Genomic DNA, 54,261 nt, shown 5'->3' with positions numbered 1-54,261 from the left:
GGTGGAGCAGCCCGGTAGCTCGTCAGGCTCATAACCTGAAGGTCGTTGGTTCAAATCCAACCCCCGCAACCATCACACACAACAGCCGCCTTCGGGCGGCTTTTTTGTTGTCACGCGTAGATCAAACGCGCGCACCCGTTGTGCCGGACGGCCCTGGCGAGATCAATGTGCCCGATGCAATGGTGCCGGTTGCAGGAATCGAACCCGCGACCTTCGGTTTACAAAACCGCTGCTCTACCAGCTGAGCTAAACCGGCGCGGCGGGCCTTGCGTCATGCGCGGCCCGCGTCTGGATTGCGTCCCTTTGCGTCAAGCGATGCCGAACGTCCAGCCCTCTGATCGCGCAATTTCAGGAGACATCGCTGCGGGCTGCCACAGCCCTGCGACATCGACGGCGCGTCGCAGCCACGCCGCGGTCAGGAGCGCATCGGTCGCATGGTCGGTATAGCGCTCGAGCGGGTCGTGCTGGGCCGACCCCAGCGCGTCCAGCGCGGTGTCAAGCGAGGCCGCATCGCGCAGCTTGGATCGCCCCTTCCGCGCCCCTGCGGCTCGGGCAGCGATCGCGGTGTAGATCTCGACCACGCATGCGCCGCGTACGGGCAGGGGATCGAACGGCCAGACCGGCACGGCGCCATTGAGCCGGTGGAGCAGGCGCATCCCCGCAAAGCTCGCCTTCGCCACCTGTGCCGCGCCGATCGCGTCAAACACGGTCGACGGTTTGGTGCTGCCGTCGTGCGCGACCTCACAGGCCCGCCAGTGCAGGAAATCGGCCTTCACCCCATCGGCGGCACCCAGATAGAAATGGGTCCCGCGCCGCGCATCGATGAACCCCGCCGCGCCCAGGTCTGCGTCGCCGGCTGCAGCAGCGTCGATATGCGCCCACAGCGCGCGGGCATCGTCACTCTGCGTTTCTCCGGGAAGATGCGCACCACGCGCCACGAACGGCGCAGAGAAGCTGAAGTCGAACCCGATCAGCAGCGGGTCGTTCGCCTGCTTCAACACCCAGTCGAGCACGTCCTGTCGCGACCAGACGCGGGAGGGCGGGGGGACCAGTCGTGGCGCCGCGTCACCCGCCTCGCACAGCGCAACGGCGATGCCGGGATGGCGCGTGCCTTTAGCGCCGGACCAGTCGATCGCGGCAAATCGGGTGAAATGATGCGAAACCGCCATGGTCGAGCCGGATCAGCCCGGCGTCTCGATCCCCGCGAGCACCGCCAGCCGGATCGCCTCGGCAAAGCTCGACACGTCGAGTTTGAGCATGATCCGCGCGCGGTGCGATTCGACCGTGCGGACGCTCAGCCCCAGTTTTTCGGCGACTTCGCGGTTGGTCAGCCCGTCGACCAGCAGCGAAAGAATCTCGATCTCGCGCTCGCTGAGGGTCTCCAGGCGTTCGCGGTCGCGATCCGACCGGTCTTCCTCGGCGAGATTGCGGTCGAGCAGGTCGAATGCGATTTTCAACGGCCCCAGCAACTTCTCGAGCGTAAACGGCTTCTCGATAAAATCGATCGCCCCGCGCTTGAGCGATTCGACGGCAGAGGTGATCTGGCCCTGCCCAGACACGATGATCGCCGGAAACCGCATATGGTCCAGCGAACGCAGAGCCTCATTCCCGGACAGCCCGGGCATGTTGAGGTCGAGCAGCACCACCCCCGGCGCCGCGCCGTCCTGTGCAGCGGTCAGAAATGCCTCCGCCGATTCCCACGCGCTCACCGAAACGCCGGGCAAGGTCGCCACCAGGCTCGAGATCACATCACGGGCAAGATCATCGTCATCGACGACATGAATGGTTCTGGACATTTTCATCCGCTATTTGGAACCGAAACCGGCCTGATAACGGGCAAGCTCCGCAAGTCCATATGATCGCGCGACGTTACTACTCAACTTGAGACGTTCTGGGAACTTGTTTCGATCATAGCAAGCAACGCTTGCGCAAGGATGATGCGCTCGGCCGGTGCTGCGTCGATCATCGCGCGTTCGATTTCGCGGGCCTTGTCACCGAGTTGGCCGTCGCCGAAATGTCCTGCAGTCCCGGCCAGCTTATGGATTTCGGACAGCAGTGCAGCAATTGCCTGCACGTCATCGGCCGCGACTGGACCGAACGCGCGGAGCCGCTCAGCCAGCGCAGCGCGGCGTTCGGCATAGCGCGTGACCAGCGAAGCGGGCAGTGGTTCGGCGGGGGGCGCCGCACTCGGCACCGGCAGGGCGCGAATGGTGCCGGGATGGTGCCGCGCCCAAGTGGCGATCGCACTCTCCAGCGCCTCGCGCCGCACCGGCTTGGCCAGATGCGCCTGCATGCCTGCGGCGAAACACGCGTCGATATCGTTTTGATAGACGTTCGCCGACAGCGCGACGATCGGCAGCGTCTCGGCGCTGAACCCCATGCTGCGCAGTCGCTGGGTGGCGCCGATGCCGTCGAGGACGGGCATCTGGATATCCATCAGGATCAGGTCGTAAGGCACTCCTGCCTCCGCCGCGCCCTGGGCGCGGATGACAGCTTCGGAGCCGTTACTGGCCACGTCGAGCGTAAGCCCCAGCCGGGCGGCGGTGGCGCGGATCAGCGCCTGATTGATCTCGTTGTCCTCCGCCAGCAAGACGCGGATCGCTGCTGGGGGCGTTTTGTGCGCAGGACTATTGTTAGGAACATCGCTGGCCGGTGCTGCGTCATCTTCGAGCGACGCCGGGGTGCAGGGCAGGGTGAAATGAAAGCTGCTGCCTTCGTTGACCCGACTTTGCACTTTCAGATTGCCGCCCATCAGCCGGACGAGCGAACTGGAAATGGTCAGGCCCAGTCCGGCGCCCGATCCGGTTGTGCGCGCCACGGGTTCGAGCTGGACAAAGGATTTGAAGATGTCGGCAATCCGCTCGGGCGGGATTCCCGGACCCGAATCGACCACGGCAAACCGCATCAACGCCCCGACACGACTGACCTCAAGCCGCACAAAGCCTTGCTCGGTAAACTTGACCGCATTGCCGAGCAGGTTGAGCAGCACCTGCCGCAGCCGCAGCTTGTCCCCGCGCACCACCGGCGGGAGCGTCGGGTCGATCTGCACCTCCAGCCACACGTCGCGGCGGCGCACGCTGGGCATCAGCATGCGGATGGCCGAATTGGCGAGTTCCTCGATCGCGACCGGTTCGTCGGACAGCTCCAGATGTCCGGCCTCGATCTTCGACAGGTCGAGCACATCGTTGAGCAGCGCCATCATGTTGCTGCCCGATTCGATGATGATCTGCGCGTAGTTACGCTGTTCGGTCGCCAGTTTGGATTCGAGCAGCAGTTCGGCAAAGCCGATCACGCCGTTCATCGGGGTGCGAATTTCATGGCTGAGATTGGCAAGGAACGCGCCACGCGCCTGCGCCTCGCGCTGCGCCGAATCGCGCGCCTTGAGCAACTGTTCGCGCACTCGTGTTTCGTTGGTGACATCCTGCATCACGCCGAACAGCGCGCCGGGCTTGCCGTCCGGGCCGGGCTCGGCGCGACCGATATAGGACAGATACCGCGTCTCGCCGTCATCGTCGCGGGTAATGCGTACGCGCAGATTGAACGGGGTCTGGTCGCGTACCGATGCCAGCATTGCCTGCCAGGTCCGGCCCCGGTCGTCAGCATGGAGATAGTCGAGTGCCTCGTCGCGCGTAATCCGGCGGTTCGGATCGCGCCCGTAAATGCGATACACCTCGTCCGACCACAGCAGGGCGCCCGCCGCGATGTCGTAGCGCCAATGGCCGACATGCGTCGTCGCCTCGGTCATCAGCAACAGGCGGTTCGCCTCCGATAATTCTGCGGTGGAGCGCTCAACCTCCCGCGTTACCACCGCCTCGCGGCGCGCCACCACTACCAGTACGGCGGCCAGGGCCAGATTGATGGTCAGCCCCGTCAGCAGGACGAGCAGCGGCTCGACACTGCGGGTCCGGTTCTCGAAAGCAGCGGTGCTACGCCACTCGAGCGACCATACGCGGCCGGCAACATTGAACTGCCGCGTTTCTGAAAAAGCGGGCCGGTGCGCTGTCTTGGGTTTGCTGGACAGCGTGTCGAAGACCGTTACCCAGCGGTTAGTCCCGTCGCGCGCCCTGATCAACAGCTCGAAATCGCTGCCCTGGGCGGGGCTCAGGTCGCTAAAGAAGCGCTCGGCGGGAAAGGGGTGGTAGACCCACCCGATCAGCGTCCGGCGCCGCTCCGCCACCGTGCGGGGCGGTTCCGCCGCCGAATAGACCGGCCGCATGACCGTAAAGCCATAGCCGGGGCCGCGATACTGAACAAAGTCGAGCGGTCGCGTCACCACCGCCGCACCGGTGTCGCGCGCCTGATCGGCGGCCTCGCGCCGTTTGGGGTCAAACGTGATGTCCATGCCCAGAACGGCGCGGTTTTTTTCCAGCGGGTAGATATATTTGACGACATAATGGTCGCCGGTCGCCGGTGCTCGCTGGATGCGGTCAATCGGCAGGCCGTTGCGCCGCGTTTCGTCCTGAAATGCCGCGACTTCGGCGCGCGGAACGCGTCGAATGAACCCGATGTCGCGAATACCGGGGTAGCTGCGCTCGATATCGATCACCTTGGCATAGGTGACCCATTCGTCCCAGGTCACGCGCTCGCCCGCCGTGAACAGCGCCGAGGCGGCATCGAGGCTTTGCGCCGCGCGGTTCAACCGTTCGTGCAACGCCTGCTCGTTCTCTGCGGCCAGCACGGTGAAGCTCGCCTTGCTGCTCTCGCTAACCCGCTCGCGCGCGTTGATCCAGGCGAACATGGTCAGCGCCAGGCCCAGGCCACAGCCGAGCGCGATATAGCCGAACAGCCCCCGGATCGTCGCGCCGCGCCACAGCGCCCGAAACCGCCGCCGCACGCCGATCATCGCAAAGGGCGCGACGGTCAGGATGCCCAATATGTCGCCCAGCGCCCAGGTCACCATGCTGCCCGGCACCCGTTCAACGGAAAAGTCGCGCAGCGCCATCAGCGCAAGATGGCCGATCGACGCCGACACCAGCGCGGGGACCAGGATGCCGAGGCCAATCGCCACCGTGACATCGCGCAGTCGTGTCAGTTCGAGATGATCACCGAACCGGCGGCGCAGCAGGATATCGGCGATCAGGGCCTGCAGCATCGCGCCAATCGCGGTCCACACCGCCAGTCCGGCTGCGCGCAGCATCCCCGATCCCATCGACATGCCCAGGATCGTATTGAGCGTCAGCGAGGCAATGAACACCGCCGGCAACAGCCAGCGCCCGTAGAGCAAAACCGCGCCGACCGCGACGCCAGAGGGGAGCCACAGCATGGTCACGTTGGCCGGCGGAATAGCGAGTTGTCGCGCGACCCATCCGCTCAGCACGAACAGCAGGATCAGGATCACGCTCAGCCGCAGGCGCGTCGGAATCGACAGCGGTGCCGCGCCCGCTGGCACGCCGCGGGATGGATCGTCAGCAGAAGGGACGTCGCGCACAGGCTCCACAACGCGATCTATAGCAAGCCGCGCGGCGGATGCATCCCTTGCGTTACAGCCGTAACAACAAGCAGACTGGGGAGTGTATCTGATCTGCGGAAGGCCGCACCGGCGGCAATCGCCTTGTGCAGGAAATCTTGGTCGGGGCGACAGGATTCGAACCTGCGACCCCCACACCCCCAGTGTGATGCGCTACCAGGCTGCGCTACGCCCCGACCGAAGGCAGGCCCTCTAGGCGCGTGTTGCCGGGGATGCAAGGGGTTCTGTCACCTTGCCGGCTGGCGTGGCCGACTTCGCACGATGATCCGCCACAGTTGCATGGTCGCAACACAAGTGGTAGCCCGCGCCGCTTGAACCGGGGGGCTTGGCTCCCCACCAATAGGCCCACACTCCAGGCCCGGGAAACCCATGATCATCACCCCAGCATTTGCACAGGCCGCAGGCAGCGCGGCAGGCCAGGGCGGCGGAGCCGCCTCGTTCCTTTCGATCGCGCCGCTCGTCCTGATCTTCGTCGCCTTCTACTTCCTGATGATTCGCCCGCAGCAAAAGCGGATGAAGACGCTTCAGGCATCGATCGGCTCGATGAAGAAGAACGACACCGTCGTCACGGCGGGCGGTCTGGTAGGCAAGGTGGTGTCGGTCGACGACGTCTACGCCAATGTCGAGATCGCTCCGACCGTGAAGGTCAAGGTGGTCAAGGCGACCATCGTCGAGGTCCAGCCGCTCGGCGGCAAGCCCGCGAACGACTGAGATGCTCGATTTTCCCAAGTGGAAGGTCTGGGCAGTCTGGCTCAGCATCGCCGTCTGCATGCTGCTGGCGATCCCCAGCTTCGTGCCGGAAAGCGCGCGTGAGCGCTGGCCGTCGTGGATCCCGCAGCCATCGATCAACCTCGGCCTCGACCTCGCCGGCGGCAGCTCGATCCTGCTTGAGGCAGATGTCGATGATCTCGCGCGCACGCGCCTCGCGGCCAAGCGCGACGAGATCGAAACCGAGTTCCGCCGTCAGGATCCGCGGATCGACATCGGCGACATCTCCACCCGGGACAATCGCATCAGCTTCATGGTGCGCAACGTCGCACAGGTTGATGCCGCGCGCGAACGCCTGCTCCAGCTGACCGGCAGCGGTGTCGGCATGTCCGGCCAGCGCGAATGGACGATCGAGGTGCGCGACGGCACCCGCTTCATCGTCAGCCAGACCAGCGCTGGGCTCGATCAGGCGGTGACGCAGGCAATGGGCGACGCACGCGAAGTGGTCGATCGCCGCATCAACGCGCTCGGCACGCTCGAACCGACGATCATCCTTCAGGGGCGCAATCGCATCCTCGTCGAAGTGCCCGGGGTCAAGGATCCCGAGGCGCTCAAGCGCACGATCGGCACCACCGCACGGCTTGAGTTCAAGCTGGTCGACACCACCGCCAACCCGGCGGAGATCGCTGCGGGCCGTCCGCCGATCGGCAGCGAGATCATGGCCTATCCGGGCGCTCCCGGTGGCGCGCCCTATATCGCCTATCCGACCAAAGAGGGCGAGGTCGCAAAGATCGCGCTCAAGCGTCAGATCATCGTCAGCGGCGATCAGCTGATCGACGCCAAGCAGGAATTCGACCAGGACCAGCGCGTCGTGGTGGGCTTCACCTTCGACACGCAGGGCGGCCGCCGCTTTGCCCAGGCGACCCAGACCAACACCGGCAAGCCGTTCGCGATCATTGTCGATGGTCAGGTCATCTCCGCGCCGAACATCAACGAACCGATCCTCGGCGGTCGCGGCCAGATTTCGGGCGGGTTCACCGTCGAAAGCGCCAACGAACTCGCCATCGCGCTGCGTTCGGGCAAGCTGCCCGTTGCGCTCAAGGTGGTCGAGGAGCGCACCGTCTCGGCCGAGCTCGGGCAGGAATCGATCGAAAAGGGCATCCTTGCCGGCATCGTCGGCACGCTCGCGCTGATCGCGTTCATGCTGTTCACCTATCTGCGTTTCGGCGTCTACACCGCCGCCGCGCTGCTGGTGAACGCGGTCATGGTGCTCGGCGTGATGGCGTTCTTTGGTGCCACGCTGACGTTGCCCGGCATCGCCGGCTTCGTGCTGACTATCGGTGCGGCGGTCGACGCCAACGTGCTGATCAACGAACGCATCCGTGAAGAACAGCGCATCCGTGGCCGCGCCGCGATTGCTTCGGTCGAGTTCGGCTACAAGGAAGCGAGCCGCGCGATCTTCGACGCGAACATCACCAACGTCATTTCGGCGGCGATCATGTTCCTGTTCGGCACCGGCCCGATCCGCGGCTTCGCGGTCGTGCTCGCCATCGGCATCATCACCTCGGTGTTCACCGGCGTCACCTTCACGCGTCTGCTCGTTGCCGATTATCTGAAGCGCAACCGTCCCAAGACGATCAATATTTAAGGCCGCCCAGATATGCGCCCTCTCAAGCTCGTCCCTGACAACACCAACATCCCGTTCCTGAAATGGCGGAACGTGGCGATGGCGTTGTCGATGCTGCTCATCATCGGTTCGATCGTGCTGTGCTTCGTCAAGGGCTTCAACCTCGGCATCGATTTCGTCGGCGGGCAACAGACCCGCGTGACCTTCAGCCAGCCGATCGAGATCGAAACGCTGCGCCAGCGGGTCGAAGGTCTCGGCTATGGCGAGGCGACGATTCAGCGCAGCGGATCGACGAACGAATATTCGGTCCGCACCCCGCTGCCCGAGGGTGGTGAGGAAGCGGCGAACAAGGCGGCGTCGGCAATCCGCGCCACGATCCAGCAAGGCTATCCCGGCGCACAGGTCGAAGGCGCACAGAGCGTGTCGGGCAAGGTTTCGGAAGAGCTGTTCCGCAACGGCGCGATCAGCCTGACGCTCGCGATGATTGCTATCGCGCTCTATGTCTGGTTCCGCTTCGAATGGCAGTTCGGCGTCGGCGCGCTGTTCGCGCTGTTCCACGACGTTGCGCTGACGCTCGGCTTCTTCGCGCTGACCCAGCTTGAGTTCGACCTCAACATCGTCGCCGCGATCCTGACGATCATCGGCTACTCATTGAACGACACCATCGTCGTGTATGACCGTATTCGCGAGAATATGCGCAAATACCGCAAGATGGAGATGGGCGAGCTGCTCGACCTGTCGATCAACGAAACGCTGTCGCGCACCGTCGTGACCTCGCTCTCGATCGGCATCGTGCTGACCATCCTGCTGGTGCTTGGACCCGACGTGATCTTCGGCTTCACCGCAGCGATGCTGCTCGGCATCGTCATCGGCACCTTCTCGTCGGTCTATGTCTCGGCGGCGATCCTGCTGTGGCTGCGGCTCAAGCCCGACAGCTTCCTGCCCAAGGAAGCGACCGGACCGAAGGGTGCAGAGCGCACAGGCCCTGCCGACTTCAAGGACATGCCCTGATGCGGGTCGACCGGACCCGGATCGAGGGTCCGGTCGTCTCGGGGTTCAGCGGTCGCGGTTTCCGCGTCGATGACGGGGTGTATGACGGCCTGATCCTCACCCCCACGCGCGCCGATGGCTGGTCGCCGCCGCCGCTCGCGGAGCTGACCGTGGCCGATTTCGCGCCGCTGCTGGCGATGGACCCGCTGCCGGAATTCCTGATCCTCGGCACCGGGACGACGCTGCGCCGGCCCCCGGCCGCGCTGGAAGCGGCGTTGCCCTTCGGCATCGAGCCGATGGACAGCCGGGCCGCAGCGCGTCTGTGGGGCGTGCTGCGCGCCGAACTCCGTGGCGTAGCTGCGGCGCTCTATCCGCTCGATTAACGCGCGTTCGCAAGCGTCCAGGCGGTCCGCACCTGCCCGGTGAAGATCGGGGCGAAACTCCGTAACTCGGCGCTCGCTGCGCGGTCATAGTCCGCATGCCGCCCCTGCGCCGCCAGCGCCTCTGCCGCTGCCGTCCGGTAAAGTGCCCGCGCTTCGCCGGCACGCGCACCATCCTCCACGATCACACTGGCCAGGCTCCACGCCCCAATCACCCGATCGCGGTCGCCGGCCGGCAGCATCGCCAGCTTGATGCTGAATGCGCGGCGGTACAGCCCCTCCGCCGCGTCGCGCCGCCCCAGTGCCCGCTCCGCCGCCGCCAGCCCGTTCAGGCTGTTGGCAGTATCGGGATGCATCTCGCCGAACAGCTTCACACGCACGCCCAGCGCCATGCGCAACGCCATCGCGGCGTCGAACAGCAACCGGCGGCGCAGCATTGCGTCGACCCGCTCGCTCCCGCCTGTCGCCGGGGCACCGATCGGCGGGGGTGGGGACAGCACCGCCTGGCGCAGCGTAAAGCTCCGCCGAAACCCCGCCTGCACGCTGGTCGCACCCGCCATCCGAACCAGATGCGACCCCAGATTATTGAGCGCGACCGCAAACTCCGCCTCCGCCCCTGGCCCCAGCCGCTGCAACGTCGCCGCCGCCTCGCGATACAGCGCATAGGCGTCTTCGCCGCGCCCTATCGCCGCCAAGATGCCAGCGCGGTTGCCTTGCGCACGGGTGAGGTCGAGCCGCGCATCCGGCCCGGCAGCGGTGAGGATCGCGAGCGCCCGCGCCGACAGCGCCTCCGCCTCGTCCAGCCGCCCGGCATCCGCCGCAAGGCCCGCCAACTGGCTCAGGCTGCGCGCGACTGCCGGATGCGCCGCGCCATGCCGCGCGAGCCGAATCTCGAACGCCCGCCGATAGAGTGGCTCGGCCTGCTTCGCCAGATTGTCCGCCAGTCGCTCCGCCGCATCGGCCAGCGCATCGCTCGGCCTGCGCCCCGCGTCGCCAACCGCACGCCGCAGGATCGGCTCAGCTTCACGATAGCGGCCGGCATCCTCTAGCGCGCGTGCGGCGTCCGTTGGAACGCTCTGCGTCACCAGCAACAGGGCAAGGGCAGGGGCGAATGCCATGCGACCAACCTTGCCCGCTCGGGGCGGCCGCGCAAGCGACAGTTGCTGGCATTGCGGTCGCCCGCGCAAGTGATCGCCATACCCGATCTTCCAATCGTGCTCCGACTCGTGCATATGGATCGCAAAATAACGGGGAGAGAAGACCATGCTGACCGCCGCAATTGCGATCACCGCCGCTCAGGTCGCGGCACCCGCGCCTGCCGACTATCGCGATACCGCCAACTGGCTCTGCCGCCCGGGTCGGGAGGATGCCTGCACCGTCAATCTCGATGCTACGGTGGTCGCGCCCGACGGATCGCGCACGGTCGAGAAGTTTACCGCAGCAGCAAACCCGAAATTCGATTGCTTCTACGTCTATCCCACCGTTTCGACCGATGAGACGCCGAATAGCGACCTCAGCATCGACGCCGCCGAGCGCCGCGTCGCGATGATTCAGGCGGCGCGCTTCCGCAGCGTGTGCCGCGTCTTCGCGCCGATGTACCGCCAGGTAACGATGAAGGCATTGCGCGCGGTGATGACCGGCCAGACGTCCGGCGCCGACCCCGTGCTCGGCTATCGCGACGTCAAGGCGGCGTTCGACGATTACATGAAGCACGACAATCAGGGGCGCGGCGTCGTCCTGATCGGCCATAGCCAGGGCGCGCGGATGCTATCGCAGCTGCTCGAGCGTGAGTTCGACGGCAAACCCGCAGCGATGAAGCCGATCATCTCGGCGATGCCGATCGGTTTCAATCTCGAGCTCACTGCGGGCCAGCGCACCGGCACGCTCAAGTCGATCCCGACCTGTGCCAGCGCCACCGAAACCGGCTGCGTCGTGACCTATGTCAGCTTCCGCGCCACCGTCCCGCCGCCCGCCAAGAGCCGCTTTGCTCGCGCCGCTGCGGGGATGCAGGTCGCCTGCACCAACCCTGCCGCGCTCGATGGCGGCTCCGCAACGCTCGACGCCTATCTCCCCACCGGCTCGCTGATCGGATCGGCCCCCGCCTTTGCGTGGAGCAAGGGCGGCGCGCCCGTCACCACCAACTTCGTCAAACTGCCCGGCATGATCGCGGGCGCCTGTGTCGCGAAGGACGGGGCGAGCTATTTCGAGATGACGCTGAAGCCCGACCCCGCCGATGCGCGCACCGACGACATTCCCGGCGACCTGATGGTCGGCCCGCAGCGGCTCGACGATTGGGGGCTGCACCTGATCGACATGAACCTGGCGCTCGGTGATTTGGTGAAGTTGGCCGAGGTACAGGCGGCGGCGTGGGAGAAGAAGCGCTAAGCGCGCACCAACCCCATCAGATGCGCGTACAGCGCCGCAGTGTTCGCCTCCCAGGTGAACCCTGCGGCCCCGGCGCGCACCGCATCGACCGGGGGAGGGGCAGCGATCAATGCGCTGATCGCCTCGGCAAACGCCTGCGCATTCCGCGCAACGATCCGACCATGCTCCGGCGCCGTCACCAGCTCGCGCGCGCCGCCGGCATCGGGGATTACCACCGGCGTCCCGCTCGCCAGCGCCTCGACCCAGGCGTTTGCCAGCCCCTCGGACGATGACGCCAGCGCCATCACATCCGCAGCCGCGAGCAATCGGGGCAGCTCGCCATGCGCCACGCTGCCCATCAGTGTCACTCGGTCGCCAACCCCCAGCCGCGCAATCTGCCCCACAAGCTTTGGGCGCTCCGGCCCCTCGCCAGCGATCATCAGCCGCACACCGGGCACCGCCGCGACCGCGTCGATTACGATGTCATGCCCCTTGCGCGGGATCAGCGCGCCGACGCTCGCGACCAGCGGGCCGCTGACCCCCAACGCAGCCTTCGCCGCCGCCCGGTCGCGCGGCGCGAACCGGTCGAGATCGACGCCCGTGCGATGAACGCAGATCTTCGCGCCATCCATCCCCAGTGCGACCATGTCGTCCCGCATCGACCCGGCGACCGCGAGCAGCCCATCGGCACGCTTCCCCGCCTCCAATATCTGTGCGGAAGTCCCCCGCGCGCGGCCCCAATGGTGGATATCCGCGCCGCGCGCCTTGATCGACACCGGCACGCCAAACACGCGGCCTAGCTCGACCGCCGCGACGCCATCGGGAAAGAAGAAGCTCGCATCGATCACGTCGAACGGGAAATCACGCCGGATCGCGCGCAACAGCGGCTTCAGTCGGGCTGCCAGCATCGCCGCATGAAACCGCCCCCCGGTCCCCGGCAGATTGGCAAAGCGCGGACGCCAGGTTTCGACGCCTTTCCAGTCTTCGTGCCGGGGAAGGGCGGACAGCGCTGCATAGCGCCCCAAACGAGACAGCGGCCAGGGCGGGAGCCCGACCGGCGCGACCAGCTTCAATTCGACGTCTGGATGCGCCGCTAACCCAAGCGTCTGCCGCTCGACAAACACGCCGAAATTGGGCCGCGACGTGTCGGGGAACAACGACGAAAGGGTGAGCACGCGAAGCATTGCTCCACGCACTACACCCTTCCGGTTAACGTTGCGAAACCGCGTTCAGCGAAGCTGAACCCGCTTTAGCGGCAGCGCACTTCGCCGCGATCGACCGAAGACCCGATCGCTGCACCACCGGCGGCGCCGATAATCGTGCCCAGCGTCTTCGATCCGCCCGGCGCGATGATGTTGCCGAGCACGCCGCCGGCAATGCCGCCGACGATCAAGCCCGCGCTGCCATCGCTGCGTTTGCAGTAATAGCGCCCGTCGCGCCCGACATAGACATTGTCGCCACGGCTCAGGCGGCGCTCTTCATAGCTGCCATCGCGATAATAGCGTGCGGCGTCCCAGTCGCCGCGGCTGGCATAGCCCGGTCGGTCGCCGCCATATTGGCTGCAGGCACCGGTCAGCGCCATCGCGCTCCCACTCAATGCGATCATGCCGGTACGGATCAGATTAGTCATTGGGCATCTCCCTGTCGGATACCCCCCGCGTCTGATTGGCCAACGAAACGGGGCGCGGAAATATCCCGCGCCCCGAATCATTTACGCAAAGAAGGTCTGGATTAGCGGCAGCGCTTGCGGCTACCGCTCCGCTCGATCTCGCGGCCCGCCAGTGCGCCGACTGCGGCACCGGCCAGCGTCCCGACCGTGCGATCACCGCGCGTGTCGATCGTGCGACCGACCAGCGCGCCAGCAACACCGCCGACGACCAGACCGGTCGTACCATCCGGCTTGCGGCAATAGCGGCGGCCATCACGGCCCTTCCACTCGCGATAGGCCTGGCGGTTCTTCTTGCTCTGCGCCTGCGCCTCGCTCGAGGTGTTGGGCAGCATGGCGGTCGCGGGGACGGCCAGCGAAGCGGCGCCAAGCGCCAGCATCAGGTTACGCATAATCTCTACTCCATCTTCCTGAACTCGGGGAAAGAACGCTGCGGCTTTGGGCGGGGTTTCATGAACGTAACATTTCGTGCAGTTCATCCTCCATGCAGGAAGCCCGCACCCTTATCGAACGCCTCGCTCTCGCCCCCCATCCCGAGGGCGGCTGGTACCGGGAAACATGGCGTTCTCAATCACTTGGGGACGGCGGCCGCTCGCCCGGCACGGCGATCCTGTTCCTGCTTGAACAGGGGCAAAGGTCGCACTGGCACCGCGTCGATGCCGATGAGCTGTGGCTGTGGCACGCCGGGTCGCCGCTCGACCTGATGATCGCCGACGCGGCGGACGCCAATCCTGAGACGATCGTACTTGGCGGCGATGTCTTTGCTGGCTACCAGCCGCAAGCACGCGTTCCAGCGACTCGCTGGCAGGCGGCGGACGCGCATCGCGGCTGGGCGCTGGTCAGCTGCATCGTGGTGCCCGGCTTCGACTTTGCCGGGTTCGAGCTCGCCGCCCCCGACTGGTCCCCGGCCCGCTAATTCTCTTCCCGTGATTCACGCTATCCACAGGTCGTAACGGACGATCGGCACTTCGTCCGACTCGCAAATCGTGACAGCATCATGGGGCAGGCAGATGCGGACGCGGCGGGAAACCAAAGCGAAATCAGATGTTTGTCACGGCCTGAACCATGCAGGTGCCTTCGGGAAACCGCATGGAACGGGACGGGGACGCCACCCCGGGAAACCGTGAAGGCGATGTTCGCATCGGCTTTGCGCGAACGGAACGGACAGGCGTCCAATGGCATCCTTGGCCTCGTGCCGGGGGTGACAGGCGGAAGGGCAGGGGCTGGTGTCTTCGGGCAACGGGCCGGACCGGAAGCCATGGACGCAAAGCCCGTCTTCGGACCGGGTGGAGCGGGTTGCAGCGGAGCGGCGGCGCCTTCGGGCACGGCCGGGAGGATGCAGCCACAGCCGCGACGGAACTGAACGCCTTCGGGCAACAGGACCGACGCGAGGTGATCGAATGAAACGACCCTTCGGGGATCGTGTCGATCGATGACCGGACCGCGATGCCGGAGCGCCGCAAGGCAGGAAGGGATCGCAAGGACATCGAGGCGGGAACGCGGCTCTTCGGAACCGCCCCCGTCCCGGTGACCGGCCAGCGGACGCCTAGCGACCGTTGGAACGCGGGGTTCCACGTCCCTTGCCGGTTAGTGGAACACCGCCTGCCGCCACCGCGGCGCGCCCGTCTCCCGGATGGGCAAGCGAGCGGACGGCGACACCGGGGGGCTGGCGGAAACGCCGGCCCTCTTTTGGGTTTGGGGTAATGGCACGCGCGGGGTTCCGCTCGTCTTCTCCCTCTCTCCGCTCCCGGGGAGAGGGCCGGGGAGAGGGGCGCGTTCCCACCAGCTAATGGCCTGAGAGGACAACCCCTCTCCCAACCCTCAGCACTACCTCCCCCAACATCATCGTCACCCCGGCCCTGTGCCGGGATCTACTCCGCCTCACGTCCGACGCTATCGCCTCTTGCTTCGCGCCCCGCCGCCGGGTGGACCCCGGAACAAGTCCGCGGTGACAACAAACGGACTGGACGCAGACCAGCCGGACGCTACCCCTAAGCCCAATGCCGTTCGACTCCCTCCACCTCGCGCTCGCCGCCTGCATGTTCCTCGGCGCCCTGCTCTACTCCACCGTCGGACATGGCGGCGCGTCGTCCTATATCGCGCTGATGGCGCTGTTCAGCGTACCGGTAGCGACGATGCGGCCGACCGCACTGGTTCTCAACCTGATCGTCGCGACCTTGGGATCGATCCGCTACGCCCGCGCGGGACTGTTTCGCTGGCGCACGCTGTGGCCGTTCCTCGTCGGCGCCATTCCGGCCGCGTTCGTCGGCGGGATGATCCACGTGCCCCCGGAGATATACCGCCCGGCAATGGGCGCGGTCCTGCTCTTCTCCGCTGCGCGGATGCTGTGGCCGCGCGAATTGAAGGCCGAGCGCGAATGGCACGATCCGCCGCTGTGGCTCGCCGTCCTCGCCGGGATCGGCCTCGGCCTGCTCGCCGGGCTGACCGGCACCGGCGGCGGCATCTTCCTCTCGCCGCTGCTGCTGTTCCTCGCCTGGTCCGCACCCAAGCCCGCCTCGGGCGTCGTGGCGGTCTTCATCCTCGCCAATTCCGCTGCGGGCCTCGCTGGCAATCTCGCCTCGGTCGGCAGCCTGCCCCCCGAACTCCCGCTCTACGCAGTCGCGGTCCTCGCGGGCGGCCTGATCGGCACCACGCTCGGCATCAAGCTACCTCAGAAGTGGATCCTGCGCGCCCTCGGCCTCGTCCTGCTGGTCGCGAGCGCGAAGCTGTTTGGGGTCTATTGAACTGCGCGGGTCGGGACCGAAGCGGTTGGGACCTTCGGTGCCGGGGGCAATCACGAACATAAAGACGATTGCCATCAGCGCCAACATCGTGAGCGACCCCCACCATGGGAGGGTGGACGGTGCGGCATCCAAACTGGCACGCACGGACTGGTAACCATTGACCAACAGCACCGGAACGACCGCCAAAGACCCCCATCCGCTCCGATCCAAATCGTGAAGCCTGCGCACGAACAGAGCCGCAAAAGGAAGACCTAGAGCATAGCCCAGAATTGTGGCGGCAAGCCTAGACCCATCGCCGAGTGACGCTAACACCAAGGTTAGCGGAACGCCGACAAACATCAGTGCAAGCCAGAAGGCCATTACCTCCAAGCGCGTCGACCGTCCCCGAAAATCCAGTGTTCCCCGGATTGCCTTCCCGGCCAGCATGATCACTTCGGTCAAGTGCTGGCCTGCCACCCGATCAGCCCCCCACCGCCTTCTTCAGCTTGTCGAAGAACCCGGTCGAAATCGGGCATTCCTCGCCGGTCTCCAGCGCGCGGAACTGCTCCAGCAGCGCGCGCTGCTCACCCGACAGCTTGGTCGGGATCTCGACCTCGATCCGCACGACCAGATCGCCGCGGCCGCGCCCTTGAAGCACCGGCATGCCCGCACCGCGCTGGCGCACTTCGCGTCCGCTCTGGGTGCCGGGGTGGAGGTGGATCTTGTGCACTTCGCCGTCCGGGCCGGGAATCTCGATCTCGCCGCCCAGCGCTGCCGTGGTGAAGCTGATCGGTGCGCGCGCGAACAAGGTCGTGCCCTCACGCTCGAACAGCGCGTGCGGTTTGACGTGCAGAAAGATGTATAGGTCGCCCGGAGGGGCACCGCGCGCGCCCGCTTCGCCCTGACCCGCCATGCGGATGCGCGTGCCTTCGTCGACGCCCGGCGGGATGTTGACCGCCAGCTTCACCGTCTTGTCGACGCGGCCCTCGCCCCGGCAATTGCGGCACGGATCGGCGATCGTCTGCCCCGCGCCGTGGCACGATGGACAGGTCCGCTCGACCACGAAAAAGCCCTGCTGCGCGCGCACCTTGCCGTGACCTGCACAGGTGGTGCAGCGCTTGGCCATCGTGCCGGGCGACGCACCGGTGCCGCCGCACGGCTCGCACGGGCCGGACACGTCGATGGTGATGTCGGTCGCCTTGCCGTTGAAGGCGTCTTCCAGGCTGATTTCCATGTCGTAGCGCAGGTCGGCGCCGCGCGCCTGGCGCTGTCCGCCACCGCCGCGTCCGCCCATGAACTCGCCGAACATGGATTCGAAGATATCGGCAAAGCCGTCGAAACCCTGCCCGCCGCCACCGCCCTGCGGCCCGGCATGACCGAACCGGTCATAGGCCGCGCGCTTCTGCGGGTCCTTCAGGCAGTCATAGGCTTCGTTGATCGCCTTGAACTTGGCTTCCTGCTCCTTGCACCCGCCATGCTTGTCGGGGTGGCACTGGATCGCGAGCTTGCGGAACGCCGACTTGATCGTCGCATCGTCCGCATCGCGCGAAATGCCGAGCAGTTCGTAATAGTCAGTCTGGGTGGTCATTCACTCGGCCCCCGCCCGAACCCCCGCCGCCTTTCCTTGGGAGTGAAAGGGGCGGGGGGGAGCATAAATTACGCCTTGTTGTCGTCCACCTCAGAGAATTCGGCGTCGACCACGTCGTCCGCCGGCTTCTCCGCAGCCGCATCTGCCTGAGGCGAAGCCTCCGACTGCTGCTGCTTCTCGTAGATCGCCTGACCCAGCTTCATCGCGACCTGCGCGAGGGCCTGACTCTTCTCATTCATCGCTTCGGCGTCGTTGCTCTCGACCGCTGCCTTGGCCGCGTCGATCGCCGACTGGATCTCGCCCTTCAGCGCCTCATCGACCTTGTCGCCATTCTCGGCGAGCTGGCGTTCGGTGGTGTGGATCAGCGATTCCGCGTTGTTCTTCGCCTCGGCAGACGCGCGACGCGCCTTGTCTTCCTCGGCGAACTTCTCGGCGTCGCGCACCATCTGGTCGATGTCGCTGTCCGACAGGCCACCGCTGGCCTGGATGCGGATCTGCTGCTCCTTGCCGGTGCCCTTGTCCTTGGCCGACACGTTGACCAGACCGTTGGCGTCGATGTCGAAGATCACTTCGATCTGCGGCACGCCGCGCGGGGCAGGGGGGATGCCGACCAGGTCGAACTGACCCAGCATCTTGTTGTCCGCCGCCATTTCGCGCTCGCCCTGGAACACGCGGATCGTCACCGCCTGCTGATTGTCATCGGCAGTCGAGTAAACCTGCGACTTCTTGGTCGGGATCGTCGTGTTGCGGTCGATCATGCGGGTGAACACGCCACCCAGCGTCTCGATGCCCAGCGACAGCGGGGTCACGTCGAGCAGCAGCACGTCCTTGACGTCGCCCTGCAGCACGCCGGCCTGGATCGCCGCACCAATCGCCACCACCTCATCGGGGTTGACGCCGGTGTGCGGCTCCTTGCCGAAGAACTCCTTCACGATCTGGCGGACCTTGGGCATGCGGGTCATGCCGCCGACCAGCACCACTTCGTCGATCTGCGCAGCCTTCACGCCCGCATCCGACATCGCCTTGCGGCACGGCTCGAGCGTACGCGTGATCAGGTCGTCGACCAGCCGCTCCAGCTCCGCGCGCGACAGCGTCTTGACGAGGTGCTTGGGACCGTTCTGGTCGGCGGTGATGAAGGGCAGGTTCACCTCCGTGGTCTGCGCCGACGACAGCTCGATCTTCGCCTTCTCGGCCGCTTCCTTCAGACGCTGGAGTGCCAGCTTGTCCTTGGTCAGGTCGATGCCCTCGGCCTTCTGGAACTCTTCGGCGAAATACTTGACCAGCTTGGAATCGAAATCCTCGCCGCCCAGGAAGGTGTCGCCATTGGTCGCCTTCACTTCGAACACGCCATCGCCGATCTCGAGGATCGAGATGTCGAACGTGCCGCCGCCAAGGTCATAGACCGCGATGGTCTTGTTGTTGTCCTTGTCGAGGCCATAGGCGAGCGCCGCCGCCGTCGGCTCGTTGATGATGCGCAGCACTTCGAGGCCGGCAATCTTGCCCGCGTCCTTGGTCGCCTGGCGCTGTGCGTCGTTGAAGTACGCCGGGACGGTGATGACGGCCTGCGTCACGGTCTCGCCCAGATAGGACTCGGCGGTCTCCTTCATCTTCTGAAGGATGAACGCGCTGATCTGGCTCGGCGAATAGTCTTCGCCGCCTGCCTTGACCCATGCGTCGCCGTTCGAACCCTTCACGATCGTGTAGGGGACCAGCTCGGTGTCCTTCTTGGTGATGGGATCGTCATAGCGGCGGCCGATCAGGCGCTTGACCGCAAAAATCGTGTTGTCGCCATTGGTGACCGCCTGGCGCTTGGCCGGCTGGCCGATCAGTCGCTCGCCATCCTTGCCGAACGCAACGATCGACGGCGTGGTGCGTGCGCCTTCAGCATTCTCGATCACTTTGGGCTTGCCGCCCTCCATCACTGCCACGCAGCTGTTGGTCGTGCCGAGATCGATTCCGATAACTTTACCCATGAGTCCTCTAAGGCCCCCGTCTGCTAAATCTAGTTAATCCAGTGCGTTACCGCGCCCCTAAAGCGGCAACGCGGCCTTCACAAAGCGGGATATAGGCGTGCCGCGCCTTGTCGCAAGGTCATGGCGCACCTAGGAATTTGCCGAAGGTTCCCGAATCGGGAGGAGGAGTTTCGAAGATGCGGTCTTTGGTGGTGGCGGTGATGGCGGCGGTGACGCTCGCCGGATGCGAACAGGCACAGCTTGGCGTGGATGACGCCTGGGTCCGCCTGCCCGCAGTGTCGAGCCGTCCTGGCGCGGCCTATTTCACCGTAAAGGGCGGGGCAGACGCCACCAGCCTGCTCGGCGTGTCGTCTCCGGCAGCGGTGCGGACCGAGCTGCACGAAATGAAGCATGAAGGCGGCATGATGACGATGTCGCCGCTCAAGGATGTCGCGATTCCCGCCGGATCGACGGTCAAGTTCGAACCGGGTGGCAAGCACGTCATGCTCTACGACATCTCGCCGGAAGTCCGCGCCGGCGGCAAAATCCCGCTGCGCCTGGCCTTCGCCAACGGCAAGACGATCGAGGTTGAGGCGGAACTGCGGGCGCCCGGGCAGGAGAAGTAACGCATAATCCTCCCCCGCCAGGGGGAGGTGGCGCCGAAGGCGACGGAGGGGGAGGACGGCTGTGCCTTTGAGCCTCGGCCAGTCGCTTCCGCCCCCTCCGTCAGCTGCGCTGACACCTCCCCCTTGCGGGGGAGGACTAGAAGGTCAGAAATCCACCGACAACGACGCCCGCACCGTCCGCGGCGCGCCCTGCAACAGCGCTTGTCCGAATGCATCGAACGCCGACGCCCAATAGCGCGCATTGGCGACGTTATCGACGCCCACCCGCAACGTCAGCGGCTTGTCGCCCGCCGCAAACACATAGCGCGCACCCAGATCGACGCGGGTCCAGTCGTCCAGCTCCAGCGTGTTGGCGATATTCACCGCCTGCGGCCCGGTATGCACCACGCGCCCGGTCAGCGTCAGGCCGGGGACAAAGCCCATATCCCATTCGGCGCCGAGGTTGGCGGTGTATTCCGGAACGCCCTGCGCGCGGTTACCCTCATTCGCGCCGCCCAGTGTCTCGCGCAGCTTGGCGTCCACCACGCTGCCGCCGCCGATCAGCCGCAGTCCGTCAACCACCTGCCCGGCAAAGCTCAGCTCGATCCCGCGATTGCGCTGCTTGCCGAACAGGCCATAGACCTGCCGCCCCGCCGTCCCGCTCGGCACCGCATAGGCGCTCGGCAGCTCGATCTGGAACAGCGACAGGCTGGCATCGATTCCGCCCACGCGCACCTTGCCGCCGACTTCATATTGGACCGATTTGATCGGCGCGAACACTTCGCCGGGGTTGAGCAGTGCCGGGTCGATTGGCGCGGTCGGTCCCTGCTGCAACGCCTCGATCCGGTTGACGAACAGCGATACGCCCTCGGCGGGCTTCGCCACCACGCCGATAACCGGGGTCACTGCGCGCTCCTCATATACCGTGTCGAGCAATCCGCCATTATAGGCGTTGTAGCTCTTGACCCGGATCGACTGGAGCCGCGCGCCGGCGGTTACCAGCAGGCGGTCTTCGAACAGCCCGACCGTGTCCGACAGGAACATGCTCCACAAACGGGTGCGGCTGATCGGAAATGGATTGTCCAGATCGCCGCCGACAAATGCCGACGCCGGAATCGCCGCCAGCGTCGGATTGTAGAGGTTGGTCGCAAAGCCGGCAAAGCCCGGGCCGTAGAGGAAGTCGAACGCGTTGCGGTTGACCTGCCACGCCATGCTGCCGCCGAAATTCAACTCATGCGTGACCGGCCCGCCGATCGTGATGCGAATGCCGGTCTCGATCGCTTCGTTATTGTCGGTGCGCGGGACGTACAGCGCGTTGCCGTTCGCTGCGCCCGTCGCCGCGTCCAGGATCGTGATGCCGCCATAAATGCCATCTTCCATGCCGTCGCGCGCGCCGGCGGAGACATAGAAGAACGCATCATCGGCCAGATCATATTCGATCCGCGCAACGCCGAACACATCGCGCATGTCGGTATAGGTCCAGGGCTGGGCGTAGTTGGTGTCGGCTTCCGGCACGCGCGGGACCACCGCCGTGCCGACCGTCACCTTCGGCCGCAGCCCGTCGACCTCGACCCGCTGATAGCCCAGGTCCAGCGACGCGCGCACCCGCTCGCCGCGCCAGTCGAACGCTGCACCCAGCACGGTGGTGCGGCGGAACTCGCCATCGACCGAAACTTCGCCGCTGCGAAACGCGCCATTCACGCGCACCCCGAACGCCCCGTCGCCAAAGCGGCGCGCAACGTCAAAGCTGCCGCCGAAATGCTGGTCGCCGGTATAGCTGGCGGTCGCGCGCGTCAGGTCACGCCCGGCGCGCTTGAGCTGCAGATTGACGCTCCCGCCGACGCCCGACCCACCCGGTGCCGCGCCGTTGAGGAATGCCGAGGCACCGTTCAGCACCTGCACGCTCTCGAACAGCTCGGGCGCGATCAGCTGGCGCGGCGCGATGCCGTACAGGCCGTTCAGGCCAACATCGTCGCCGAACAGCTGAAAGCCGCGGATCACGAACTGCTCCGACGCATTGCCAAAGCCATAGGTGGTGCGGATCGTCGGATCATTTTCCAGCAGCGCGCCCAGCGTCAGCGGCTGCTGGTTGAGGATCAGCGCCTCATTGTAGGAGCGGACGACAAACGGCACGTCCTCCGCCTTCTTGGTGCCCAGCGCGCCCAGATCGCCTTCGCCGGTCACCGCGCTGGCATTCTCACGCTGTGCCTGAATGACGACCTCGTCATCCTGCGCCAGGGCAGGGGTGGCGATCGCCGCGAGCGAAACGGTGGCAAGGATCAGGCGCTTCATTTGTCTATCCAATTGTCTAGTTGAGTTCAGGAACGGCGCAGCCAGCTGCGCAGGAAAATCAGGACGGGCAGGGCGAGCAACAGCGACGCGGCAACATCGCGCCACCCGTCACCGGTGAGGCCGAGGATCAGGCCGGTCAGGCTCGCAACCAGCAGCAATGCGGGCATGGCGAGCACGTTGCCCGCGCGCTGCGGCCCGATGCGGCGCGACGCGTTCACGACGCCGCCCCGGCATGGACGATCTCGTCCACCGCCCGCTCGGTCCCGCGCGCGCCCTTGCCCAGCCACAGCTGCAGGCCGCTCCACAGCACCCAGATCGTCGCCAGCGTCAGGATCGCCCACAGGATCTTGAGCGCGATCCCGCCATAATCGCCAAAGTGCAGCGGCTTGGACAGCATCAGCGCCTGATTGACCGCGGGCATTGCCGCGGTGTCGGTCAGTGCGCCGGTTTCGGCATCCACCAGCGCGGGGGTCAGCACATGGCTGGTCAGCGGCGTGTCGCCCTGAAAGAAGATCGCATAATGCCGCCCGCTGCTCCATGCGCCACCGGGAAAGCCGATGAACTGCGGCGACACGCCGGGCAGCGCCGCCTGCGCCGCCGCCATCGCCTTGTCGACCGATCCATAGGCGGCGGGGGCCAGCGGCCGGTCGCCGCCATGTGCTGCGACCATGGCCTTGAGCTCACCCTCGCGCCAGCTGTCGGTCAGCGGATCGGCAAAGGCGTTGATCACGCCGGTCAACCCGACCACCAGCGCCCAGCCCAGCGTCACTACGCCGAGCAGGTTATGCGTATCGAGCCGCCGCACCCGCTTGCTCCGCGTCTTGCGCAGCGTGCCAAAGCGCAGGCGGCGCATGAACGGGACGTAGAGCACCACGCCGGAAATGATCGCGAGCACGAACAGCCCGCCCATCACGCCGAGGAACAACATCCCCGGAAGCCCCAGGAACATGTCGGTGTGCAACTGGAGCAGGAAGTGCATCACGCCTTCCTCCTTGATCTCGCCCGCGCTCGCGCCGGTGGTGCGGTCATAGGAGAACAGCCGCATCTGCGATCCCGGCGCGTCAGGCGTCGGACCCGTGGTCACAGTCAGGATCGGATTGTCTGCGCTGAACCCGACGAACAGCGGCACCCCGCCGCCACCCTCGGCCACCGCCTTGGCGATCAGCGTGTCGAGCGGAACGCCGCCCTGCGCCGACGGCATACCCTGCATCGCCGCCGCCGCGTCATGCTCGGTCAGCGCCTCGACCTCGTCATGGAAAATCAGTGGCAGCCCGGTGACGCACAGCATCAGCAGGAATCCGGTGCACACGATGCTCGACCATTTGTGGATCAGGAACCAGGCCTTGATCGTCGAGCGGGACACGGTGTGCGGCTTTCCTCGGCAAACAACGTTACGCCGCGCGCCTAACCCGCTTCGCCGCGCCCGTCAATGCGAGGCATTCGCATTTGCAACCGCTAAACGCTCCGCCACGTCCCCGGCGCGACGTCGTCCAGCGTCCAGTCGCCCACCCGCCAGCGCACCAGCCGCAACGTCGGATGCCCGACCGCCGCCGTCATCCGCCGCACCTGCCGGTTGCGCCCTTCGGTGATCGTCACCGCGATCCAGCAATCCGGCACGCTCTTGCGGAACCTCACCGGCGGGTCGCGCGGCCAGATCGCCGGCGGATCGATCCGCTCGGCCAGCGCCGGCCGCGTCAGCCCGTCCTTCAGCCGCACCCCTGTGCGCAGCGCCGCCAGCGCTGCCTCGTCCGGCTCGCCCTCGACCTGCACCCAATAGGTCTTGGCGACCTTGTGCTTGGGGTCCGCGATCCGCGCCTGCAACCGCCCGTCATCGGTCAGCAGCAACAGCCCCTCGCTGTCCCGGTCCAGCCGCCCGGCGGGATACACGCCCGGCACGTCGATGAACCCGGCCAGCGTCGGATGCCCGCTCCCTTCATCGGTGAATTGCGACAGGACGCCCCACGGCTTGTTGAACAGGATCAGCATGACCGTGCTCTAGACATAACCCGCCTGCGCATCCACCTCTTGCGACAATGACTGCCCGCCGCCCGCTCACCCCCGCAGAGATCGCCCTGTCGCGCAGCGTGTTCGGCGACGCGATCGACTATGCCGCCGCCGGCGTCGCCAACCGCAAATGGATCTTCTTCCAGCCGCGCAACGTGACGATGGCCCCGCTGGGCTGCATCCATTTCCACCCCAAGGGCACCGCCTATCGCGACGATTTCGCCACCGCCTCGCTCGGCCTTCAGGCGCATTTCATCCATGAGATGACGCATGTGTGGCAGCATCAGCGCGGCCTCTTCCTGCCCCTGCGCCGCCACCCGTTTTGCCGCTACGATTACGCGATCAAGCCCGGCTGGACGCTTGAGCGCTACGGGATCGAGCAGCAGGCGGAGATCGTCAAACACGCCTTCCTCCTCGCGCGCGGCGCATCCGTCGCCGGTGCGCCGCCACGCGAGGTCTATCGCGCCATCCTGCCCTTCACGCCGGCCTGACCGCGCTCACTGCGGCCGCTCGAGCGTGTTTTCCCTCAGCGACTGCCCCGGTTCGCTGCTCCGCGCCGGGGGCGGGGGAGGCGGCGGAGGGGGAGGCGGAGGCGGCGGCGGAGCCACCCGCACCGGCGGCGGCGGCGGTGCAACACGCACCGGTGCAGGCTGCACACGCGGCTGGCCCTGCGGCTGCGGACGCCATTGCGGCGGAGGCGGAGCGACCGGCGTGCTCCGCGGCTGTGGCGCGACCCGTATCGGAGCCTGCGGCCCGCTCTCGCGCGGGGCGGTGCCCTCGGGCATCCGGCGCCGCCATTCGGCTGGCCGCTCGCCGCCGGGCCGTCCTACCCCGGGGCGCGGCGGGCGCGGCGGAGTCGCAACCGGCGGAGTCGCAGGTGCAGGCTGCACCGCGACCGGCGGGGGAGGGGGCGTCGTCGGTACCGGCGCAGGCGTCGTCACCGGCGGGCGTCCCCCGCCAGCACCCGGCTGTCCGCCACCGGGCCGCCCATCACCGGGCCGTCCGCCGCCAGGGCGCCCCGATCCGGGCTGTCCGCCATCGGGCTGGCCCGCGCCGGGGCGACCGGGAACACCGGGCTGCGCACCCTCAGGCCGACCGCCGCCCGGCCGTCCAGCTCCCGGCTGCCCGCCCTCAGGTCGACCACCGCCCGGACGCCCGGCACCCGGCTGTCCGCCCTCAGGCCGACCACCACCCGGACGCCCGGCACCCGGCTGTCCACCATCGGGCCGACCCGTCCCCGGGCGCCCAGTTCCCGGCGGGCCACCCTCGGGCCGCCCGCCACCCGGACGTCCAACGCCCGGCTGCCAGCCGTCAGGACGCCCAGTCCCGGGCCTTCCGGTGCCAGGGCGACCATCACCCGGACGCGGTCCGCCCGGCCGTCCAGCCTCAGGCCGTCCGCCGCCGGGCCGTCCAGCCCCCGGCCGACCATCGCCATCGCGCCACGGCGGACGCACGCCCAGCCCCGGCCGACCCGGTCGCCCCGGCCCGTCAAAGCGCGGCGGCGGTCCGCGAAACCCGTCGCGCTGCCAGCGCCGGAAGCGGTCGCCGTCCAGCCGCCGCCGCTGGCGCTCGCGCTCCAGCCCCAATCGCCAGCGCACCGCATCGGACGTGCCGCGCCACCGCTGCCACCCCGGATGCCGCACCCGCCCGGTTTCCCAGCGCAGCCGCCATTCGATCACCGTCGCGACCTGCCCGGCCCACCATCCGGCATCGACCGCATCCCATTGCTCGGTCCCATCCGCCGCCTCGCGCAGCGCGACCGCGCGATCGTACAGCTCCTCGGCGCGATCGTCCCACATGTCGCTCTCGCGCGGGGACAGCGCCGCCCCGCCGCTATCATACACCACCGCCAGCCGCTGCTGCTGATAGGCGAACGACCGCCGCGCCTCCTGCACCAGGAACGGCGTATCCGCGTCCGGTTCGAAATAATAATAGCGCATCGCGCCGTCGCGATCGGTCTCCGCCAGCACCAGATGCCCGGTCTGCAACTCCCAGCCCCATGCATCATCGCCGCGATAGACAAAGGTGAAGTCCGGCGGCGCATCGCCGATCGCCTCCAACAGGCCATCGGCAGCGTCGATCCAGTAATAGTCCCCGGAGTCCGCCTGCCACCCGGCCTGCGCGACAGGGGAGGGGGCGGCATAGCCCACGGGCGCAGGCGCACTCGCCGCGCTCGCCGACCCGACAAAGCCACCCGCCAGCACCAGCGCGACCGCCGCCAGGCTCACGCCACGCACTCCACGCCCACTCACCTGCCGCATCGTCCCGCTCCTGAAGTTCATGCCCGGATATTCGGCGAGTCGGTATGAACGGCGGGTGGATGGATTTTGGGGGTTGGGCGGTTACTGACGATGCCGCATCGTGACCCGGGGGCTAGCGCCAGATACCGCCATCACGGGCATGTTTCGCGCTTGGCAAGTCACTGTGTCCATTGGCATGCTTCAGCCAATCAATGCGGCGATTCGGTGCCGGTTCGATCTCTGTCTGGGGCTTTCGGGGGTATCATGAAACGGATTTTGCGCGTGCCCGCCATGTCGGCGCTTGTCCTGTTGGCTTCGGCGTGCAGCGGTGGCGGGGCCGGGGGCGGCGGTGTTGGCCCGATTTCCCCCGCGCCCGGGCCTTCTCCCGGCGGATCGCCGACGCCTACCCCGTCGCCGTCGCCGTCGCCGACCAACAGCTCGCTCGCTGACCTTCAGGTCAGCGAGACATTTACGAGCAACGCGAGCCAAGCTGCCGCGCGATATGACACCAGCGGCACGGGCGCGGGGACGGCATCGGCGAGCAGCCTCACGGTCAGCTACGATGCCGCCAGTCGCAGCTATACTGTCGCCAATGGCGCGCGGTCACAGACCTTCGCGCAATCGCATGTGGTCCAGAACACGCCGACCGCGACCGTGTATCGTCGCACGAGCGGCGCGGTAACCGACACGCTGACCATGACTCGTCCCGGAACCTCCGGCTCGCTCACCTATCAATATGTGGGCGGCGGGTTCTGGGAACGCGCCATCAGCGGCGCCAGCGCCGTGGACGGATCGGTCGATGCGTTCACCTATGGCGTCGAGACTCCCGATACTGCGCTCGCCCGCACGGGCAATGCCGGCTTTGCCGTCGACCTGCTCGGCGTGTTGAGCAGTCGTTCGGAGGGCGAGCCCAATGCGATGCGCGGTACCGGGTCGCTTATCGTCGACTTTGCCTCGGGGCGGATCGACACGACCGGGCGGTTCGATCTCAGTCGCCCCAGCACCGGTTCCAGCGGTTATGGCGGCGCCTGGAGCGGTCGGGGTCAACTCTCGTCGTCGAGCAATCTGTTTTCGGGTGAGTTCACCATTTTGTCCTTTCGACAAATGACGGGCAGCTTCGACGGGCGATTCTATGGACCGGCGGCGCAAGAGGTCGGCGCCGCATTCTGGGCACGCGCTGCCGATGGTGACGTGGCTGCTGGCGCGTTGCTCGGTCGACGTGACTCGTCGGTGGTATCCGGCAAAAAACTGTCCGAAATCGACAGCGACACCGCCTTTGTCAGCCGCTCGGCCTTCACATCCTATGAACTCGGAGCGGGAGGCATCCCGCGCGTCAATGAACAGCTACGCTACACCGGTGGCGCGGGTTCGACGGCCTGGGTCGATTATAATGCCGCCGCCGCGAACTATACGGTCCGTGTGCAGCGGATCGAGGTCGGCGGCAGCTCCTCTGCGACATATGACAGCTTCACCGTTGGGGCGGGCGATCAACTCGCGACGCAGAATGACGCGCGCTTTACGCTGTATCGCAAGACCCTTGCTGATGGGACGGTCGCGGATATCAAGCTGTACCGTCCGGTTGGGACGAATACCGAACTCGCGCTGAGCTATCTCAGCTTCGCAAGCATTGAGGCGCGGTCGCCGGTTGGTGGCGACGGCCTGTCGACGGTGCGCAACAGCTATGTGCCTTTTGGCTATGCGACGCCCCAGAACCAGATTCCGATCGTGGGAACTGCCAGCTATAATGGGGTGCTATACGGCAACGGGATCGAATATGCGTTTGCCTATGCGCCCGGTGGGACCAACCTGTATAATCTGACGGGAACCGCGCGGTTCGAGCTCGATTTCGGATCTAACCGCGGTACGATGCGGCTGTCCCCGGTCGGTACCGATGTCGCGACTGGCGCCACTAAATCGTTCGGCAACTTCGACTTCGCGCTCAGTCGGTTCGGATCCGACCTGCGCGGATCGGTTGGCGGCGGCATCGTGATCTCCGACTTCAACGGCCTCTTCTATGGCCCGCGCGCGGAAGAGGTCGGTGGCGTGTTCTGGATGCGGTATCAGAATCCGGAGGCGACCCGCTGGACTGAACTCACCGGAATCGCGATCGGCAAGCAGAACTGACGACGATGCTCCGTTCGATGGCGGCGGGCGCCGCGCTGATGCTGACGCCGCTGGCGTGTCTGGCGCAGGAATCCGCGCGGCTGAACGCGACGGAAATGTTCGATGCCGCGCATTCGGCGCGGGTCCAGGGCGATGTTGCCGCTGCCGAAACGCTGTATCGCGCGCTCACACAGGACCCGGATGTCGAGGTTCGGTCGGAAGCGCGATTCCGGCTGGGGATGATGCTCTCTGAACTGGGCCGCCATCGCGACGCGGCGGTCCAATTTCGCGCCTTGCTCGACGAAAAGCCCGATGCGCAGCGTGTCCGGATCGAGCTTGCCCGCGTGCTCGCGCTGATCGGTGACGAGCCCGCAGCGCGGCGTGAACTGCGTCAGGTCCAGTCCGGCCCGTTGCCGCCGGGCGTCAGCCAGGCCGTCGACCAGTTCGCCAACGCGTTACGGTCGCGTAAGCCGCTCGGCGCGAGTGTCGAGTTCGCTCTCGTCCCGGATAGCAACATCAACCGCGCGACCGACTCGCAAACCCTCGACACCATCATCGCGCCGCTCGAACTGTCGGGCGATGCGCGCAATCAATCGGGGATCGGTGCGCGGGTCGCGGGCCAGGTCTTTCTGCGTCGCGGCATCGCGCCCGATCTGGCGATCGTGCCGCGCGTGTCGGGTCAGGCGGAGTTTTACAAACAGGATCAGTTCAACGACCTCTCGGCATCGGGACTGATCGGCCTTGAATGGTCACCGGGCCGGGAGAGATTCCAGCTTTCTGCCGGGAGCACGGCGCGCTGGTACGGGCAATCGTTGCTCGCCACGACCGCGACCGTGACCTTCGACTGGCAGCATCCGCTGGGTAAGCGGACTCAGATCACCGCTGGGGCCAGCGTCGCGCGCAGCGATTATCGGCTCAACGACCTGCAGGACGGATGGCTGTTCAATGGTGAGGTCGGGGTGGAACGGGCTTTCAGCACCCGCGCGGGCGGCGGGCTGACGGGGCGTGTGACGCGCCAGACTGCCGCTGACCCGGCCTATGCCAGCATTTCGGCGGGGGGAACTGCCCTTGGCTGGCGTGAGTTTGGCCGAACCAGCGCATTCGCCGTCGCAAGCGTCAGGAGGCTGGAGGCCGATGCCCGGATGTTTCTTTATCCCCGGCGTCGGCGCGACCTGCTGCTCGGCTTGACGGCTGGCGCGACGTTGCGCGCGTTGAGGGTTCGCGGCTTCGCGCCGGTGGTTCGCCTGTCCTATGAACGGAACTTCTCGACCATCGAAATCTACGATTATCGCCGCGTGGCAACGACGCTCGGCGTAAGCCGCGCCTTCTGACCCCTCGCAACCGGCCGCCCGCGCCCCTATCTCACCCCTAGCTTCCCCTCAAGAACAAAGCTAGAACTCACCGCATGGCACTTACGCATATCTCGGTCCGCGGCGCGCGCGAGCATAACCTCAAGGGCGTGGACATCGACATTCCGCGCGACACGCTCACGGTCATCACCGGCCTGTCGGGCTCGGGCAAGTCGAGTCTCGCCTTCGACACCATCTATGCCGAGGGGCAACGGCGCTATGTCGAGTCCCTGAGCGCCTATGCGCGCCAGTTCCTTGAGATGATGCAGAAGCCCGATGTCGAGCATATCGACGGCCTGTCCCCCGCGATCAGCATCGAGCAGAAGACGACCAGCCGCAACCCGCGCTCGACCGTCGCGACGGTGACCGAGATCTACGATTACATGCGCCTGCTATGGGCGCGCGTCGGCATCCCCTACAGCCCCGCGACGGGCCTGCCGATCGCGGCGCAGACCGTCAGCCAGATGGTCGACCGCGTCCTCGCGCTCCCCGAAGGCACCCGCCTCCTGCTCCTCGCCCCCGTCGTGCGCGGGCGCAAGGGCGAGTATCGCAAGGAACTCGCCGAATGGCAGCGCGCCGGCTTCCAGCGCGTCCGCATCGACGGCGAAACCTATCTGATCGAAGAAGCCCCCGCGCTCGACAAGAAATACAAGCACGACATCGAAGTCGTCGTCGATCGCCTCGTCGTCGGCGGCGACATCGCCACGCGCCTGGCCGAGAGCTTCGAAACCGCGCTGAAACTCGCCGACGGCCTCGCCTTCGTCGATCTGGTGGACACGACGGTCGAGGCAATCACTCCGCAGGCAGGAGGGGCTGTCAGAGAGGCGCGCCAGACATTCGCGGCAGAAGGCGACACGCCCGCCGAGCCAGCGCGCAAGTCCGGCATGAAAAACACCGGCATCCCCGACAACCGCATCGTCTTCTCCGAACGCTTCGCCTGTCCGGTCAGCGGCTTCACCATCGCCGAGATCGAACCGCGCCTGTTCTCCTTCAACGCCCCGCAGGGCGCATGCCCGGCCTGCGACGGCCTCGGCGAAAAGCTGATCTTCGACGAAGACCTCGTCGTCCCCAACCGCGACCTCAGCATCAAGAAGGGCGCCGTCGTCCCCTGGGCCAAGTCCAACCCGCCGTCGCCCTATTACATGCAGGTCCTCGGCAGCCTCGCCCGCGAATTCGGCTTCTCCCTCGACACCCCGTGGAAGGATCTGCCCGGCGAAGTCCAGCTGATCATCCTCCACGGCACCGGCGGCAAGCCGGTCACGCTCACCTTCATCGATGGCCGCAAAAGCTATGACGTGAAGAAGCCGTTCGAGGGCGTCATCGGCAACCTCAACCGCCGCATGCTCCAGACCGAAAGCGCCTGGATGCGTGAGGAACTCTCCAAGTACCAGGCCGCCCACGCCTGCGAAACCTGCCACGGCGCCCGCCTCAAGCCCGAGGCGCTGGCGGTCAAGATCGCCATGCGCGACATCTCCAGCGTCGCTCGCCTGTCGGTCGCCGACGCGGTCCCGTTCTTCAAGACGCTCCCCGACGCGCTCACCGGCCAGCAACAGGAAATCGCCCGCGCGATCCTCAAGGAAATCGACGAACGCCTCGGCTTCCTCAACAATGTCGGCCTCGACTACCTCAACCTCGATCGCACCAGCGGCACGCTGTCGGGCGGGGAGAGCCAGCGCATCCGCCTCGCCTCGCAAATCGGCAGCGGCCTCTCCGGCGTCCTCTACGTCCTCGACGAACCCAGCATCGGCCTGCATCAGCGCGACAACGACATGCTCCTCGTCACGCTGCGCCGCCTGCGCGATCTCGGCAACACCGTGCTCGTGGTCGAACATGACGAGGACGCGATCCGCAGCGCCGATTACGTCATCGACATGGGCCCTGGCGCCGGCGTCCATGGCGGCGAGGTCGTGGCTCAGGGCACGTTCGACGAAGTGCTCGCGTCTGAAAACTCCATCACCGCCGACTATCTCGCCGGCCGCCGCGAAGTCCCGCTCCCCAAAAAGCGGCGCAAGGGCAATGGCAAGAAGCTGACCGTCCACAACGCCACCGCCAACAACCTGACCGGCGTCACCGCGTCGATCCCGCTCGGCACCTTCACCTGCATCACCGGCGTGTCCGGCTCGGGCAAGTCGAGCTTCACCATCGACACGCTCTACGCCGCCGCCGCCCGCGCGCTCAACGGCGCCCGCGTCCTCGCTGGCAAGCATGACAAGATCACCGGCCTCGACCATCTCGACAAGGTGATCGACATCGATCAGTCGCCGATCGGCCGCACCCCGCGCTCCAACCCCGCGACATATACCGGCGCCTTCACCAACATCCGCGACTGGTTCGCGGGGCTGCCCGAGGCACAGGCGCGCGGCTACAAGCCCGGCCGGTTCAGCTTCAACGTCAAGGGCGGGCGGTGTGAGGCATGCACCGGCGACGGCCTGCTCAAGATCGAAATGCACTTCCTCCCCGACGTCTACGTCACCTGCGACGTGTGCCACGGCCAGCGCTACAACCGCGAAACGCTGGAAGTGAAGTTCAAGGGCCGCAGCATCGCCGACGTGCTCGACATGACGGTCGAGGACGCGGTCGAATTCTTCAAGGCCGTCCCCCCGATCCGCGACAAGATGGCAATGCTCGCCGAAGTCGGCCTCGGCTACGTCAAGGTCGGCCAACAGGCCACGACCCTCTCCGGCGGCGAAGCCCAGCGCGTCAAACTCGCCAAGGAACTCAGCCGCCGCGCCACCGGCCAGACGCTGTACATCTTGGATGAACCCACCACCGGCCTGCATTTCGAGGACGTCCGCAAGCTGCTCGAAGTCCTCCATGCGCTGGTCGAACAGGGCAACACCGTGGTGGTGATCGAACATAACCTCGACGTCATCAAGACCGCCGACTGGATCCTAGACCTGGGACCCGAAGGCGGCGTCAAGGGCGGCGAGATCGTCGCCGAAGGCACGCCGGAAAAGGTGGCGAAGGAACCGCGGAGTTATACTGGCAAGTATCTTGCGCCGTTGCTAGCGAAACATTGTTTTGCCGATGCGTCCAACCTTGCAGAAGGGGGCTAGACAAACAGCTCGTTACTGCACGATGCTCCCTTAATAGATTTGGGGGGGGGCCGTAATGCCGAACGCTACTACCACTCTAACGGTCGATGCGCCGCAATTCGCTGGTGGTCTGTCAAAATTTGTGTTCGGCTGGCTTAGCGTTACGCCGAGCGTAATTGCGGACGGGGCAACTAAAATGTTGGCCGCGGTTTCAAGTGGTGATGCTGCACACGCTAAAGCTTGAGAACTAATCTCGAGGTCAGTCGGTCGAGCGCTCGCGGCAATGCTTAAAGAACACCAGCAGTCATTGTCGATCGATATCGAAAGGATGACGCGTTTTGTCGCTGATGGCGCAATCGGGAGCGTAATAGACTTAGAAATACCTAATAATTTCTTATCCAACCCTCAAGACGCCGAATTTTTTGAACGCCTTCAGCCTGCTGTCGCGAAATGGCTAGAATCAATTAACATATCATCGAGCGATGCAAGTAATATTTCTTCTCGTTTGAGTGGGCGTTTTGCTGTAGCTTTAGCAGATGAGTGGCGGGAGCGGCCTTCTCATTATCAGGGCTCTTTGGGAGCTTTTAAAACTCCTTTTGATGATGCATCTAAATTTGAAAAAGATCAGTATTCCTATAGAGCCTACCTGTCCGGATTGATAGAAGAGTCGGTCTTCGACGAGACTTTCAGTCTAAGACAGATCATGCTTCCCTTGAGATGCACTTGGGAGGATGTAAAAAAGGAGCGAAAGCCAAACCGTCCTGATGCCGATTTTCTTAAGAAACCAGAGCATCTTGTCGGATGGCTTCACGATAAAGTTACCGACTGGATTCTTCAAGATAAGTCTAAGAGCCCGGTCTGTCTTATTAAGGGGGGTCCTGGCTCCGGTAAATCTTCATATGCAAAATTTTTGGCTGGATATCTCGCATCTAGCGGAGTGAGAGTGATTTTCATTCCTCTTCATTTGATAAACATTAAGTCAAGTGTGGAGGATTCGATTGAAGAATATCTGACTGCGGCAGGGCATTTTTCTTCCTTCTCCCTTGACGAATTCACCAAGTCAAAGTGTGTATTGATCTTCGACGGGCTTGATGAGCTGCAATTGCAGGGGCGGCTGTCGCAAGAGACCGCGCATTCATTCATGGCCGAACTCATGCGCTTTCTTCAGACGAAGAACAGTAGCAGGCGCAATGTTATCGCGGTTGTCACGGGAAGGGATGTCGCAATTCAGTCGACCGACTCCGTGGTGCGGTCTCAAGGCTTTTCTCTCAACGTCGCTCCCTATTCTTTCACCAATCGACATGCCGACCGCATTTCGGACGACGCAGACAAGTCAATTCGAGATTTAGATCAGCGCGACGAGTGGTGGTTAAATTATGGAAAACTGATTGGCGTCTCGTACGAGAAAATGCCGGATCAGCTCCGCGTGGGTGAGCTTGATGAGATTACGGTTCATCCTCTATTAAATTATTTGGTAGCACTTGCTATCAAGCAGGGCCTGGTTGTTGATAAGAATACAGATATTAACTCGGTTTATAGATACCTTCTGCAGGCGGTCTATGAACGAGCATGGAGTGACAGCGCGCATCCAGCTTTGAGGGATCTGCAATTTAGTGATTTTATGCGCTTACTGGAGGAGGTTGCCATTTGCGTCTGGCATGGCGCTGGAAGAACGACAACAATGATGGAAGTAGAAAAACATTGTCGTGCTAATGGTATGTCAGGCCTTTTGGATTCCCTGAAAGCAGGTGCAACATCCGGGGTTTCTAAGATATTACTTGCATTTTATTTCAGAGAACAGGGCACGCGTGAAGACGGAGAAAAGACATTCGAATTTACGCATAAGAGCTTTGCAGAGTATCTCATAGCGACCCGTATCGTTCGGTTGATAGATCAAGTAACTAAGCGCTTGGCAGAAAACGGAGTTGATCGCGACGCGGGCTGGGATGTTACGGCATGCTTGCTGCGCTGGATCGATGTAACTGGTAAATCTCCGATCGATAATTATGTGTTCCCCTTTATACGTCGGGAAATTTTGTCCCGTGATACGTCAGCAGGCCAGTGGCAGAATTGTATTTCTGAGTTGCTAAGCGTGGCGCTAAATTCCCGCTTGCCCATGCATCGCGCCAACCTTCCCACTTATCGGGAGATGTGTGAGTACGAGCGGAATGCAGAAGAGGCGCTTTTTGTGTGCGTCAATGCGTGCGCGCGTACAACTGAAAAGGTCACCAAGCTTAATGTCGTCGGATCGACTGCCATAGCGGAAGCGATCAGACGAATTCAGGGCCAGCGCAGTGGTCCTACCAATCGTTTGATTCAATCATGTCTTTCGTTTTTCGACTTCAGTGATAATTGTTTCGATTCTGCTGATTTATATAATGCCGATCTGAGCAACTCTGTGATGAAAAACGCGGAGCTCAATTTGGCCATATTGGTGAGCGCAAATGCGGAAAACTGTGATTTCAATGGTGCTCAATTTTTTAAAGCAAACGTCGATGAAATTCATGTAAATGGGGCCAAATTCTCGTCGCCGATGGATGAAATATCCGACGCGATAGTGAGTAGTGCTACTCATGGCAAAAATGCAAAGCAAAAACTGAGGGGTCGTGGAGTGACCGGTAACTCGGCTGGCCGAAGGAACAAGGAGAAGTAGGTAAAAGCCTTACCTGCCCACCGGGTCTACTCGTCTCGACCTCAATGCCGCGCTACACCCAATCCAGTCGGCAACCTAGAAGGGCCACGTCGCCGACGGGATCGAGGGGCGGCTGGTCATGCAATACAGCTTCACCGAAAGCTGGACCGCGTGGGAAGTGCATCCGCACGGCGCGGAACTGGTCATCTGCACTGCGGGGGAAATGACGCTGGTGCAGGAACTGCCCGATGGCAGCACCACCCGCGAAACCCTCACCCCCGGCGACTATGCGATCAACCCGCCCGGCGTCTGGCACACGGCGGACGTGCCCCCCGGCACCACCGCCACCGCCATCTTCATCACCCCCGGCGCCGGCACCGACCACCGCCCGCGCTGATCCGTCCTTGCATCCCCCCGCCAGCTGCGCTCTGATCCCGGCCAACGGGAACGGGGGACCATGATGACCGACATCGTCGCGCTGCTGATCATCTTTGGCGGCATTGCCTTCCCGTTCATCGCCATGCCCTTGCTCTGGCGCCGCATGAAGCGCGTGCGCGACGCGACCTATCGGGAAGCCAAAGCCAAGGCGGTGACGCAGACCGCGTGGGAGGAAACCGCGCCGCGTCCCGACGGCCTCGCCACCACCCGCCGCAACGATCCCAACGAAGCGCTGCTCGACCTCGGCGACCGCGCCCGCCACAGCCGCTGGCCGCTCACCAATGACTGACGCCCCACCGCCCGCCGCGCTCGCCACCACGCTGGATCGCGAACTGCACTGGCTCGAAACCCTGATCCATCAGCGGATCGAGAATCACATGGGGCAGGGGGACTCCGCGCCTGGCGTGCTGACGCTGCCAGAGCCGCCCGAGCTGCCCGGTCGCTGCGCTTATGGTGCAGCGGTCACGATCAACCGGCTGAGCGCGGATGAGCGGCTCGCGCTGATTCTCGCCTTGGCGCCGTGGCTGCGGCCGCAGGCGCTGGACCTGCTGTTCGTCCGCAACGCCAATCTCGACCGCGGCTTTACCGAATTTGGCGGGCGGGCGCACGGGCTCGCGAGCGGCTTTGCGCCGACGCGACAGACCGCGCTGTTCCTGCTCGCCGGGGATGCGCTCGATCGCCGTCTCCCCGCCATGGCGCTGTTCGGGGCGGACGGCGTGCTGGTGCGTCAGCGGCTGATCGTGCTTCAGCCGGACGATTTCGCGCCCTGGCTCCCGCTCGAACCCCATCCCGAATTGCTCGCGCGGCTGCTGCGGAATCCGGGCTGAGCGGAACCTGCCGCGCTTCTTGTTGTTCTCGCCATTCGGATTGTTTTTCAGCGAGATCGACCATGGCCACCCGTACCGCGTCCCCCAAGACCAAGCCCGCCACGCGCGCCACCACCAAGCGCGCCGCCCCCCGCAAGACCCCCGCGCGCAAGGCTCCGGCCAAGAAGGCCGCGGCTGGCGCGAAGGGCGGGGCGACCACCGCCGCGCTCGCCACGCTGCGCCGCAACGCCTTCCCGCTCGCCGGCGCGATCGCAGCTGGCGCCGCGACTGCCGCTGCGTTGTTCTTCAAGCGCCGCACCAACGTCCTCGCTGAGGGCCACCCCGCGCCGGATCTTGAAGGCGACACGCATCCCGGTGCCGACGACCGCGCCGACCCGCACTTCCGCCCCGACATGGACGCCCCGATGACCGCCGCAGACCGCGCCGCGCTCGCCCCGGTCACGTCCGTAAACTGAGCCGCACGGACGGGGAGGGGCTTTCCTACAGACCCCCGTCCGGCATATCTGGATGGTCCTATCGCACCCGACAGGACCATCCATATGCTCCCGCCTGACACACCTCCCGAACCGCCTGACAACTCTGTCGCGTCATCGTCGCATAGGTGTCGCGTGAGCGTCACAAAGCAGTCGCGTCGCGGGCGCAATCCAGTCCTGTCAGCCCGAAATACCCCCCATTTTTGTCAGCATCGTCGGACAGCTGTCAGCCTCCGCCACGACTGGCCCAGCGCCGGGGCGGGGGAGGGCAAATACTCCCCGCCAGGACCGGCCCTTGCAATTTCAGCGCATTGGGCGCATATAGGTGCTGCTACAGTCGCAAATCGACGGTCTTCGGTGCTTTGCGGCCCCTTCTTCCTTCTTTCCCTGCCTCCGCAGCCAAGGTCCGTCCACACGGGGCGTGCCGATTAAAGAAGGAATACCCAATGAGCATCACCGGAACCGTCAAGTTTTTCAACGCCGACAAGGGCTATGGCTTCATCGCTCCCGACAATGGCGGCGGCGACGCGTTCGTTCACATCTCGGCCGTTGAGCGCGCCGGCATGGCGACGCTGAACCAGGACCAGCGCGTCAGCTACGAGCTGGAGCAGGACAAGCGCGGCAAGATGGCCGCCGTGAACCTGCAGTCGGCAGACTAATCGGCTGCCGGGCGGCACGCGCCATCTGGTGCGCGCCGCCCGGCGCTTTCCATTTTGTTTTTGGCAGCAACGGAGATTCCCGATGGCAGCTCATCCGCTTACCTATCGTGACAACGCCGCGAAGTGCCGCGCCGACGCGGATACCGCGACGCTCGACAATGTCCGCGACCGCAATCTGCGCGCTGAAGCCGCATGGCTCGCCATGGCGGATCGCCAGGAACGCACCGAAACCGCCCGCGCCGAGCGTGAGGCAAATGTGACACCCAGACAGGACGCCTAGTGAATTCTAATTTTTCGAATAAGTATCAGACTGTTACCAATCATCTCCGGCCAGCCCGCGCACCGTTTACATTCCTTGCGCACCGCACGCCCGACGACCTCCGCGCCGCCGCAATTGCCCGCGCCGCCGTCCTTGAAGTGATCGGCTAAAACACCTCGGCAATCCCCGCGGTCAGCAACAACAGGCTGACCGCCGCCAGCATCAGGGCATTGGCCCGCCGCCCGCTAACCCGCAGCAACACCAGCAGCAGGATCAGCACGCCGAGCGCGGCCAGCACTTCCACCACATCGCCAGTCCCGGAGAATGTCTCCTCCGGCGACGGCGCGACGAACTCCAGCGCGATCGACCCGATCCAGCTGCCGACATTCGCCGCCAGCAACCCGCCCAGTACCATCCGGTTCTGCCGGTCGTACCACAGGTCGAAATCCGGCCAGTCGGCGGGCTCATCCGGAAAGATCAGCGACGCGGCAAGATAATAGATCCCGACGATCGCCAGCACACTGACCAGCGTCAGGTAATTCGCCACAATCTGGCTCTGCGCCTCCCAGGCCAGCAGCCAGAACGAGGTCAGGTCGAGGATCACGACGATGCCCAACAACGGCGTCAACCACCCGACCCGCACCGCCTTGCCACCGCGCTTGAGCTTCAGCACCCGGGCAAATCCCCCCAGCACCTCGGCAATCGCCAGCCCCAGCAACAGCCCATAGACCGCGAACACCAGCTCGAACGGTGACATCCCCAGCTTCCCCCAAATCCGGGGGCCAGCTTACCCCACTCCTTCCAAAAGAAAACCGCCGCCCCGGTTGCCCGGGACGGCGGTGTTTCCTGTCAGATTGTCGCTTCGATCAGAAGCCGACGACCAGCGAGCCCATGAAGGTCCGCGGATAGCCGATCTGGACGAACGGAGCGCTCGACGAGGTGATGAACTGAGGCGTCGATCCGGTCGTGCGGGTGTCGAAACCCGTGCTCGACAGGTTGCCGTTGAAGCCACCGACATACACTTGGTCGAATGCGTTCATCAGGTTGAACTGGAAGTAGGTCTCGTCGCCGAGGCCCGCCCAGTTGAGCTTCACGCGCGCATGCAGATCAACCAGCGTGTATGCCGGGGTCTTCGCCGGGTAGATCTGAGTGCGCGTATCGACGCCCAGCGGCGAAACCGTGCCCACGGTGACCGGCGTGTTGTCGTCAAAGATGTAGCGCGAGCCGGTCCGCTTCACGTTTGCACCGAATGCCACCGGCCCGACATCGGCATTAAAGCCAGCACCGAGAGTGTAAGTCGGCGCACCCGCCTCGCGCTTGCCGGCGGTCATCGCAAAGATCTGGGACCCGTTCGTGCGCGTCGCGAGCAGGACATTGTCCTGAATTTCCGATTCCATCAGCGAGCCGAAGGCATAGACGCTGAGTGCGGAAATCGGCTGCCAGCTGATGTTGGCATCAATGCCGTACTTCTTCACCGTGCCGAGGTTACGATAGACGGTACGATCCAGCTCGGGATCATAGGCCGAAGCCAGACGATCGGTGTAGTTGGTGTACCAACCGACGACCTGGGCATGAACCGTCGACGAACGGTAACGCAGACCGAGGTCGAAATTGTCGGTCTTTTCCGGGCGCGGATTTGCCTGCTCGGCATTCGTCGGGAAGTAGAAGCTGTTGTACAGATTGTCCGTACCCGGCGCCTGCAGGCCCTGCGAGAAGTTACCGAACGCCGAAATGTTCGACGTCAGGTCATAGACCAGGCCGATGTTCGGCAGTGCCTTCTTGTAGTTGAAGATGCGCTGCTGAGGAGCCTGGGTCGCAAAGGTCACGCCCGCGACCGTCTGGGTCGGGTTCGCCGCCAGCCAGGCCGCCTGTGCCGCCGAATCGCCGTTGAAGCACTCAACGAAGCCCGATGCCGAAGACGTCGCGCAATAGTTGGTCAGATTGCGACGCATGAACGGCATGCGCACACCAACATTGACGGTCAGGTCGCCGAATTCGCCACGATATTCACTAGCGATCTGGTGCAGGATCGCGAACGACAGCCGGTCACGCTTCTGCAATGCGCGGCCATTGCGATCGACCAGCGGATCGTTGATCGGGAACGGGTCGGCCGTGGCGCCATTGGCCTGCAGCATGTTGGTTTCGCCGGTCTGGCGGTGACGTGCGCGGTCATACGAATAAGCGAGACGGACCGTGTTGTTCTCGTCCAGCTCCCAACGCAGCGAGCTGATTACACCGATACGGTGGGTCTGGGTCTGGCTGGGGGCGAGCACGCGGACCTGGTCGAGCAGGTCGCCGTCGCCATTGAGGTCGCGACCAAAATAGGGCGAGCCGCCGATATAACCGACGATGGGGGTGCCACCCGCGTTGAACGTACCTTCGCGCGCAGTTGCGGTGCCGCCGCCGTTCGCCTTCACGACCTGGAACGACGGATCCACGCTCAGCACGATGTTATCGGCGAGGGTAAAGCGCGATGCACCGCGAATGTTGCCGGTGTTCGACGGGTTGATGCGGCGATCGAATTCCGAACCGCAGCTATTGGCCGAGTCGGCCAGACCCGGACGGCCAACCGCGACGAGGCAGGGCGCGATCGAATAGAAGCGCTCTTCCTTGGTCTGCGGGAAGCGGTTGGGAGTGACGCGGTTTGCGTCCTCGCGCAGCGCGACCGAACCGAAGAAGTTCTTGCGGTTCACGTCATAGGTGCCGGCGAGCGAGATGAAGTCGCCATTGTCGCCGAGCGGCTGATACAGACGCGCATTGTACTGCTGACGGTCGATCTTGCCTTCGCGGTAGAAGGTGGTCGTGCTGGTCAGGTTGCTGGCCGAGATGAACGCGCGCAGGCCCGACGAGGTCAGGTTGCCCGAATCGACCATGCCGAACACGCGGAAGAAGCCATATTCGCCAGCCGAACCGACCAGCTTCACGCCGAACTCTTCGCTCGGCACGCGGGTGCGGTAGTTGACGGTCGAACCGGTCGCTGCTGCGGTCGGGCTGTCGACGTCGGTGGTGCCGAGGTTGACGCTGACGCGCTCGATAAGCTCCATGTCGAGCTGCTGGCTGAAGTACAGGGCATAGTTGCCCGAATCGTTCAGCGGGATACCATCGACGGTCTGGCTGATGCGATCCGACGAGAAGCCGCGGATGGTCATCGTGCCGCCGGCCGAACCGAAGGCGTCGTTGTTCTGGAAGCTGACGCCCGGCAGGCGGTTGATCACTTCGTTGATCGACTGGCCCGGAACCGACTGCTGGATCGCTTCTGCGCTCAGCTCGGCCTTTGCCTTCGACGTGTCGGGAACGATGATGCCGGCGACGCCCGAAGAGACGCTGGTGCCGGTGATGACGATTTCCTGATCGTCAAAATCGACCGAGCCGGTCGACTGCGCGCGTGCGGCGGCAGGAAAAGCGAGCGCAGCAACAGCCGCGCCGATCAGCAGATGGTTTCGCATTGTGGTCCCCTTAGGATGGGCTGTTCAAAGCCTACGCGAGCGGTGTCGTTCACCGTCTTACGCTGCCCCATGGGGATGCTTCTTTGCGGAAATGTTACAGTTCGTTCAAGTGATTTGTGCGTTGCAAAAAAGCATCACCTTGCGGCTGTCACAATCGCGTTCCAGGCAGCCTCGTCGATCACGCGAATCCCTAGGTCTGCGGCCTTTTTGAGCTTCGATCCGGCACCGGGTCCGGCCACGATCAGGTCGGTCTTGGCCGACACCGATCCCGACACCCGCGCGCCAAGCGACTCCGCCTGCGCCTTCGCCTCGTCGCGACTCAGCGTCTCGAGTGATCCGGTGAACACGATCGTCTTTCCTGATACTTCCGAGTCGCGCGCCGCGACGACGAAGGGGGGCGGGGCAACTTCGGTGAGCAGGTCGTCCCACACTGCCCGGTTGTGCGGCTCGTGGAAGAAGTCGGCCAGCGCATGGCCCACCGCCGCGCCGACATTCTCGATCCCGATATGCTCGGCAATCGCCTTGTCGCGGCGCGTGTTGAACTTTGCATCCGGTTCGCCCAGCGCCGGCGTGATTGACGCCCGCAGCGCGATGACCTCGTCCGCCAAGGCGGCGAGGGCAGGGAGGGTCTCCAGCCGCTTCATCAGGTCGCGCGCCGTAATGCTGCCGATGTGCCGGATGCCAAGGCCGAACAGCAGCCGCGCTGCGTCGGGCGCGCGCTTCGCCTCGATCGCGGCGAGGAGGTTGTCGACCGACTTCTCCTTCCACCCCTCACGCCCCAGCAGCGCATCGCGATGCTGGCTCAGGCGAAAGATGTCGGCGGGCTCGGCGATCCAGCCAAGGTCGAGAAACTCGACGATCGTCTTCTCACCCAGCCCCTCGATATCGAGCGCGCCGCGGCTGACGAAATGCTTGAGCCGCTCGAGCCGCTGCGCCGGGCAGATCAGCCCGCCGGTGCAGCGCACATCGACCTCACCCTCCTCACGCGTCGCCTCCGACTGACAGATCGGGCAGTGGGTCGGAAACACGAACGCCGGGCGCTCAACCTCGCGCGTCAGATTCTCGACGATCTGCGGGATCACATCGCCCGCGCGCTGCAGCACCACCCGGTCGCCCGGACGCACCCCCAGCCGTTCGATCTCGTCGGCATTGTGCAGCGTGGCGTTGGTCACGACCACGCCGCCCACCGTCACCGGCTCCAGCCGCGCGACGGGGGTCAGCTTGCCGGTCCGCCCGACCTGAATGTCGATGGCGTTCAGCGTCGTCTCGGCGCGCTCGGCCGGGAATTTATGCGCAATCGCCCAGCGCGGCGCACGCCCGACGCTGCCCAGCCGCTCCTGCCAGTCGAGCCGGTCTACCTTGTACACCACGCCATCGATGTCGAACGGCAGATCGGCGCGCAGCGTCTCGATCTTGCGATACTGCGCCAGCGCCGGTTCGACCTGCACGCAATCGACGAACAGCGGGTGGACCGGGAAGCCCCACGCCTCGATCGCCTTCATCACCGCGAACTGCGTCTCACCCGGCAGCGCGCTGGTCTCGCCCCAGCCATGCGCCAGGAAGCGCAGCGGCCGCGCGGCGGTGACGCTTGCATCCTTTTGCCGCAGCGACCCGGCGGCGGCGTTGCGCGGATTGGCGAACTGCCGCGCCTCCTTGCCGCTGTCCTCCGCCTCGGCGAGCAGCCGCGCGTTGAGTGCCAGGAAATCGTCCTTGGCCATGTACACCTCGCCCCGCACCTCGAACACATCGGGGGCATCGGCGGGCAGCTCGGTCGGAATATCGGCGATCGTCAGCGCATTGGCGGTGACATTCTCACCCACCTGCCCATCGCCGCGCGTCGCCGCCAGCACCAGCCGACGCCCTTCGTAACGCAGCGAGCAGGACAGCCCGTCAATCTTCGGCTCGGCGGTCAGCGCGACGCGATCCGCTTCGCCCAGCGACAGGAACCGCCGTACGCGCAGCACGAACTCGATCACGTCCGCATCGCTGAACGCGTTGTCGAGGCTCATCATCGCGCGGGCATGCGGCACCTTGGCCAGATGCCCGGCGGGCGCGGCTCCGACCAGCTTCGACGGCGAATCCGCGCGCACCAGATGCGGGAACGCCGCCTCGATCGCGGCATTGCGCCGCATCAGCGCGTCATAGGCCGCGTCGCTGATCTCCGGCGAATCCTCGGTGTGATACAGCGCATTGTGGCGCGCGATCTCAGCGGCCAGCCGCTCCAGCGCGGCGGCGGCTTCGATGTCGGTAGCGGGCAGCGTGTCCATACGCTCCCCGCTACCGCCCGATCACTTCACCTTCAACTGGTCCAGCGCGAACGCCAGATATTCCGCCTGTTCCTTGAACCGCTCGAACCGCCCCGATTTGCCGCCATGCCCGGCCTCCATATTGGTCCGGAACAGCAGCGGGTTGGTGTCGGTCTTCAGCGTGCGCAGCCGCGCGACGTACTTGGCCGGCTCATAATATTGCACCTGGCTGTCCCACAGCCCGGTGCCGACAAAGATCGCCGGATACGCCCCACGCTTGAGCTGATCATAGGGCGAGTAGCTGAGCATATAGTCATAGCTCGCCTTGTTCTCCGGGTTGCCCCATTCGTCATATTCGCCGGTGGTCAGCGGGATGGTCGGGTCGAGCATCGTCGTCACCACATCGACGAACGGCACCAGACTGACGATCGCGCCATAATCCTGCGGCGCCATGTTGGTGATGCCGCCCATCAGCAAGCCACCCGCGCTGCCGCCCATCGCCGCGACGCGGCCCTTCTTGGCATAGCCCTGATCCACCAGATACCGGGTCACGTCGATGAAGTCGGTGAAGCTGTTCTTCTTGTTGAACATTCGCCCCTGATCATACCAGGCGCGCCCCATTTCCTGCCCGCCACGGATATGCGCGATCGCATAGACCATGCCCCGGTCGAGCAGGCTCGGCAGCATCGGCGAAAAGCCCGGATCGGTCGAATAGCCATAGCTGCCATAGGCGTACTGGAACAGCGGCGCGCTGCCGTCCTTCTTGAACCCCTTGGCATAGACCAGGCTCACCGGAACCTTGGTCCCGTCACGCGCGGTCGCCCACACGCGCTCGGTGACGTACTTGCTCGCGTCATAGCCCGGCACCGGCGTGACCTTCAGCGTCTTGCGCTCGCCGGTCTTCATATTCGCCTCGATCACCGTCGCGGGCGTGGTCAGCGAGTTGTAGGTATAACGGACCCAGTCGGTCGCGGTCTCGGCATTGGTGCTCAGCCCCATGCTGTACGCCGGCTCGTTCGCCTCGACGAAGCTCGACTTGCCATCATTGCCCAGCAGACGAAGGCGCTTGTTGCCCCCCGACCGCTCCTCGATCGCGAGATAGTTGTCGAACGGCTGCACCCCCTCGATGAACACCTGCGCGCTGTGCGGCACGATATCCTTCCATGCCGTCTTGCCCGCGCCGGTCGCGCTGTCCGCAACCGTCATCAGGCGATAGTTCGGCGCGTTCCAGTTGGTGCGGATCACCCAGCGATTGCCGACATGGTCCGCGCCATAGAGAAAGTCGCGCTCGCGCGGCGCGATCACGGTGAAAGTCGCCGGGTTGGCGACCGGCGCGCACCGTTGCTCGTCGCTGACCGTCTTGCCCGCATAGATACAGATGAACTTCTCCGAACTCGTCGTCCCGATGCCGAGCGAGTAGGTGTCGTCCTTCTCCTCATAGACCAGCCGGTCGGCGCTTGCCGGGGTGCCCAGCACATGCGCCTTCACCCGCTTGCCCAGCAGCGTGACCGGATCCTTCTCGATGTAGAAGATCGTCTTGTTATCCCCGGCCCAGGCGAACCCCGCCTGCACATTGGGGATCGAGTCCTCCAGGATCTTGCCGGTGGTCAGGTCCTTGACCTTCAGCACGAACTGCCGCCGCCCGACCTTATCCTCGGCATAGGCGAGCAGGCGGTTGTCGGGGCTCACCTGACGGCTGCCGATCTGGAAGAAATTCGCGCCCTTGGCCATGTCGGGCTGGTTGAGGATGATCTCCTCCGGCGCGTCCATGCTGCCCTTGCGCCGCGCCACGATCGGATAGTCGCCGCCGGTCTCGAACCGCGTGTAGTAATAATAGCCATTGTCGAGATAGGGGACGGTGCTGTCGTCCTGCTTGATGCGGCCGGTAATTTCCTTGAACAACGCCTCCTGCATCGGCTTGGTCGGCGCCATTACCGCATCGGCATAGGCATTCTCGGCGGTGAGATAGGCGAGCATCTCCGGGTTCTTGCGCGTATCGTCGCGCAGCCAGTAATATTCGTCTTCGCGCGTCGCGCCGAACGGAGCCTTCACCTGATAGGGCTTTTTCGCGGCGACGGGAGGCGTGGGCGGCGCGCTCGGCGCGTCCTGCGCGGCCAGCGGCGTGGCGGCCAGGATCAGTCCGACGGCCGCGACACGGTGGAACGAGTGATACATGCGAATCCCCTTGAAATCCTTGGGGCCAAGCCTGCGGCAAAGCCTGCGCCGCATCAAGCTGTCCCGGATTTGGTTACTACCGTATTCTCAACGCTTGAGCCGCGCTGCCGCGCAATGGTAAGCCCCGCGCACCGGGGAGGGGTTTCTGGTGAATGACCATGCAATGCGCGCGCCCGCGCCGCATTATGATACGACGCTCGATCGTGCGGGCTTTGCCCTCGCGCTGGGTGGTGCGCTCGGCGGACTCGTCGTGCTGCTGCTCGTGTTCGCGGCGGGACAGCGCGACGTCACCTCGCTTGCCGCCGCGTGGATGCTCGGCACGATCTTCTCCGCGCTCGGCATCGCCGGGGCAGGGGGGCCGTTGTGGCTCGTCCTCCACCTCGCCGGCTACCGCCGCGCGTGGCACGCCGCCACGCTCGGCGCGCTGATCTCGCTGGTGCTGTTCGTCGGCGCCCAGACCTATGGCTTCGGCTTCCTCGCCGCCCCCGCCAGCGACCTGCGCACCGCGCTGTTCCGCTGGATCAGCGCGCTCGGCACCAGTGCATTGCTGGCGATGGTCGCGGCGGCAATCGCACTGGCGATGTGGCGTGTCGCGTACCGCCGGGTGATGTAAGCGCGCGCCCAAAACCCTTTGTCGTCCCGGGCTTGACCCGGGACAGGGCTTCTTCTTCCTTCTGTGTCACGCAAAAGCGCAGGCCCGGGTCAAGCCCGGGGCGACGGAGCCCCCCTATGCCTTCGTCCCCGGACAATCCCCCAGCCGTTTCCCGCTGGTCTTCGCCTTGATCTTCATCGTCTGCGCGCCGCCCGGCATCGTCGTTTCCATGGCGTTGTCGATCGCAAAGGCGTCGTCGCTGAACGTCCCGCTGATCTTCATCGTCATCTTGCCGCCCTCAGCATCGCACACCATTGTCCCGTCGATCTTGCCACCGGCCATCGTGAACGTCTCATAGGTGCAGCGCCCCTTGCTCTGCGCCAGCACCTCGGCCGGGGGCGACTTGGCCTGTTCGGGCGTCACGCAGTTCTTTCCGACCTGCTTCTTCTGCAGCATCAGCTTGGTCATCTCGTCCTTCATCGGCCCTTCAAGCCCGGGAATGTCGATCGACAGCGTCTCGACCGTCGTCTCCCACTCCCCCGGATTGAACCGCGCCCCGCCCGCCGCATCGACCTTGGCAGCGACCTCCTCGGGCGAGGCGTTGGTGACGGACACGTCGCCACCGCCACAGGCCGCAAGGGCGAGGGCGGCGATGGGGATAAGGGCGATGGTGCGCATGGGTGGGCTCCTCTCGGTTTCGGCCAATGCTGGCGCTGTCCTGCGCAAAGGGCAACAGACATGATGAAGCACAATGTTCTTTATTTGTTCCAGTGATCATGCTATCGCGGGCGTGGAGGCGACTGCGAATGAGAATCCTGCACTCCTTGGGCTCTGACAACAATCCAGATCACGGCGTCGCCAACCCGGCGCGTGGGCGTCGCTTTGCTGACGCGCAGGTGTCGCGTTCCGGACCTGTCGCAGTCGCATCATCGTCCGGTCGCCGTCGGGTCACTGGCGTGCATCGATCGCGATGCTGTCGCGTTCCAGTCGCGTTTCCCCCGTCGCTCTCTGGGGAACCGCCCGCAACCTGCGTGTTTTTGTCAGCATCGTCTGTCAGCCTGACAGCCACCCCCATTTGCACCCCCATCTGAAGGCCCCATATTCCCCCCATGGCGATCCAGATCCGTACCAGTCTTGCCGAACCCGAAACCGGCCCCGGTTTCGTTCCCCACCGCCCGCAACGCCCGCAAAAGAGCGAGGGCGGGCGGGCGTTCAAGCTGGTCAGCGAATATTCCCCGGCGGGCGACCAGCCGACCGCGATCAAGGAACTGACCGAGGCGGCGCTGGGCGGCGAGCGCGATCAGGTGCTGCTCGGCGTCACCGGCTCGGGCAAGACCTTCACGATGGCGAGCGTCATCAACAATCTTCAGCGCCCGGCGCTGATCCTCGCCCCCAACAAGATCCTCGCCGCGCAGCTTTATGGCGAGTTCAAGAGCTTCTTCCCCGACAATGCGGTCGAATATTTCGTCAGCTATTACGACTATTACCAGCCCGAGGCGTACGTCCCCCGCTCGGACACGTACATCGAGAAGGAAAGCTCGGTGAACGAGGCGATCGACCGAATGCGCCACTCGGCCACCCGTTCGCTGCTCGAACGCGACGACGTCATCATCGTCGCCTCGGTCTCTTGCATCTACGGCATCGGCTCGGTCGAGACCTATTCGGCGATGATCTTCGACCTCAAAAAGGGCCAGGTCGCCGACCAGCGGGAGATCATCCGCAAGCTCGTCGCGCTGCAGTACAAGCGCAACGACGCCGCCTTTGCCCGCGGCAATTTCCGGGTGCGCGGGGACAGCCTCGAAATCTTCCCGTCGCACTATGACGACACCGCCTGGCGGATCAGCTTCTTCGGCGACGATATCGAGGAGATTACCGAATTCGATCCGCTGACCGGCTCAAAGGTCGCAAGCCTCGACAGCATCCGTGTCTATGCCAATTCGCACCACGTCACCCCCGGCCCGACGCTCAAGCAGGCGATGGAAGCGATCAAGCACGAACTCGCCGAGCGGCTCAAGGAGCTGCATATCGAAGGCAAGCTGCTCGAAGCCCAGCGGCTGGAGCAGCGCACCAATTTCGACCTTGAGATGATCGCCGCGACCGGCAGCTGTGCGGGGATCGAGAATTACAGCCGCTTCCTCACCGGCCGCCTGCCCGGCGAGCCGCCGCCCACCTTGTTCGAATATCTCCCCGAAAACGCTTTGCTGTTCGTCGATGAAAGCCACCAGACGGTGCCACAGATCGGCGCAATGGCGCGCGGCGATCACCGTCGCAAGATCACGCTCGCCGAATATGGCTTCCGCTTGCCCAGCTGCATCGACAACCGCCCGCTGCGCTTCAACGAGTGGGATGCGATGCGCCCCCAGACCGTCAGCGTTTCGGCGACGCCCGGCGGCTGGGAAATGGATCAGACTGGCGGCGTGTTCAGTGAACAGGTGATTCGTCCCACCGGACTGATCGACCCACCGGTCGAGATCAAGCCGGTTGAGGAACAGGTTCAGGACCTGATCGTCGAATGCCGCAAGACCGCGGAGCTGGGCTATCGCACCCTCGTCACCACGCTGACCAAGCGCATGGCCGAGGATCTGACGGAGTATATGCACGAAGCTGGGCTCAAGGTCCGCTACATGCACAGCGACGTCGAAACGCTGGAGCGGATAGAGCTGATCCGCGACCTGCGGCTCGGCGTCTATGACGTGCTGATCGGCATCAACCTGCTGCGCGAGGGGCTCGACATCCCCGAATGCGGGCTGGTCGCGATCCTCGACGCGGACAAGGAAGGGTTCCTGCGTTCGGAAACCTCGCTGATCCAGACGATCGGCCGCGCCGCGCGCAACGTCGATGGCCGCGTCATCCTCTACGCCGACCGCATCACTGGCAGCATGGAGCGCGCGCTCAACGAAACCGGCCGCCGCCGCGAAAAGCAGGAAGCGTATAACCGCGAACACGGCATCACCCCGACCACGATCAAGCGCAATATCGGCGACATCATCGCCCATGTCGCGTCGAAGGATCAGGTGACCGTCGAGATCGAGGACGGCCCCGCCCACATGGTCGGCCACAACCTCCGCGCGTACATCGAAGAGCTCGAAAAGAAGATGCGCAACGCCGCCGCGAACCTGGAGTTCGAGGAGGCTGGCCGTCTGCGCGACGAGATCCGCAGCCTCGAAGCCGAAGAACTGGGCCTCCCCGCTGGCGAGCACAAGGCGCCGGTGATGGGCCGCAGCAACGAGGGCAAGCCGGGCACGCGCAAGACGCGGTACGGCAAGGTGCAGCGCAAATGGGGTGGGGGGAAAAAGTGAGCCGGTTGAGCCTGTCCGCCCCTTCGCCCATAAGGCGGGGCATGCGCTTCATTCCCCTTCTCGCGGCGTCGGTCGCCCTCGCCAGCTGCTCCAACGTCGTTCCGCCGGCACCCGCTCCGGCGCCGCCGCCGCGTCCGGTCCCGGCGCCGGCACCCGCTCCGGCACCCGCGCCGCCGCCAGCCAGCAGCGACTGGCGCGACTGGCCGGCAACGCCGGGTAACTGGGTCCATCGGCAGGAAGGGCAGGGGACGATCGCGCTGTTCGGACTGCGCGCGGACCAGCCCGAACTCTCGCTGCGCTGCGACCGCGCGACGCGTCAGATACAGATTGCCCGCCGTGGCGCGACGCCGGGGCCGATGACGATTCGCACCTCGACCAGCTTGCGGGGCCTCAGCGCGCAGCCGACGCCGGGGGCGCAGCCCTATATGGCGGTGACGCTCGCCGCGAACGATCCGATCCTCGACGCCATGGGCTATAGCCGCGGCCGCTTCGTGGTGGAGATGCCGCCGCTCGCCCCGCTGGTCGTGCCGAGCTGGGCGGAAGTGCAGCGGATTGCGGAGGATTGCCGGCGCTGAGTCTTTCGCGCCAGAAGTACGAAGGTCGCTCAATTCGCGTGGTAAAACAAGACTTGTTCTCGCTTCCCGAAGTCGCCACATTCGGATCGTACCCAACTGAGGGTACGCCGTATCAACAAGCGAAAGGAGGTGATCCGATGTCTCATGGTTCAGCAGTGAGGTCGGTTCAGTTCGTTCGGGAGACGCGGCGCTAAGCAACTGCATCGGATGGCCGCCGCGAGGCGCTCCATCCGAATGGCGTTCGGGAGGACTTCTCCTCCAATCAACGACGCCGCAGCGGCTATGTGATCCGCATGGTCTCCCGGGCTGGAGCTCTCCGGCCGCTGACCATGTCGGAGGTCACCGGGTGCCAGAGATGGCCCCGGTGGCCTCTTTCATTTCAAAGCAGGTAAACGACCAGGTAGCGCGCCACGAGCGCGACCATCACCGCGATGCTCGCAGCCCGGCCCCGCACCACCATCGCCGCGATCATCAGCACCAGCAGCACCACCGCCAACCCCGCCGCCAACGGCCGCTGCAGATTGACCGCCAGCTCCGGCACACTGGCATAAAAGGCGATCTGGCAGATGAGCAGCCCCAGCATCACCCCCAGCACGATCCGCCGCACCCGAAAATAATGCGCATCCAGATCGGCAAGCTCCCCCGGCTCCCGAGGGAACACCAGATGCGCTGCCAGATAATAGGCCCCGGCAAACACCGTCACCGCCATCATCGAATGGCCTGAAACCCCGACGACGTCGCGACTGACCCACGCCGCTCCCCAGAAGGACAGCAGGTCAAGCAGCACGAAAATGCCCAGCAACGGCGTCAGCCACCCGATCAGCACCGTCGCCCCGGGCCGCAGCCGCACCTCGATTGCCCGGGCAAGACCGCCCAGCACCTCGACGATCGACAGCCCGAGCAGCAGCCCGAACAGCGCGAAGATGAACTCGAATTCGCTCATGGATTTTCCCCCGCCGCCCACTATCCATGACAGCGCCGCCCTGTCGAGCGAAAGGCCCACCGATCATGTCCGACCGCATCCTCGTCTTCTACGGCTCCTACCGCCGCGACCGCATGGGCATCCGTCTCGCCCGCTGGCTAACCGCGCAATTGACCGCTCGAGGGTGCGAGGCCGAACTGATCGACGCGATGGCGGTCGACCTTCCGATGCTCGACCGGATGTACAAGGAATATCCCAAGGGCGAGGCACCCGATGCGATGGAAACGCTCGCCACCAAGATCAAGGCGGCCGACGGATTCCTGTTCGTCACCGGCGAGTATAACTGGGGGCTGCAACCGGGCCTCAAGAACCTGACCGACCATTTCCTGGAGGAATGGTTCTGGCGACCTGCGGCGATTGCCAGCTATTCGGCGGGTCGGCTGGCCGGGGCGCGCAGCAATTCGATGTGGCACCCGATTCTAAGTGAGATGGGCATGGTCGTCACCTCGTCCACGTTGACGGTTGGGCAGATCGGCCAGGCGATCGACGCCGATGACCAGCCCCACGGAGAGGGCGGGGCATCGCTAACCCGCGCCTTCCCGCGCTTTGCGGATGATTTGCTGTGGTGGGTCGAGGCGGCGAAGGCGCAGCGCGCCCGGCGCGATCCGCCCTATTAAGTGAGGATGACGAGCAACCAGATGAGCAAGCCGACCAGCAGCGCCGGGGTTGCCAGGATCAACCCGATCACCAGCATCACCCGCGCCGCCTGCCGCGATCCAAACCCTGCGCGCGAGCTGGCGTAAATCACCCACAGCAGTCCGAAGAACCCGTTGTTACGCATCATGCGTCACCCAAAGCCTTGAGCCGGTAGAGCGCGTCCAGCGCATCGCGCGGGCTCAGAGCGTCGACGTCCAGCGCCTCGAGCTCGGCACGCAACGGATCGACCGGGGCCTCGTCCTCCGCCACCATCGCCGCAAACAGGGGCAGGTCGTCGAGCCCCGCCGCGATCCCACCGGTCTTCTCGCGCCCTGCTTCCAGCTTGGCCAGCACCGACTTGGCGCGACTAATCGTCATCGGCGGCAGCCCCGCCAGCCGCGCGACCGCAAGGCCGTAGCTGCGATCCGCTGGCCCCTCGGCTACCTCGTGCAACAGCACCAGATCGCCCTTCCACTCGCGCGCCCGGACATGGTGCAACGACAGCGCCTCGCACCGCTCCGCCAGCCGCGTCAGCTCATGGTAATGGGTCGCGAACAGACAGCGGCAGCGATTATCCTCATGGATCGCCTCGACCACCGCCCAGGCAATGGCGAGACCATCATAGGTCGAAGTGCCGCGCCCGACCTCATCGAGGATGACGAAGCTGCGCGGCGTCGCCTGCGCCAGAATCGCCGCCGTCTCGACCATCTCGACCATGAAGGTCGATCGCCCGCGCGCAAGATTGTCCGAAGCGCCGACACGGCTGAACAACCGATCAACCAGCCCCAGTTTCGCCCGCACCGCCGGGACATAGGCCCCCGCCTGCGCCAGCACCGCGATCAGCGCATTCTGGCGCAGGAAGGTAGACTTGCCGCCCATGTTCGGGCCGGTGACCAGCCACAGCCGGTTCGCGTCCGACAACACACAGTCATTGGCGACGAAACGCTCGCCGCTCCGCGCCAGCGCCGTTTCCACCACCGGGTGCCGCCCGCCCTCGATCTCGAAACAGGCATGATCGACCAGTGCGGGCCGGCTCCAGCCGCCCTCTGCGGCGCGCTCCGCCAGCCCCGCCGCGACGTCGAGTCGGGCGAGCGCATCGGCGGTCGCGGCAATCGCTTCGCGGGTTGCCAGAGCGGCTGCGGTCAGATCCTCGAGATGCGCCGCCTCCGCCGCCAGCGCATGCGCGCCGGCCTGCGTCACCTTGATCGCAATCTCGTGCAGCTCGGGCGCGTTGAAGCGGACCACTCCCGCCAGCGTCTGGCGATGCGTGAAGCCGCTCTCGGGCGCCATCAGCGCATCGGCATGCTTCGCCGCGACCTCGATATGATAACCGAGCACGCCATTATGCTTGATCTTGAGCGCGGTAATGCCGGTGCGCTCACGATACTGCGCCTCCAGCGCTGCGAGTGCGCGCCGCCCGCCCGCGCCGGCATCGCGCAAATCGTCGAGCGCGGCGTCATAGCCCTCGGCGATATAGCCGCCATGCGCCGCATCGATCGGTGGCGCAGGGACCAGCGCGCGCTGGAACAGGTCGATCAACGCGCCATGGCCGCGCAGCTGCGGCGCGAGATCAGCGAGCAGTGCGGGTGGCTCGGTCAACCGCCCCAGTTTCTCGCCGAGCCGCCAAGCGCCATCCAGTCCGTCGCGCAACTGGCCAAGGTCACGTGGACTCCCACGCCCGGCCGCAAGGCGACCCAACGCGCGACCAATATCGGGCAGGCTGCGCAGCGTGGCGCGCACACCCTCGCGTAGGCCAGGGTCGTCGTGGAAGCGCTCCACCAGATCGAGCCGCGCCTCGATCGCCGCAACGTCCATCAGCGGCGCGGCCAGATCCTGCCCGAGCAACCGCGCGCCTGCGCCGGTCACGGTGCGATCGACCGCGTCGAGCAAGCTGCCCTTGCGCGTCCCCGACTGGCTCTGCGTCAGCTC

45 protein-coding genes, 2 tRNA genes and 1 pseudogene (1 of these 48 only partly in view) are annotated in these 54,261 nt (G+C 65.1%); 23 read left to right on the top strand and 25 right to left on the bottom strand.

Annotation, left to right across the window (positions count from 1 at the left end):
• Positions 1 to 180: 180 nt before the first annotated feature.
• From K9B35_RS03855 to K9B35_RS03835, 5 genes are all read right to left on the bottom strand, one after another.
• A tRNA-Thr gene (locus K9B35_RS03855) sits at positions 181 to 256 on the bottom strand.
• A 52-nt stretch (positions 257 to 308) separates the two neighbouring features.
• On the bottom strand, positions 309 to 1,169 hold the full coding sequence (locus tag K9B35_RS03850; RefSeq protein ID WP_224920474.1) for a hypothetical protein: 861 nt from the start codon (positions 1,167 to 1,169) through the stop codon (positions 309 to 311).
• A gap of 12 nt (positions 1,170 to 1,181) precedes the next feature.
• On the bottom strand, positions 1,182 to 1,796 hold the full coding sequence (locus K9B35_RS03845) for a response regulator transcription factor (protein ID WP_224920473.1): 615 nt from the start codon (positions 1,794 to 1,796) through the stop codon (positions 1,182 to 1,184).
• A gap of 80 nt (positions 1,797 to 1,876) precedes the next feature.
• A complete protein-coding gene (locus tag K9B35_RS03840) occupies positions 1,877 to 5,428 on the bottom strand; it encodes a CHASE domain-containing protein (protein WP_224920472.1) in 3,552 nt (1,183 codons plus the stop codon).
• A 138-nt stretch (positions 5,429 to 5,566) separates the two neighbouring features.
• Positions 5,567 to 5,643: transfer RNA gene (locus K9B35_RS03835), tRNA-Pro, on the bottom strand.
• Positions 5,644 to 5,836: 193 nt separating this feature from the next.
• Between K9B35_RS03835 and yajC the strand changes: the two genes are divergently transcribed.
• The 4 genes from yajC to K9B35_RS03815 are packed head-to-tail and all read left to right on the top strand — an operon-like array spanning position 5,837 to position 9,175.
• Positions 5,837 to 6,178, top strand: a complete 342-nt coding sequence (yajC, locus tag K9B35_RS03830) for a preprotein translocase subunit YajC (RefSeq protein ID WP_224920471.1) — start codon at positions 5,837 to 5,839, stop codon at positions 6,176 to 6,178.
• A 1-nt stretch (position 6,179) separates the two neighbouring features.
• The gene (gene secD, locus K9B35_RS03825) at positions 6,180 to 7,823 is read left to right on the top strand and encodes a protein translocase subunit SecD (protein WP_224920470.1); all 1,644 of its coding nucleotides are present in this window, start codon (positions 6,180 to 6,182) and stop codon (positions 7,821 to 7,823) included.
• 12 nt (positions 7,824 to 7,835) lie between these two features.
• Positions 7,836 to 8,813: a protein translocase subunit SecF gene (secF, locus tag K9B35_RS03820; protein ID WP_224920469.1), complete on the top strand. Its 978-nt coding sequence runs from the start codon at positions 7,836 to 7,838 to the stop codon at positions 8,811 to 8,813.
• On the top strand, positions 8,813 to 9,175 hold the full coding sequence (locus tag K9B35_RS03815) for an MTH938/NDUFAF3 family protein (RefSeq protein ID WP_224920468.1): 363 nt from the start codon (positions 8,813 to 8,815) through the stop codon (positions 9,173 to 9,175). Before secF ends, K9B35_RS03815 begins: the two co-directional genes overlap by 1 nt.
• Here the strand turns inward: K9B35_RS03815 and K9B35_RS03810 are convergent.
• Positions 9,172 to 10,290, bottom strand: coding sequence for a tetratricopeptide repeat protein (locus K9B35_RS03810; RefSeq protein WP_224920467.1), 1,119 nt, complete (start codon positions 10,288 to 10,290; stop codon positions 9,172 to 9,174). The two genes, K9B35_RS03815 and K9B35_RS03810, sit on opposite strands and share 4 nt — an antisense overlap.
• 145 nt (positions 10,291 to 10,435) lie before the next feature.
• On the opposite strand from K9B35_RS03810, the gene K9B35_RS03805 reads away from it, so the two are divergent.
• Complete coding sequence (locus K9B35_RS03805; RefSeq protein ID WP_224920466.1) at positions 10,436 to 11,557, top strand: DUF3089 domain-containing protein; 1,122 nt, start codon at positions 10,436 to 10,438, stop codon at positions 11,555 to 11,557.
• Here K9B35_RS03805 and K9B35_RS03800 read toward each other — a convergent pair.
• From K9B35_RS03800 to K9B35_RS03790, 3 genes are all read right to left on the bottom strand, one after another.
• Positions 11,554 to 12,720: a glycosyltransferase gene (locus tag K9B35_RS03800; RefSeq protein ID WP_224920465.1), complete on the bottom strand. Its 1,167-nt coding sequence runs from the start codon at positions 12,718 to 12,720 to the stop codon at positions 11,554 to 11,556. The two genes, K9B35_RS03805 and K9B35_RS03800, sit on opposite strands and share 4 nt — an antisense overlap.
• A gap of 65 nt (positions 12,721 to 12,785) precedes the next feature.
• Entirely contained in the window at positions 12,786 to 13,166 is a 381-nt protein-coding gene (locus tag K9B35_RS03795; protein ID WP_224920464.1) for a glycine zipper 2TM domain-containing protein, read from the bottom strand.
• A 101-nt stretch (positions 13,167 to 13,267) separates the two neighbouring features.
• A complete protein-coding gene (locus tag K9B35_RS03790) occupies positions 13,268 to 13,594 on the bottom strand; it encodes a glycine zipper 2TM domain-containing protein (protein ID WP_224920463.1) in 327 nt (108 codons plus the stop codon).
• Positions 13,595 to 13,686: 92 nt separating this feature from the next.
• Between K9B35_RS03790 and K9B35_RS03785 the strand changes: the two genes are divergently transcribed.
• Positions 13,687 to 14,118, top strand: a complete 432-nt coding sequence (locus tag K9B35_RS03785) for a cupin domain-containing protein (protein ID WP_224920462.1) — start codon at positions 13,687 to 13,689, stop codon at positions 14,116 to 14,118.
• Between the two features lie 1,084 nt (positions 14,119 to 15,202).
• Positions 15,203 to 15,946, top strand: a complete 744-nt coding sequence (locus tag K9B35_RS03780; RefSeq protein WP_224920461.1) for a sulfite exporter TauE/SafE family protein — start codon at positions 15,203 to 15,205, stop codon at positions 15,944 to 15,946.
• Here the strand turns inward: K9B35_RS03780 and K9B35_RS03775 are convergent.
• The 3 genes from K9B35_RS03775 to dnaK all read right to left on the bottom strand — a co-directional run bounded on the left by K9B35_RS03775 (position 15,869) and on the right by dnaK (position 19,486).
• Positions 15,869 to 16,378, bottom strand: coding sequence for a DUF805 domain-containing protein (locus K9B35_RS03775; protein WP_224920504.1), 510 nt, complete (start codon positions 16,376 to 16,378; stop codon positions 15,869 to 15,871). The two genes, K9B35_RS03780 and K9B35_RS03775, sit on opposite strands and share 78 nt — an antisense overlap.
• A gap of 28 nt (positions 16,379 to 16,406) precedes the next feature.
• The gene (dnaJ, locus tag K9B35_RS03770; RefSeq protein ID WP_224920460.1) at positions 16,407 to 17,513 is read right to left on the bottom strand and encodes a molecular chaperone DnaJ; all 1,107 of its coding nucleotides are present in this window, start codon (positions 17,511 to 17,513) and stop codon (positions 16,407 to 16,409) included.
• Between the two features lie 68 nt (positions 17,514 to 17,581).
• Entirely contained in the window at positions 17,582 to 19,486 is a 1,905-nt protein-coding gene (dnaK, locus tag K9B35_RS03765) for a molecular chaperone DnaK (RefSeq protein ID WP_224920459.1), read from the bottom strand.
• Positions 19,487 to 19,662: 176 nt separating this feature from the next.
• Here dnaK and K9B35_RS03760 point away from each other — a divergent pair, with 176 nt between their 5' ends.
• On the top strand, positions 19,663 to 20,091 hold the full coding sequence (locus K9B35_RS03760; RefSeq protein ID WP_224920458.1) for a copper chaperone PCu(A)C: 429 nt from the start codon (positions 19,663 to 19,665) through the stop codon (positions 20,089 to 20,091).
• 144 nt (positions 20,092 to 20,235) lie between these two features.
• Here the strand turns inward: K9B35_RS03760 and K9B35_RS03755 are convergent, their stop codons facing one another.
• The 4 genes from K9B35_RS03755 to K9B35_RS03740 form a co-directional block, all read right to left on the bottom strand.
• A complete protein-coding gene (locus tag K9B35_RS03755) occupies positions 20,236 to 22,362 on the bottom strand; it encodes a TonB-dependent receptor (RefSeq protein ID WP_224920457.1) in 2,127 nt (708 codons plus the stop codon).
• A gap of 26 nt (positions 22,363 to 22,388) precedes the next feature.
• A complete protein-coding gene (locus K9B35_RS03750) occupies positions 22,389 to 22,580 on the bottom strand; it encodes a hypothetical protein (RefSeq protein ID WP_224920456.1) in 192 nt (63 codons plus the stop codon).
• Positions 22,577 to 23,725, bottom strand: coding sequence for a PepSY-associated TM helix domain-containing protein (locus tag K9B35_RS03745; RefSeq protein WP_224920455.1), 1,149 nt, complete (start codon positions 23,723 to 23,725; stop codon positions 22,577 to 22,579). Before K9B35_RS03745 ends, K9B35_RS03750 begins: the two co-directional genes overlap by 4 nt.
• A gap of 92 nt (positions 23,726 to 23,817) precedes the next feature.
• On the bottom strand, positions 23,818 to 24,348 hold the full coding sequence (locus K9B35_RS03740) for an rRNA large subunit pseudouridine synthase E (RefSeq protein WP_224920454.1): 531 nt from the start codon (positions 24,346 to 24,348) through the stop codon (positions 23,818 to 23,820).
• Between the two features lie 47 nt (positions 24,349 to 24,395).
• Here K9B35_RS03740 and K9B35_RS03735 point away from each other — a divergent pair, with 47 nt between their 5' ends.
• On the top strand, positions 24,396 to 24,857 hold the full coding sequence (locus tag K9B35_RS03735; protein ID WP_224920453.1) for a vgr related protein: 462 nt from the start codon (positions 24,396 to 24,398) through the stop codon (positions 24,855 to 24,857).
• Positions 24,858 to 24,863: 6 nt separating this feature from the next.
• On the opposite strand, the gene K9B35_RS03730 is transcribed toward K9B35_RS03735, so the two are convergent.
• Positions 24,864 to 26,627, bottom strand: coding sequence for a hypothetical protein (locus tag K9B35_RS03730; RefSeq protein ID WP_224920452.1), 1,764 nt, complete (start codon positions 26,625 to 26,627; stop codon positions 24,864 to 24,866).
• A gap of 243 nt (positions 26,628 to 26,870) precedes the next feature.
• Here K9B35_RS03730 and K9B35_RS03725 point away from each other — a divergent pair, with 243 nt between their 5' ends.
• The 10 genes and pseudogenes from K9B35_RS03725 to K9B35_RS03680 all read left to right on the top strand — a co-directional run bounded on the left by K9B35_RS03725 (position 26,871) and on the right by K9B35_RS03680 (position 38,402).
• Entirely contained in the window at positions 26,871 to 28,730 is a 1,860-nt protein-coding gene (locus K9B35_RS03725; RefSeq protein WP_224920451.1) for a transferrin-binding protein-like solute binding protein, read from the top strand.
• 5 nt (positions 28,731 to 28,735) lie between these two features.
• Positions 28,736 to 30,040: a surface lipoprotein assembly modifier gene (locus K9B35_RS03720; RefSeq protein WP_224920450.1), complete on the top strand. Its 1,305-nt coding sequence runs from the start codon at positions 28,736 to 28,738 to the stop codon at positions 30,038 to 30,040.
• A 74-nt stretch (positions 30,041 to 30,114) separates the two neighbouring features.
• Entirely contained in the window at positions 30,115 to 33,114 is a 3,000-nt protein-coding gene (gene uvrA, locus K9B35_RS03715) for an excinuclease ABC subunit UvrA (protein WP_224920449.1), read from the top strand.
• A 229-nt stretch (positions 33,115 to 33,343) separates the two neighbouring features.
• Positions 33,344 to 35,746, top strand: coding sequence for an AAA family ATPase (locus K9B35_RS03710; RefSeq protein WP_412103435.1), 2,403 nt, complete (start codon positions 33,344 to 33,346; stop codon positions 35,744 to 35,746).
• An 85-nt stretch (positions 35,747 to 35,831) separates the two neighbouring features.
• Positions 35,832 to 36,122, top strand: a pseudogene (locus K9B35_RS20130) (cupin domain-containing protein); the annotation flags it as partial.
• A 63-nt stretch (positions 36,123 to 36,185) separates the two neighbouring features.
• Positions 36,186 to 36,452 carry a hypothetical protein gene (locus K9B35_RS03700; protein WP_224920447.1) on the top strand — a complete coding sequence of 89 codons (267 nt, stop codon included), beginning with the start codon at positions 36,186 to 36,188 and terminating at the stop codon, positions 36,450 to 36,452.
• Positions 36,445 to 36,990: a hypothetical protein gene (locus K9B35_RS03695; RefSeq protein ID WP_224920446.1), complete on the top strand. Its 546-nt coding sequence runs from the start codon at positions 36,445 to 36,447 to the stop codon at positions 36,988 to 36,990. Before K9B35_RS03700 ends, K9B35_RS03695 begins: the two co-directional genes overlap by 8 nt.
• A gap of 62 nt (positions 36,991 to 37,052) precedes the next feature.
• Positions 37,053 to 37,445, top strand: a complete 393-nt coding sequence (locus K9B35_RS03690; RefSeq protein WP_224920506.1) for a hypothetical protein — start codon at positions 37,053 to 37,055, stop codon at positions 37,443 to 37,445.
• A gap of 464 nt (positions 37,446 to 37,909) precedes the next feature.
• Entirely contained in the window at positions 37,910 to 38,122 is a 213-nt protein-coding gene (locus tag K9B35_RS03685) for a cold-shock protein (RefSeq protein ID WP_224920445.1), read from the top strand.
• Between the two features lie 82 nt (positions 38,123 to 38,204).
• Complete coding sequence (locus K9B35_RS03680) at positions 38,205 to 38,402, top strand: hypothetical protein (protein WP_224920444.1); 198 nt, start codon at positions 38,205 to 38,207, stop codon at positions 38,400 to 38,402.
• A gap of 145 nt (positions 38,403 to 38,547) precedes the next feature.
• Here K9B35_RS03680 and K9B35_RS03675 read toward each other — a convergent pair whose 3' ends face one another.
• From K9B35_RS03675 to K9B35_RS03660, 4 genes are all read right to left on the bottom strand, one after another.
• On the bottom strand, positions 38,548 to 39,138 hold the full coding sequence (locus K9B35_RS03675) for a hypothetical protein (protein WP_224920443.1): 591 nt from the start codon (positions 39,136 to 39,138) through the stop codon (positions 38,548 to 38,550).
• A gap of 109 nt (positions 39,139 to 39,247) precedes the next feature.
• Positions 39,248 to 41,827 (bottom strand): TonB-dependent receptor, encoded by a 2,580-nt coding sequence (locus K9B35_RS03670; RefSeq protein ID WP_224920442.1) that lies wholly within the window; start codon positions 41,825 to 41,827, stop codon positions 39,248 to 39,250.
• A 134-nt stretch (positions 41,828 to 41,961) separates the two neighbouring features.
• The gene (gene ligA, locus K9B35_RS03665; protein WP_224920441.1) at positions 41,962 to 44,094 is read right to left on the bottom strand and encodes an NAD-dependent DNA ligase LigA; all 2,133 of its coding nucleotides are present in this window, start codon (positions 44,092 to 44,094) and stop codon (positions 41,962 to 41,964) included.
• 21 nt (positions 44,095 to 44,115) lie between these two features.
• A complete protein-coding gene (locus tag K9B35_RS03660) occupies positions 44,116 to 46,248 on the bottom strand; it encodes a S9 family peptidase (protein ID WP_224920440.1) in 2,133 nt (710 codons plus the stop codon).
• Between the two features lie 148 nt (positions 46,249 to 46,396).
• On the opposite strand from K9B35_RS03660, the gene K9B35_RS03655 reads away from it, so the two are divergent.
• Complete coding sequence (locus K9B35_RS03655) at positions 46,397 to 46,861, top strand: hypothetical protein (RefSeq protein ID WP_224920439.1); 465 nt, start codon at positions 46,397 to 46,399, stop codon at positions 46,859 to 46,861.
• A gap of 114 nt (positions 46,862 to 46,975) precedes the next feature.
• Here K9B35_RS03655 and K9B35_RS03650 read toward each other — a convergent pair whose 3' ends face one another.
• Positions 46,976 to 47,518, bottom strand: a complete 543-nt coding sequence (locus K9B35_RS03650; protein WP_224920438.1) for a DUF3617 domain-containing protein — start codon at positions 47,516 to 47,518, stop codon at positions 46,976 to 46,978.
• Positions 47,519 to 47,949: 431 nt separating this feature from the next.
• Between K9B35_RS03650 and uvrB the strand changes: the two genes are divergently transcribed.
• Positions 47,950 to 50,139, top strand: coding sequence for an excinuclease ABC subunit UvrB (gene uvrB / locus K9B35_RS03645; RefSeq protein WP_224920437.1), 2,190 nt, complete (start codon positions 47,950 to 47,952; stop codon positions 50,137 to 50,139).
• A 41-nt stretch (positions 50,140 to 50,180) separates the two neighbouring features.
• Positions 50,181 to 50,714: a hypothetical protein gene (locus K9B35_RS03640; protein ID WP_224920436.1), complete on the top strand. Its 534-nt coding sequence runs from the start codon at positions 50,181 to 50,183 to the stop codon at positions 50,712 to 50,714.
• Between the two features lie 379 nt (positions 50,715 to 51,093).
• Here the strand turns inward: K9B35_RS03640 and K9B35_RS03635 are convergent, their stop codons facing one another.
• Positions 51,094 to 51,657 carry a hypothetical protein gene (locus tag K9B35_RS03635; RefSeq protein WP_224920435.1) on the bottom strand — a complete coding sequence of 188 codons (564 nt, stop codon included), beginning with the start codon at positions 51,655 to 51,657 and terminating at the stop codon, positions 51,094 to 51,096.
• Between the two features lie 65 nt (positions 51,658 to 51,722).
• On the opposite strand from K9B35_RS03635, the gene K9B35_RS03630 reads away from it, so the two are divergent.
• Complete coding sequence (locus K9B35_RS03630) at positions 51,723 to 52,313, top strand: NADPH-dependent FMN reductase (protein ID WP_224920434.1); 591 nt, start codon at positions 51,723 to 51,725, stop codon at positions 52,311 to 52,313.
• Here K9B35_RS03630 and K9B35_RS03625 read toward each other — a convergent pair.
• Together K9B35_RS03625 and mutS are read right to left on the bottom strand one after the other, a co-directional pair.
• Positions 52,310 to 52,480, bottom strand: a complete 171-nt coding sequence (locus K9B35_RS03625) for a hypothetical protein (protein WP_224920433.1) — start codon at positions 52,478 to 52,480, stop codon at positions 52,310 to 52,312. The two genes, K9B35_RS03630 and K9B35_RS03625, sit on opposite strands and share 4 nt — an antisense overlap.
• Positions 52,477 to 54,261, bottom strand: partial view of a DNA mismatch repair protein MutS gene (gene mutS / locus K9B35_RS03620; RefSeq protein ID WP_224920503.1) — the 3' portion only. 792 nt of this gene lie beyond the right edge of the window; only the last 1,785 of its 2,577 coding nucleotides appear in the window; its start codon lies beyond the right edge, outside the window; its stop codon occupies positions 52,477 to 52,479. Before mutS ends, K9B35_RS03625 begins: the two co-directional genes overlap by 4 nt.

The sequence above is a fragment of the Sphingomonas sp. R647 genome (assembly GCF_020177055.1).
Lineage (GTDB): Bacteria > Pseudomonadota > Alphaproteobacteria > Sphingomonadales > Sphingomonadaceae > Sphingomonas.
This window is presented reverse-complemented; position numbering and strand designations above follow the sequence as displayed.

Bases quoted from the DNA above. Each gene is read 5' to 3' on its own strand.
- K9B35_RS03850 (WP_224920474.1), bottom strand. From the start codon at position 1,169: ATGGCGGTTTCGCATCATTTCACCCGATTTGCCGCGATCGACTGGTCC.
- K9B35_RS03845 (WP_224920473.1), bottom strand. From the start codon at position 1,796: ATGTCCAGAACCATTCATGTCGTCGATGACGATGATCTTGCCCGTGAT.
- yajC (WP_224920471.1), top strand. From the start codon at position 5,837: ATGATCATCACCCCAGCATTTGCACAGGCCGCAGGCAGCGCGGCAGGC.
- secD (WP_224920470.1), top strand. From the start codon at position 6,180: ATGCTCGATTTTCCCAAGTGGAAGGTCTGGGCAGTCTGGCTCAGCATC.
- secF (WP_224920469.1), top strand. From the start codon at position 7,836: ATGCGCCCTCTCAAGCTCGTCCCTGACAACACCAACATCCCGTTCCTG.
- K9B35_RS03815 (WP_224920468.1), top strand. From the start codon at position 8,813: ATGCGGGTCGACCGGACCCGGATCGAGGGTCCGGTCGTCTCGGGGTTC.
- K9B35_RS03810 (WP_224920467.1), bottom strand. From the start codon at position 10,290: ATGGCATTCGCCCCTGCCCTTGCCCTGTTGCTGGTGACGCAGAGCGTT.
- K9B35_RS03805 (WP_224920466.1), top strand. From the start codon at position 10,436: ATGCTGACCGCCGCAATTGCGATCACCGCCGCTCAGGTCGCGGCACCC.
- K9B35_RS03800 (WP_224920465.1), bottom strand. From the start codon at position 12,720: ATGCTTCGCGTGCTCACCCTTTCGTCGTTGTTCCCCGACACGTCGCGG.
- K9B35_RS03795 (WP_224920464.1), bottom strand. From the start codon at position 13,166: ATGACTAATCTGATCCGTACCGGCATGATCGCATTGAGTGGGAGCGCG.
- K9B35_RS03790 (WP_224920463.1), bottom strand. From the start codon at position 13,594: ATGCGTAACCTGATGCTGGCGCTTGGCGCCGCTTCGCTGGCCGTCCCC.
- K9B35_RS03785 (WP_224920462.1), top strand. From the start codon at position 13,687: ATGCAGGAAGCCCGCACCCTTATCGAACGCCTCGCTCTCGCCCCCCAT.
- K9B35_RS03780 (WP_224920461.1), top strand. From the start codon at position 15,203: ATGCCGTTCGACTCCCTCCACCTCGCGCTCGCCGCCTGCATGTTCCTC.
- dnaJ (WP_224920460.1), bottom strand. From the start codon at position 17,513: ATGACCACCCAGACTGACTATTACGAACTGCTCGGCATTTCGCGCGAT.
- dnaK (WP_224920459.1), bottom strand. From the start codon at position 19,486: ATGGGTAAAGTTATCGGAATCGATCTCGGCACGACCAACAGCTGCGTG.
- K9B35_RS03760 (WP_224920458.1), top strand. From the start codon at position 19,663: ATGCGGTCTTTGGTGGTGGCGGTGATGGCGGCGGTGACGCTCGCCGGA.
- K9B35_RS03755 (WP_224920457.1), bottom strand. From the start codon at position 22,362: ATGAAGCGCCTGATCCTTGCCACCGTTTCGCTCGCGGCGATCGCCACC.
- K9B35_RS03740 (WP_224920454.1), bottom strand. From the start codon at position 24,348: ATGCTGATCCTGTTCAACAAGCCGTGGGGCGTCCTGTCGCAATTCACC.
- K9B35_RS03735 (WP_224920453.1), top strand. From the start codon at position 24,396: ATGACTGCCCGCCGCCCGCTCACCCCCGCAGAGATCGCCCTGTCGCGC.
- K9B35_RS03730 (WP_224920452.1), bottom strand. From the start codon at position 26,627: ATGCGGCAGGTGAGTGGGCGTGGAGTGCGTGGCGTGAGCCTGGCGGCG.
- K9B35_RS03725 (WP_224920451.1), top strand. From the start codon at position 26,871: ATGAAACGGATTTTGCGCGTGCCCGCCATGTCGGCGCTTGTCCTGTTG.
- K9B35_RS03720 (WP_224920450.1), top strand. From the start codon at position 28,736: ATGCTCCGTTCGATGGCGGCGGGCGCCGCGCTGATGCTGACGCCGCTG.
- uvrA (WP_224920449.1), top strand. From the start codon at position 30,115: ATGGCACTTACGCATATCTCGGTCCGCGGCGCGCGCGAGCATAACCTC.
- K9B35_RS03700 (WP_224920447.1), top strand. From the start codon at position 36,186: ATGACCGACATCGTCGCGCTGCTGATCATCTTTGGCGGCATTGCCTTC.
- K9B35_RS03695 (WP_224920446.1), top strand. From the start codon at position 36,445: ATGACTGACGCCCCACCGCCCGCCGCGCTCGCCACCACGCTGGATCGC.
- K9B35_RS03690 (WP_224920506.1), top strand. From the start codon at position 37,053: ATGGCCACCCGTACCGCGTCCCCCAAGACCAAGCCCGCCACGCGCGCC.
- K9B35_RS03685 (WP_224920445.1), top strand. From the start codon at position 37,910: ATGAGCATCACCGGAACCGTCAAGTTTTTCAACGCCGACAAGGGCTAT.
- K9B35_RS03680 (WP_224920444.1), top strand. From the start codon at position 38,205: ATGGCAGCTCATCCGCTTACCTATCGTGACAACGCCGCGAAGTGCCGC.
- K9B35_RS03675 (WP_224920443.1), bottom strand. From the start codon at position 39,138: ATGTCACCGTTCGAGCTGGTGTTCGCGGTCTATGGGCTGTTGCTGGGG.
- K9B35_RS03670 (WP_224920442.1), bottom strand. From the start codon at position 41,827: ATGCGAAACCATCTGCTGATCGGCGCGGCTGTTGCTGCGCTCGCTTTT.
- ligA (WP_224920441.1), bottom strand. From the start codon at position 44,094: ATGGACACGCTGCCCGCTACCGACATCGAAGCCGCCGCCGCGCTGGAG.
- K9B35_RS03660 (WP_224920440.1), bottom strand. From the start codon at position 46,248: ATGTATCACTCGTTCCACCGTGTCGCGGCCGTCGGACTGATCCTGGCC.
- K9B35_RS03650 (WP_224920438.1), bottom strand. From the start codon at position 47,518: ATGCGCACCATCGCCCTTATCCCCATCGCCGCCCTCGCCCTTGCGGCC.
- uvrB (WP_224920437.1), top strand. From the start codon at position 47,950: ATGGCGATCCAGATCCGTACCAGTCTTGCCGAACCCGAAACCGGCCCC.
- K9B35_RS03640 (WP_224920436.1), top strand. From the start codon at position 50,181: ATGCGCTTCATTCCCCTTCTCGCGGCGTCGGTCGCCCTCGCCAGCTGC.
- K9B35_RS03635 (WP_224920435.1), bottom strand. From the start codon at position 51,657: ATGAGCGAATTCGAGTTCATCTTCGCGCTGTTCGGGCTGCTGCTCGGG.
- K9B35_RS03630 (WP_224920434.1), top strand. From the start codon at position 51,723: ATGTCCGACCGCATCCTCGTCTTCTACGGCTCCTACCGCCGCGACCGC.
- K9B35_RS03625 (WP_224920433.1), bottom strand. From the start codon at position 52,480: ATGATGCGTAACAACGGGTTCTTCGGACTGCTGTGGGTGATTTACGCC.